Origin of the sequence: Micromonospora sp. NRRL B-16802, from assembly GCF_001279555.1 — a bacterium.
Taxonomy (GTDB): Bacteria; Actinomycetota; Actinomycetes; order Mycobacteriales; family Micromonosporaceae; genus Micromonospora; species Micromonospora profundi.
Window position 1 is genome coordinate 55,624 of the sequence record NZ_LGEB01000132.1, and the last position, 54,122, is coordinate 109,745.

A 54,122-nucleotide genomic window follows, 5' to 3' on the forward strand; every position below is an offset into this window, starting at 1 on the left:
CAGCAGGCCGAGATCGGCGTGGGCAGCGGTCATGGAGGGCTGGCCCGTGACCATCGTCTCGCCCATCGCCGCGGTGAGGGCGACGTGTTCGTGGGGGCAGGTGATGATCTGGGGGGTCGGCTCGCCCTGGTGCCGGGCCTGCGCGCTGGCCTCCTGGAACGAGGTCAGCTCGGAGCCGCTGTTGAACCACAGCCGTCGCACACCGCTGGCCACGGCCGCCGCCAGGACCGCGGAGGCGGCGCTTGCGGCGGCCGGGCCGCCGGTCACAGGTTCCTCGCGCGCTCGAGGTAGCTGCGGTTGATCAGTTTGTCGATCGGCGCCGCGGACTTCACCAGCTTGGCCTTGACGAGGCTCTCCTGACCCTTGAGCCAGGTCTGCTCGTTCATCTCCAGGGCCTTGTCCGGGCCGGCAGCCAGCCAGCTCTCCACCAGCAGTGGCAGCTCGGCACGGGCCTGGGCCGGGTCGGCCTCCGGGTTGTACTTGCGCAGGTCGTTGATGACCTGATCCCAGTTCGCTTCCTTGCTGGCGTAGTCGATGGCCTTGAGCACGCCGGCGAGGAACTTCACCGGCATGTCGCTGCCCGACTCGACCATCTTGGCGCTGGTGTTGTACGAGTCCGACGGCATCGGTGCGAAGTCGTCGGTGCTGAAGAAGACGACCTCGCCGACGTCCTTCTGGATGGTGGCCCGGTCGGTGTTGACGCAGATCCACGCGTCGACGTCGCCCTTGCGGGCCAACTCGTACGCGGCGGTGCCGACACCGGTGACCGGACGCTTCACCGACTTGGGGTTGACCCCCGCGTTGATCAGCATGACGTCGAGGAGGTTCTCGGTGGCGCCGCCGGTGGAGACGATGCCGCAGGTACGTCCGGCCAGCTCGGCGGGGTTGCGGATCGGCTTGTTCGGCAGGGACACCACCTCGAACTGCGACTTCTGCCGCACGCTGGCGATGCTGACGAACGGCGCGTCCTCGTTGGCCACCGCGATGATCGCGTTGATGCCGTTGGCCCGGGTCAGGTCGGCCGAGCCACCGAGCACCGCCTGGATGGCGGTGGCGGTGCCCTGCCCACCCTTGATGTCCAGGGCGAGGCCGAACTCGGAGAAGAAGCCGCGCTCCTTGGCGACCATCGTCTCCACGAAGCTCAGCGTCATGCCGGAGGCGGTCATGTACGAGCCGTTGAGGCTGCCGTCGGCGTTGACCTTGTCGTCGTCGCCGCCACAGCCGGTGAGCAGCAGGGTCATGCCACCGGCGGTGGGCAGCAGAAGCCCGGCGGTGGTGCTGGCCCGAAGGAACGAACGCCGCGAGACCGGCGCGCCAATGGAACGGTCGTTTCTCATGAAGATCTCCCGGTGCGGAGGAGGGGGATGATGGTGTGCGACGGAGAAAGGCAAGGCGTGACCTGCCCGCGCCGCGTCGCGGCGCCGACCAGGGATCGGGTGTGGGAGGAGCGGACCTGTCAGGGGGTACGGCGTGGCTGCACGGACTCGTGCCAGGGGATCAGCAACCGGCGGGCGCCGGTCACGATGCTGTAGAGGGTGAAGCCGAACAACGCCATGATCAGGATCGCGCCGAACAGTTTGTCGACCTGTAGGCCGTTCTGGAGGTTGACGGCGTACCGGCCGAGGCCCTTGTCACCGCCGAGGTACTCACCGACGATCGCGCCGATGGTCGCCTGGACGACCGCAAGCTCCATGCCGGCCAGGATGAACGGCATCGTGTACGGCAGGTCGGCCCGCCAGAACCGCTCCCAGCGGGACGCCTTCAGCGTCGTCATCAGGTCGTGCATCGAGCTCGGAACCGAACGGACGCCGAACGAGGTGTTGATGAGCAGCGGGAAGAACGCCAGCAGCGCCGCCATGACCACCTTGGACGACGGGCCGAAGCCCAGCCAGAGGATGAACAGCGGGACCAGCGCGACCTTCGGCACCACCTGGGTGGCCACGATGAACGGCCGGGCGATGCGGTCGAACAGCGGCGACTTGCCGATCATCAGGCCGAGCCCGACGCCCAGGACGATGGCCAGCGCCAGACCCATGATGACCTCGTAGAAGGTCGTCCAGATGTGGGTCTGCCACACGAACGGGTCGGTGATCTGCTCGATGAAGGACTTGAACACCGCCTCCGGCGCCGGGAGCACGAACCGGGACAGGTCCGTGACCTCGACGTAGACCTTCCAGGCGACCAGGAACAGCGCGATGAGCAGAGGGCTGGTGTAGAAGGACAGCCAGCGGTTGTTGCGCAGTCGCTGCGACAGCGTCAGCGGCGGGGGGCGTAGCTGTTCCGCGGTGGGCGACGTCGGCGCCGGGTGGCGCTGATCTGTAGTGGTCACGTGCGACACCTCAGTTGCTGATCAGGCCGAGACGGCGGGTCGAATGTCGTTGTCCTGCTGCACCTCGCCGATCTGGCGGCGCAGCTCGGTCGCGAGGGAGCGGAACTCGGCGGACTCGGTCATCGCGAGGGTGCGCGGACGCGGCAGCGTCACCTCGGTGATGGAGTGGATGTGACCGGGCTTGGTCCCCAGCATCACGATGCGGTCGGCCAGGAAGACGGCCTCGGAGACGGAGTGCGTCACGAAGACGACAGTCTTGCGGTTCTCCAGCCAGATGCGCTGCAACTCGGCGTTCATCATGTCGCGGGTCTGCGCGTCCAGGGCGCCGAACGGCTCGTCCATGAGCAGCACCTGGGGGTCGTGCGCGAGCGCCCGGGCGATGGAGACCCGCTGCCGCATACCGCCCGAGAGCTGGTGCGGGAGCTTGTTCGCCGCTTCGGGCAGCCCGACGAGGGCCAGCATCTCGCGGACCTTCTCCTCGCGCTCCCGGCGGCCCACGCCGGCCATCTCCAGCGGCAGGGCGACGTTGGCGCCCGTCGACCGCCACGGCATCAGCGTGGCTTCCTGGAAGACGAAGCCCAGCGGGCGGTCGGCGTTCTCCTGCCGGTCGCCGTGGTCGATTCGCACCCGCCCCACGGTCGGGCTCTCCAGCTGACCGATGATCCGCAGCAGTGTGGTCTTGCCGCAGCCGGAGGGGCCCAACAGCACCACGAACTCACCGTCGGCGATGTCGAGTGAGACGTCGCTCAGCGCGAGCATCGACTGGCCACCGGCGCCGGCGAAGACCTTGCTGACGCCCTCCACTTTGATCGCACTCATGGGTACCCCTGTCACCGGCCGGTCCGTGAAATTCAACGCGGGTTTGTTCGCTTGTGCAGTACGGCGTTCTGTTGGAGGGAACGTAAGCTATGTTCGGCGGCGAGGTCAATGGTCCGCAGGGCCCGACTCCATACGACTAGTTCCCTACTAATCGCCCAACTCCGGAGAAACGCCCATGGAACACCTGCCGCAGCGCACAGCGGTGCTGGTCATCGACATGCAGAACGACTTCTGCTCCCCCACCGGGGCCATGGCGAAGCTCGGCGCAGACGTCGGAGTGAACACCGAGCTGGCCCGCCGGCTGCCGGGCTTCCTCGACCGGGCGCGGGCCGCGGGATGCCTGGTCATCTGGGTGCGGCAGGCCGCCCACGAGCAGCTCGTTTCACCGGCCCGGCGGGCCCGCGCCGAGGCGATGGGCCGCAGCCCGCTCAGTGTCTGCGCCGCCGGCTCCTGGGGCGCCGAACTCGCCGAGGGTCTGCGCCCCGAGCCGGGCGACTGCCACCTGGAGAAGACGCGCTACAGCGCGTTCGTGGGCACGCCACTGCACAACCTGCTTCGCGCGCACGGACGTGACCACGTGGTAGCGGTCGGGACGGCCGCCAACGTCTGCGTGGACTCCACCATCCGCGACGCGTACATGGCAGACCTGGCCGCCACGATGCCGACCGACCTGGTCGGCTGGACCCGCGCGGACCTCGCCGAGGCGGCGATCCGCAACCTGGGCTTCTACTTCTGCGAGACGACGACCTCGGCCGAACTGGTCGCGGCGTGGTCCGCGAGCGACCGCGTCGCCTGACGCCGGGGCGCACGCTTGCGCTCCACCGGCTCCGGCTCCGGGGCGTCCTGCGTCGCGGAGGGCTGGTAGCCCAGCTCGGCGCTGACCTGGCGGGCCGCGTCGGCCACCAGGTCGCCGTACTCGACAAGCAGCTGCGCCGAGAAACGGTCCTGAGGGCCGCACAGTGACAACGACCCGTAGACCTCGCCGGAAGCCAGCCGGATCGGCGCGGCCACACTCACCGCGCCGGCCTGCCGCTCGCCCCGGCTCACCGCGTAGCCCAGCTCACGGATCTCCCGCAGATCGGCCCAGAGCTGCTCGACGGACGTGATGGTGGCCGCGGTGACCGATACCAGCTCATGGGTGGCCAGGTATTCGGCGATCTCGGAATCGGGCAGCGCCGCCAGGATCGCCTTGGACGACGACCCGGCGACAAGCGAATGGCGGGAACCGAGCGTGACCGACATCCGGATCTCGTGCGGCGAGAGCACCTGGTCGGTGTAGACCCGCACCCACCCCTGCCGCATCGACAGGGTCGCCGTCTCCCCCGTGGCCTCCACCAACCGCCGCATGTGCCGGTTGGTGATCGCCTGCACGTCGATGGCGCGCAGGGCGGCCAGCCCGACCGCGAGGGCGCCCGGCCCGAGTCGGTAGCGCCGGGTGCCCTCGTCGAACGTGACGAACTGGTTGGCCGTCAGCTCCTTGAGGATGCGGTGGGCCACCGCCTTGGGCAGGTTCAGGACCCGGGCGACAGTCGACACCCCGATCATCTCCGGGCTGCGTTCGGCGAGGAGGTCGATCACGGCCAGGGCGCGACCCAGGCCGCTCGTCGTGTAGCGATGACCGTCCTCCGACTCGGACGTCGGCACGCTGATCCCCATTCAGATCACCTCTCGAGGTGCATAGGAACGACGCCAGCGGTTGACCGATCTGGCTGTGATGAACGCCCGACGTCTAGTGCTGGATCCCGAGCATACTGACACGGCGGAGGTAGTTTCGGGCGTCCTCGGGGTTGTCGGCGAGCGCCCGCAGGCGCAGCAGCCGCTCGCGGCGACCGGCCAGTTCGACACCGTCGGCCGAGGTGCGGTTCTCCGTCGTGGTCGGCTGGACGAAGCGCTCGGCGATCGACCTGCGACGTTGCGCGTACTCACTGGTGGCCGTGTCCGGGTCCGGCTCGGCCAGCGCGATGGCGACCGCCACCGCGTCGTGGATGCCCGAGTTCAGACCCATGCCGCCGGTGGTGCTGCTCAGGTGGGCGGCGTCGCCGGCCAGCAGCACCCGGCCGATCCGGAAGGACTCCGCGAGCCGCTGGTGGCTGCGGTAGGTCTGGTGCTGGCTCAGCGGCAACTCGCGGGCGTCGGGCGTGCCCCCCAGCAGCAGGTCCACGGCGGCCAGGAAGGCCGGGTGCGTGCCGGACGGGGGCTCGTCGTCGACGCCGGTGCCCGTCGACAGCGCCGCACGCCAGATGTCGGGGGTCCTGATCAGCGAGAAGCGGCCCTTCGGGCCGGACCAGTAGCCGACCGCGCCGAGATCGGGCACCGCGTCCTCGAAGCGGAACGGGGTGGCCACCACAAGGCTCAGCGTCGGGTACGTGAAGCCGGGGAACGGAACGTCGAGCAGTTTGCGGGCGGTGCTGTGCGCGCCGTCGGCGGCCACCACCCACTGGGCGCTCACCACGCTCGGGGCGCCGTCGACAGTCACGTCCAACTCGACATGCGTGTCGTCCTGACGCAGGCCGACCACGTCGTGCCCGAACCGGATGTCCACGTTCGGTGTCTCGGCGACCGCGCGGCGCAGCAGCCGGACCAGCTTGTACTGCTCGTACTGCAACCGGAACGGATACCGGGTCTCACCTTCGAGCGCCTCGTAGGAGAAGCAGGCGGACTCGGTCAGCTCCAGGTCGCGGTAGTCCAGCCGGTGTACCCGGACCGCCTCCTTGAGCAGCGGGGCGGCCAGGTCGAGCTCGTCGAGCAGTTCGGTCGTCGGGGGGTGAACGGTGGAGCCGCGCCACTCCGACCGCACCTCGTCCGGGCCACGTTCGAGAACGATCACCGGGATGTCCCGGCGGGCCAGGGCGAGGGCCGTCACCATGCCCACCGGCCCGCCACCGAGAACGACGACTGGGGCTTGCACGGCGTGACTGGTGGACGCCACGTTCACTCCTTCCCGCCGGCGACAACGCCGACGATTCCGGTCGAGGGGGATTGAGTCAGGGTGGCGGCCAGGTGCCGCAACGCCGGGCTGGGTGATTCGCCCGCCAGGTGGGTGATTCCGGCGGTCTCCAGCAACTGCCAGGCGCCGGCGAGGTTGGACGACAGCACCGGGACGGGTGTCTGCGGCAGGACCTCGTCGAGGACGTCCAGGCTGGGTGCGCCCGTCCCGGTCAGCAGCACCGCGTGCCCGGGCGGGAAACCGTCGTCGGCGAGCGAGCGCAGGGTCTGCCGCACGGTGTCGCGGACGGTGGTCGAGCTGAGGTCGTAGATGGCGCCGGTGCCGGGCACCGGCACCGGCGTGCCGACGCTGCGGCCGTTCGCGCGCCAGAATGCCGCCGCCTGCTCGGTGAGCCAGTCCGGGTACGGCGAGATCAGGGTCAGTGACCGGACCGCGAGGCGGTCGAGCACCTGCCGGACCGCGTTCGCCGCCCCGAACACCGGTGCGCCGAGCCGCTCGCTCGCCGCCTTGTCGGTGCGGTGCATGTCGCCGCGACCCGGCCGGTAGTAGCAGCCGGTGCAGGCGACGTAGGTGGCGCGCAGGTTGAGGCCGTCGAGCGTGGCGGCGGTGTCCGGCAGCAGTTCGGCGTAGCGGTCCAGCCGCTGCGCGAGTGAGCCGTTCACGACAGGCAGCCGGGCGACGTGGTAGCGGACCCGCGCCGGCAGCAGGCGACGGAGTTCCGGCTCAACAGTGGGGTTGGCGGGTGGAACAATGATGCCCAGAGCTGCCTCGACCATTACAACCGCCAAATCGTTCGACTGAGCCGTACGCCGTTCTACGTACTGGAACGATAGGGGCTGCGGTGGGGTCGGTCAACCCATTGCGGCCGACGGCTCGCACCCAGTGACCAGGCAGTTGTGGCACCACCCGCCCGCCGGCGGCACCACCGCCGTGGCAGTCTGGTCCCCCGTGACAGCCGACCAGACGATGCTCGCGCTCGCCGAACAGACCGAAGCCGAGTTCATGTTCCAGTACGAGGCGGGGGCGCCCACCGACGTCCGGGCCGCGCTCGGCATGACGGCCACCCGGATGGGCGGCGGGGTGGTGCTGTCCATGCGACACGACCCCACCGGCTACTGGAGCAAGGCGCTCGGGTTCGGCGTCGACGAGCCGGTCACCGCCGACCTCATCGCCGCGGTGTGCGACTTCTACCGCGCCGAGGCGACACCCGCCGCCGTCCTCCAGATCGCCCCCGACCTGCTACCGGCGGACTGGGACGACATCTGCGCGCGGGAGAACATCACCGGCGGCAGCACCTGGGTGAAGCTCGCCGCCGAGATCGACACGCTCCGACCCGGCCGCACCGACCTGCGGGTCGGCCCAGTGCCTCCGGACCTGCACGGTCAGTGGGCGTCGGTGGTGCTGCGCTGCTTCGGCATGCCCGAGCAGCACCTCGGGCCGATGCTCGCCGGCGCCGTGCGCGACCCGCGCTTCCACCCGTACGCCGCCTGGGACGGCGACGAGATGGTCGCCGCCGCCAACCTGTTCGTCCACGGCACGGTGGCCTCGCTCAACACCGGGGCGACAGTGCCGAGCCACAGGGGTCGCGGCGCGCAGTCGGCGCTGCTGACGGCCCGGGCGGCCGCCGCGGCGCGGGCCGGCTGCCTGTGGGTCGTCTCCGAGACCGGCCGACCCGACCCGGGCTCGTCCAACCCGTCGCTTTCCAACATGCTCCGGGTCGGCCTCACACCGCTGTACGAGCGGCGCAACTGGGTGTGGCGGGCCGAGCCGGCCGGGTCGTGAAGCCGGCCGGAAGTCACCGTCACCGACTTGCCTGCGCCGCCCGCCGGCTCAGCGCGTCGACATGATCGACGAGTTGGCGTACGGCTGCGTCGTCGCCCGCGTCGACCGTCTCGATGCGGTCGAGCAACCCGGCGTAGTCCGACGTCAGCGCCAGGTACCGCCTGCCGAAGTCCTCCTCGGCTCCCGTGACACCTCTGCGGCGGCGCGTCGCCGCGTACCGCTTGTCGAGGTCGATGATCTGCTGAGCCAGCACGGCCGCGCCGGCGCCCAGCGCGCTACGGGCGTCGGCGTGCTCGTCGCGGCGGCGCCGGCGGACGGCTGCGAGCCTGCCCGCCCGGCGACCCGCCACATAGAGCGTGGTCGAGCCGATGACGACGGCCACGATCGCCGCCCCCGCGAGCAGGAAACGCGGCAGCGACGGGCTGATCGTGCGCGTGCCGTCGGGCACGGTGCCGGCCTTCACCAACAGGTCGTAATTGACGGTGATGACCTTCAGCGCGTCCAACGGGCGGTCGACAAAATTGTCGATGCCCCGGCCGATGATCGACTCCGCCACGGCGGCCCGGCCGAAGTTCTCGTCGTCGCGCCCGGGCAGCAGCGCGCAGCCCCACGTGTCGTAGTCATCGCCGTCGCGGCTCAGCACCAGCACGACGTTCCCGTCGGCGGCTCGCACGACCTGGCGGCAGCCCTTCCGCAGGTCGGCGCCCGGCTCCAGCAGCAGCACGACAAGGCGGCGGTTGCCGATGATCCGTTCGGCCGCGGCCCGGTCCAGGTCGACACCTGGTGCCGCGTAGACGGAGGACGTGCGGACCTGGCGGGCGGCCGGACCGTCGAGCACCCCGCCGGTCCACAGTGCCCAACCGGCAAGCACCAGGCAGGCAAGCACGGCGAGACCGAAGGACGTGCTTGCCAGAGCACCGAGCGACTTCTTCACGACAACCTGCCCTGTAGGTAGAGCTCCGGCCGGTAACTGATCAGGCCCGACGTTCGGGCGCTGTCGTCCAGTTCGTCGGCCGCCTCCTTCAACAACGACAGCACGTGGTGCTCCGGCAACTCCTCGTCCAACGCGGCACGCGCCGCTTGGAGCTTGACGATGCCCCTTGTCAACGCCGGGTTGCTGCGCGCGTCGGTCAGCAGGGACATCTCGACGGCGAGCGCCGTGAGACCGGCCAGCCGGGCCGGCGCTCCGTTGCCCCGCCGGATCCCCGTGCCGTTCGACCGGCGCAGCGACCGGACCGACAGGGCCAGGAACATCGCCACGCAGCCCGCGAACAGCCACGGCAGCGCGGGCAGCGCCACCCGCAGCGGGTCGACCGGCCGGTACGGCAGCGGACGGTCGAACAGCCCCGCGTAGCGAATGTCGGTGACCCGGTTCAGGTAGACCGCCAGCACGTGGTCCTGCGAATAGTCGTACTGGCTGATCCGGTCGGCGAAGTGGCCGTAGAAGCTCGCCCCGGCCACCTCGGCGAAATCCGCCGCCGGGCCGTGGTATTCGATCCAGTTGCCGTACATCACGATGATCGGGGTATCCGGGAACAGGCCGGTCAGGGCCGGCCCGAAGCGGGGCAGGGGTTCTCCGAACGGCTGCGGCGGAAGCGCCACGTACAGGGCGCCGTCCGGGAACGCGGTCTTCGCGGCCTTGCCCGGCACCGCGGTGAGACTCGCTCCCGCGGCGGCGTGCAGGCCCTTGGTCCGCAGGTCGGCGGCGACGGCCGCCAACTCCGGACCGCTCGGCTCGCGCCAGCGCAGCACGTCGTGGTCGGCCGGGGTAGGCACCTCCCGCATCCCGGCGATCAGTGCCACAAGCGAGCCCGTCACGTCGGCGGTGGCGAAGTGCGCACGCCAACTCGGCAGGTCATCGGGTACGGCCCGGTAGATGTCGCCGGACACCTCGGTGCCGATCACCGTGATGGTGGCGTTCTCCACGTCGCGTACCCGGCGTTGTTCGTCCTCGTCGAGCCAGGGCGGCGCGACCAGGATGCGGACCGGGAAGTCGCCGGCCACCTCACGGACCTGCTGCTCGTCCCACCCTGCGATCGAGCCGGGCAACCGCACCACGGGGCTGGCGTCCACCAGCGCCGTCATCTCCTCCACCGACGGCACGGTCGGATCGGCCGCCTGGGGAGCCGGCCCCTTCGGGGCCGTCACCGATTCGGCCGGCGACCGACCGTAGCTGACGTCGGCGCCGTGCTGCTGCTGGGCACCCAGGAAGATCACCAGGACGACCACGGCGATGCCCAGGAGCACCCAGCGCAGCGCCTCGTAGCGGCGCGACCGGCGGGCCGTCACGGGTGCCCCCGCCACAACCGGTCGGCCTGCTGGGCCTGGTGTTCCGCCGTCCGGGCGGCGGAAACCCCGCCGCGTGCGGCGGCGATCAGCTCGGCGCGGGCCAGCAGGTGCTCGGCCGCCGGCACTGGGTTCGGCGCCGCGTCCCGGCTGATGGCCGCGCTGTCGATGGCCGCGCGGGCGGCCGACCAGGCGGTCCGCCGCTTGCGGTCCCGTGCCCGCCGGGCGGGGGCCAGTGTCGTCGCGAGCCCGGCGCCCACCAGCAGGACGCCGCCGACCAACCAGACGAGGAGGGTGTGGGACATGCGCTCCAACCATCGGACGAAGGGGTACGGGGGTGTCGCGGGGTACGACCGAGTCTGACCGATGCTGTCGAGCCGCCGCGCACGAGTCCCCTGGCAGCGCGCCGCACGAGGGGGCGACGGACCCGTCGGGGTCAGAGACCGCCGGCGACGCGCAACACAGTGCCGGTGGTGTACGAGGCGTCCGGACCGAGCAGCCACGCGATGGCGGCGGCGACCTCGTCGGGTTCGCCGGCCCGGCCCAGCGGGATGCGGCCGGCCGCCCGGTCGGGACGGTCGGGCACCCCGGAGACGGCGTGGATGTCGGTGCGCACGATGCCCGGAGCGACGGCGTTGACCCGGATGCCACGTGGGGCGAGTTCCTTGGCCAGGCCGACGGTGAGGGTGTCGGTGGCGCCCTTGGCCGCGGCGTAGTGCACGTACTCGCCGGGGCCGCCGAGGGTCGCCGCCGCGGAGGACACGTTGACGATGGCCCCACCGTCGGTCATCCGGCGGGCCGCCTGCTGGGCACAGAGGACGTACCCGATGAGGTTGACGTCGACGACGCGGCGCAGGTCCTCGACGCGCAGCTCGGTGAACGGCCCGATGGGGCTCGTGACACCGGCGTTGTTGACCAGGCCGGTGAGCGGGCCGAGCCGCGCGGCGGCGGTGAACAGCTCGTCGACCTGGTCGGGGTCGGTGGTGTCGGCGCACACCGCGACGGCTGAGACGCCGGTGGCCCGCAGGTCGGCCACGACCGTCTCGGCGGCGGCGTGGTCGCGGAGGTAGCACAGCGCGACGTGGTGCCCGGCAGCGGCGAGGCGGCGGGCGGTGGCCGCGCCGATGCCCCGGCCGCCGCCGGTGATGACGGTGACGGGTGCCATGGTGCCTCCGCTGGTCTCCTGGGCCGCGTACCGGTCGCGCCGACGCTACCGTGACCGACGCGGGCCGGTCGTCGAGAGGAGAGTCACATGGAGCGGGCATTGGTGCTCGGTGGTGGCGGGGTGACCGGCGTGGCCTGGGAGCTGGGGCTGCTGGCCGGGCTGGCCGAGCGGGGCGTGGACGTCTCCGAGGCGGATCTGGTGGTGGGCACGTCGGCGGGTTCGGTGGTGGGCGCGCAGGTGTGCTCAGGGCTGCCCCTGGAGCAGTTGTACGCCGAGCAGTTGACGCCGCCGTCGGGCGAGCGGCCGGCACGGCTGGGGTTCATGACGCTGGCACAGCTGGTGTGGGCCGGCGGGCGGACCCGGGACGCGGTGCGGTCACGGGCGCGGATCGGGGCGATGGCGGTGGCGGCGCGTACCCCGTCGGAGGCCTCGCGCCGCGCGGTCATCGAGGCCCGGCTGCCGGTGCGGGAGTGGCCGGCGCGACGGTTGCTGGTGACCGCCGTGGACGCCGCCTCGGGCGAGTTCGTGGTGTTCGACGGCGACAGCGCAGTGTCGCTGGTGGACGCGGTCGGGGCCAGTTGCGCGGTGCCCGGGGTGTGGCCGCCGGTGACGATCGGCGCACGCCGCTACATCGACGGCGGGATGCGCTCGGCAGTGAACGCGGACCTGGCGTCCGGCGCGCGGCGGGTGCTGGTGATCGCGCCGACGTCGGTGGCGTTCGGCCCGATGCCCCGGCTGTCGGCGCACGTGGCGGAGTTGCGGCAGGCCGGGTCGCGGGTACTGGTGGTGACACCGGACGGGGGCGCGCGTAAGGCGATCGGCCGCAACGTGCTGGATCCGGCGCGTCGGGCCGGATCGGCGCGGGCCGGCCGGGCGCAGGCCGCTGCGCTCGCGGATGAGGTGGCGGCGCTGTGGGCGTGATCGCTTACGCTCACCGCCTGTCCCGACTGACGAGCGGAGGTGCGCGGTGGCGGGTGTGACTGTCGGCGACGTGGTGGAGGACTTCGAGCTGCCGGACGAGACGGGGACACCACGGCGGTTGTCGGAGTTCCTGGCGACCGGTCCGGTGGTGCTGTTCTTCTACCCGGCGGCCATGACCCGTGGCTGCACGGCCGAGAGCTGCCACTTCCGGGACCTGGCTGCGGCGTTCGCGGCGGTGGGCGCGACGCGGGTGGGCATCAGCCGCGACACCGTGGAGAAGCAGGCGGAGTTCTCCACGCTGCACGATTTCGACTATCCGCTGTTGTCCGACGTGGACGGGACTGTCGCGGGGCGGTTCGGGGTGCGGCGGCGGCTGCCGCTGGGTCCGCTGAGCACCAAGCGGATGACGTTCGTCATCGGCACGGACCGGCGGATCATCGAGGTGATCCACAGCGAGGTCAGCATGAACGACCACGCCGATCGGGCACTACGGGCGCTGGGCGGCTGAACGGGCGCGAGCCCCGTGCGGCGGCTGTCGCAGCGGGCTGGTATCAAGACACCAATCAAACAGGTGTACGGAAGAGGGTTGCGATGGATGCCGGCCAGGGTTTGTCCACTGACGAGGTGCAGAGCCTGCGGGATGCGTTGGCGGCCGGGCGTAAACCGCGGGTGGTGTTCACCGCCTCGGCGGGCCAGATCGCCGGCCAGGTGGGCCAGGTCGTCGAGCTGACCGACCCGGAGGTGTCCGACGAGTTCGTGGTGGTGCGCTTCGGCCGCGACGAGTTGCCGTTCTCCCCCGCCGACCTGGCGATCGCCCCCAAGGGCGCCGGTCGTCGGGTTGTCGAGCCGAAGCCGGAACCGCCGACGCCGGAGCCCTCTGCGGCACCGGAGCCGGAGTTCGTGTTGGACACGCCGCGGGTGCCGGCGCAGCGGCGGGAGGAGCCGAAGGTGGAACAGGTGGAGAAGCCGCCGGCACGGCGGACGGTCAAGGCGACCAAACCGAAGGGCCCGGCGGGGCTCACTGTGACGCTGGCGTACGCCGACGGCGAGTGGACTGTCGCCGCGCAGCAGGGCAGCAAGGCGCTCGCGAAGCCGTACGTGGTGAAGCCGGCCGAGGCGCTGAAGATGGTGGCGCTCGTCGACGTGCCCGGTGTGCAGGAGGCGGTGGAGCAGATCCTCGGCACCGAGCGGGCCGAGGCCGAGCAGCAGGCCGAGAAACTGCGCGCCGAGTTGGCCGAGATCGAGGCACGGTTGGCGGAGCTGCGCGAGGCCCGCTGAGGCGGGTCAGCGCTGGCTGTGGTGCTCCAGCAGCCGGGTGAGCAGGCGCGTCAACTGCGTTCGCTCGCTTTCGGACAGCGGTGCGAGCAGGTCGTCCTGGACACTGCCGACGGTGTCTGCCAACTGGCGGGCCTGGTCGGCGCCGGCGGCGGTGAGGCTGATGACGTTGCGGCGACGGTCGGCCGGGTCGGGGGCGCGGACGACGAGCCCCCGACCGGCCAGCTCGTTGATGGCTGCCACGACGTCGCTGCGGTCGATGGCGCAGCGCCGGCCGAGGTCGGCCTGGCTGGCGGGGCCACCCTCGGCCAGCGCGGCGAGCAGCCGGAAGTGGTAGCCGCGCAGGTCGTACGCGGCGAAGCCTGCGGCGACGAGGCGGGCGGCGTGGCCGGCGGTCTGACTGAGCAGCCAGCTCGGGGTGGTGCGTAGCCCGACGGGCGCCTGTGGGGAGCTGGACTCCATGGGCGGCAGCCTAACAGCAATCGTTGGTGCGACCCACGATGCGTGTTACGTTGGGGCAGCCAACGTTGGGCCTGCCAACGTTTCGAAGGAGGCGTCATGTCCACTCCCACCCTCACCGGGCAGGTCATCGGCCAGGCCCACTACGCCACCCGGGCCCTGCTGGAGCGAGCCGTCGCCCCGCTCGGGCTCACCTTCGGGCAGGTGCTCGCGCTCAACGTCCTCGCCGACGGCGCCGTCGAGCGCACGCGGATCGCGCACCGGATCACCAGCACCCTCAAGATCGACAAATCGGCGGTGCACGAGGTGATCGCGGGCCTGCTCGACGCTGGCCTCGCGCGCCTCGACGAGAGCGACGCCGAGGACCCGCGCGTGCGGCTCACCGACACCGGCCACGCCACCCAGCGCCGCGTCTCCGCCGCCGTCGCTGACATCACCGCTCGGCTCTACGGGGACATCCCGGCCGACGAGGCGAGCACGGTCGCCCGGGTCCTCACCCTGGTCACCCAGCGGGCGAACGCCGACCTGGCGGCAACCCCGGCCTGACCGGCGGGTCACCCTCCACCATCGGGCGAGTCGCCCGACCTCAGCCCGTCGAACCGGAATGGGCCGGGTCGTACGGCCGGCGGCCGACCACGCAGCGACAACAGTGTTCCGCCACGCCGTCCGCGTTGTGCCAGTCGTGGTCGCCGCAGTCGGTCGCGCCCCTACTCGGCTATCCCCCGGGGGCGCCGAATACTTTGCCCTTGCGCTAAGTTTTGCCGCAGACAACACTTAGCCGCATGGCACAGTATTCGGCACGGCAGGACGGCGTGTTCGTCGCCCTCGCCGACCCGACCCGGCGTGGGGTCATTCGACGCCTCGGCCGCGGTCCGACGAGTGTCGGCGAACTCGCCCGCGAGTTTCCGATGACCCTTCCCTCATTCATGAAGCACGTACGGATGCTCGAGGCCAGTGGGCTGATCCGCACGGTCAAGTCCGGCCGGGTGCGCACCTGTGTGCTCAACCGCGAGGGCCTCGCCGTCGTCGACGACTGGATGGCAGAGCAGCGCCGGATCTGGGAAGGGCGCACCGATCGCCTCGAACGCCTCGTTACCGATCTCAAGGAGAACCAACAGTGAATCCCGAGCTGGACCTGACCCTGGAGCGGGTCATCCGCGCCCCCCGCGCTGCCGTGTGGAGCGCGTGGACCGACCCGTCCCGCTTCGAAAAATGGTGGGTTCCGGCTCCGGCCCGTTGCCGCGTCGACCGCTTGGAGGTCCGGCCCGGTGGCGCGTTCGTGACCCGGATGAGCGACGACGGGGTGGAGTTCGTCCCACACCTCGACGCGACATTCCTTGTGGTCGACGAACTCGACCGGATCGTGTTCACCAACGCGATCGACAGCGCCTGGCGCCCGGCGAACACCATCCCGGTCCGCATGACCGCCGAGATCACATTCAGCGATCATGCCGACGGCACGGACTACCGGATCTGTGTCCGCCACGGTGATTCCGCCGCGCGCGCCCGGCACGAGGAACTCGGCTTCGCGGACGGCTGGGGCTCGGTCGCCACACAACTCGCCGACATCGCCGAAAATCAGGTCACCCGATGAAGATCTCCCTCACCGAGTTCGTCACCCTCGACGGGGTCAGCCAGGGTCCCGGCTCGCCGACCGAGGACACGAGCGACGACTTCACCCGGGGCGGCTGGCTCGTGCCCTACCTCGATACGGTGTTCGTCCAACGCACCTCCGACTGGCTCGATCTCGCCGACGGTCTGCTGCTGGGGCGTCGGACCTACGAGGCGTTCGCCCGCGACTGGCCGCAGATCACCGACCCGAACGACCCCTTCACCGAACGGATGAACTCACTCCCGAAGTACGTTGTGTCCAACACCATCACGCAGGGTAGTTGGCACCCCACGACCGTGCTCCGCGGCGACCCGATCGAGACCGTTGGGAGGCTCAAGGCACAGCCGGGACGAGAGCTCCAGATCCACGGCAGTACACGACTCGGCAGGGCACTGTTGTCCGCCGGCCTCGTCGACACACTCCGACTCGCCGTCGCCCCCACCGTGACCGGCTCCGGGCGGCGGTTGCTCGACCACCCGAGCACACCGGTCGGCCTCCGACTCGTTCACCATGAGGCGACGGCGAACGGCCTGCTCCTGCTTGAGTACCAGCATGTCGGCGCCGCCCCGGTGGGGGAATACGAGGGCGTCACCGCCTTCGTCTAGAAGTAGTCGAGCATCTGCGCCGGGCCGCCGGCGCCCAGCAGGTCCAGGGCGTCGGGCCGTACACCGGTGGCGTGCAGCAGGCCCGTCTCGGCGACCGCGTGGGCACGCGCGGCGCCGGCGTAGAGCAGGGCGAAGCCCCGTACGTCCAGGTGCAGGTCCGGGTCGCCGCCGACCCGGGTCAGCTCGGCTGCGCCGTCGGCGACTGTCAACCGCCAGGTGCCGGTGTTCCACTCGGCGAGCGGGTCGGCGAGGGTGAAGTCGACAGCACCCCGGGTGTGGGCGGGCCAGCCACGTGCGCTCACCGCCCGAGCGACGTCCACCGGCCGGTGCATCCACAGGTTCCGCTTGTGTTCGCGGGCCGACTCCAGCGGCAGGTGGGTGCTGACGGCGTCGCCGTCGAGGAGAGACAGCCGCAGGGTGGGCGCGACGCTTGCCCAACTGCCGAGCACGCCGACGAGTTCCCGGGCGGCCTCGGGGGTCACGGCCAGAGCCTCGTCGACGGTGAGCACGGAGTTGGCGTCGTAGCCATGGCCCCGCTCCCAGCTGGCGTAGCCAACCAGGTCGCCGCCGTCCTCGACGAGGGTGAGCGCGTCGCCGGGCAGACCGCCGTCGGCGGCGGAGACGTCGAACAGCTCGCCCCGGCGCGTGAGCATCCCGTTGCGGTACCGGCTGACCCGCTCGTACAGGGCGGTGACGGCGGGCAGGTCCGCGGGAGTGCCGGCGCGGACGGTGAGCCGGGGATCCGGCCGGTGCCGGGGCAGCGCGGCGGTTGCCACATCGAGGGTACGCAGCACGCCTGCCGCTTCCCAGCCACAGGCGCGGTACGGGGCGGCGACTGTGGGATACAGGGCGCTCAGGGCCGCACCGCGCTCGTTGGCGCCGCGAAGCAGTGCGGTGAGCATCGCGCGGGCCGCTCCCCTGCCCCGGGCCTCGGGGGCGACCGCGACGCCGCCCACGTCGGCGGCCGATACTGCCCGCCCACCCCACCACTGGTCGTGGTGCAGGTCGACGGCCTTGCCGACGAGCCGTCCGTTGTCGTCGAACGCGCCGTAGCGGGTCATGCCGGGCACGTCGACCGTGGTGCGCGGATGGCGCTGCTGCGGATCGGAGCCGAACGCGAGGCAGCCCAGCGCCCAGGCGTCGTCGAGGTCGTCGACGGTGAGTTCGCGGACGTGAACGGTGGCGGGCATCGGCACACCGTAGCGGGACGGCCCGTCGCCGGCCGCTCATTTTCGGCCGGGTAGCGGTCACCCTCCGGCCAGCGTGACGCGCATCCGAGCAGGCCGGCACGCGCCCACGCGAGAACGGCCACGCAGGAGAACGGCCACGCAGGAGAGCGGACGCGCAGGGGCTTGCGGCCCGACACCTCAGGACATAGCGTTCCGACGTATCGACCCGATACATCGTGCCGACACTCAGGAGAGGTGACGACATGGCCAGCGGGCAGTTGTACGACACCATCGGCGCCACGTACACAGTGACGCGGCGCACCGACCCGCGGATCGCCGCGAGGCTCTGGGCGGCGCTCGGCGACGCGCGGACCGTTCTGAACGTCGGCGCCGGCACCGGCTCCTACGAGCCCACCGATCGCGACGTCACCGCTGTGGAACCGTCGGCGCTCATGCGGGCACAGCGCCCCGTGGACGCGCCGCCGTGCGTGGCCGCCGTCGCGGCGAACCTTCCGTTCGAGGATCAGTCCTTCGACGCCGCGATGGCTGTCTCCACAGTGCACCACTGGCCGGACCCGATCGCCGGGCTATGCGAGATGCGGCGGGTGGCCCGGCGGGTGGTGGTGTTCACGCACGACGACAGCGCCGCCGGATGGCACCGTCGGTTCTGGCTCACCCGCGACTACCTGCCCGAAGCCGCGAACCTCGTCGCCGGCCGACCATCGCTGGCCGAGCAGGCCCGCTCGATCGGCGCCCGCATCGAGCCGGTGCTCATCCCGTGGGACTGCGCCGACGGTCTCTTCGAGGCGTACTGGCGCCGGCCCGAGGCGTATCTGGACGATCGCGTACGCCGAGGGCTGTCGCTCTGGGCCAGAGTCGGCCCGGAGGCCGAGGACCGGGCGGTGCGCAGCCTCCGGGCGGACCTCGCCTCCGGGCGGTGGACCGAACGCAACAGCGACCTCGTCGGCCTCGACGCGGCGGAGCTCGGCCTTCGCCTGCTCGTGGCCTGACCGACCGCCGCGGCGGTCGGTCAGGGCCACGTCCCTCAGTGCTGCGGGATGTTGCCCACGCCGATGCGCTTGCGGAACACCCAGTACGTCCAGCCCTGGTAGGCCAGCACGATCGGGGTGAAGATCACCGCCACCCAGGTCATGATCTTCAGGGTGTACGGGGTGGAGGCCGCGTTGGTGGTGGTCAGGGTGCCCGCCACGTCCAACGTGGACGGCATGACGTTCGGGAACAGCGCGGCGAACAGGGTGGCCACCGCCAGGCCGATCGCCACGGCGGTGCCGGTGAACGCCCAGCCCTCCCGGCGTACCTTGGCGGCGGCGAGACCACCGAGCAGGGCGACGGCCGCGCCGACGGCGAGCACGACGGCGGCGGGGCTGGAGCGGATGCTGAGCGTCCAGGTCAGGAAGCCCACCGCGAGCACTGCGGTGCCGACGCCCAGGCGCACGGCGAGGGCGCCAGCGCGCTCTCGGATGTCGCCCGTGGTCTTCAGGGCGATGAACACCGCGCCGTGGGTGAGGAACAACGCGAGGGTGGTCGCGCCACCGAGTAGGGCGTACGGGTTGAGCAGGTTGAACAGGCCGCCGACGTACTCGTGGTCGGCGTCCAGCGGCACGCCGCGCAGGATGTTGGCGAACGCGACGCCCCACAGGATCGCCGGCAGCAGTGAGCCGACGAAGATGGCGGTGTCCCAGCGGCGCTTCCAGGACGCCTCGGGGCGCTTGTGCCGGTATTCGAAGGCCACGCCCCGGGCGATGAGGGCCAGCAGGATCAGCAGCAGCGGCAGGTAGAAGCCGGAGAAGAGGGTGGCGTACCACTCCGGGAAGGCGGCGAACATGGCGCCGCCTGCGGTGATCAGCCACACCTCGTTGCCGTCCCAGACCGGCCCGATCGTGTTGATCATGACGCGGCGTTCGCGGTCGTTGCGGCCGAGCACCGGCAGCAGCATGCCGACGCCGAAGTCGAAGCCCTCCAGGATGAAATAGCCGGTGAACAGCACGGCGACGAGGAGAAACCAGATGGTGGTGAGGTCCACGATGGGGCTCCGGGATCAGTAGGCGAAGGCGAGCGGACGCTCGGCGTCGTCGTGGGTGTCGTCGATGGGGGGCTGTTCGCTGACGTCGGGCACGCCGGCCTTGGCGTAGCGCAGCAGCAGCTTGACCTCGATCACGGCAAGGGTGGCGTAGATCAGCGTGAAGGCGGTGAACGAGGTCAACACCTCGCCCAGCGAGACGCTGCGGGACACACCGTCGCGGGTGAGCATCTCGCCGAAGACGATCCACGGCTGGCGGCCCATCTCGGTGAAGATCCAGCCGAAGGAGTTGGCGAGCAGCGGCAGCACCGGCATGGCAAGCCCGGCGCGCAGCAGCCACTTGCTGCTGGGCGTACGGCCCTTGCGCTGGCTCCAGAGCACGACGAGTGCGATGGCGGCGGCGGCCAACCCGAAGGCGATCATGAAGCGGAAGCTCCAGTAGGTGATCGGGATGATCGGGGTGTAGCTGCCGGCGCCGTACTGGGCCGTGTACTGGGCCTGGAGGTCGTTGATGCCGTGCACGGTGCCGTTCGGGTCGCCGGTGCCCAGGTACGACAGCAGGTACGGGATCTTGAGGGCGAACACCTCACGGCTGCCGTCGAGGCTGCCGATGGTGAGCACGGAGAACGAGGCGGGGCTCTCGGTGGTGTAGAGGCCCTCGGCGGCGGCCATCTTCATCGGCTGCACCTGAGTCATGATCTTGCCCTGGATGTCACCGGTGATCACGACGACGGCGGAGGACACCAGGACCACCCAGGAGCCGAACTTCGTGGCGAAGCGGTATGCGCCGGTGTCGGCGGAGTCCCGGTTGCGGATCACGTGGTACAGGCCGACGGCCACGACAAGCGAGCCGGCGACAAGGAACGAGCCGGCAAGCGTGTGCGGGAAGGTGATCAGTGCGACCTTGTTCGTCAGCACCGCCACGAAGTCGGTCAGTTCGGCGCGGCCGGTCTCCGGGTTGAGTCGGAAGCCGACCGGGTTCTGCATGAACGAGTTCGCCGCGAGAATGAAGTACGCGCTGAGGTTGGTGCCGATCGCGGCGGCCCAGATGCTTGCCAGGTGCAGGCGCTTGGGCAGCCGGTCCCAGCCGAAGATCCACAAGCCGATGAACGTGGATTCGAGGAAGAAGGCGACGAGCGCCTCGATGGCCAGGGGTGCGCCGAAGATGTCGCCGACGAAGCGGGAGTAGTCGCTCCAGTTCATGCCGAACTGGAACTCCTGCACGATGCCGGTGACCACACCCATCGCGAAGTTGATCAGGAACAGCTTGCCGTAGAACTTGGTGAGCTTGAGGTAGCGCTCGTTGCCGGTGCGGTGCCACATCGTCTGGAGGATCGCCACCAGCACTGACAACCCGATGGTCAGCGGCACGAAGAGAAAGTGGTAGACGGTGGTGACACCGAACTGCCACCGGGCGACGTCCAACGCGTCCACCTGAAACCCCCAGCTATTCATACTACGAGACGTAGTAGATACTACTGCTCGTCGTAGGGAAAGAGGCAGGGCCGGGGGGCCCGAACCGGCCCGGGACCAATGACCCTGATCACCCGGCCGCCCGGCCCACCCGGCCGGCGTGCCGCCCAGCCCCTTCGGCCCGGACGCCCGGCGTGATCAACCGGCCGACCCGCCCTCGCGGCCCCACCGCCGCGTGCGACGATGGCGCGCTGATGAACACCGCACACTCCCCCTGGCAGCCGCCGTTGATCTGGCGCGGCGCCCAGCTGCTGGCCCGGGCCGTGGTCGCCCTGGTGGCCCGCCTGGAGGTCACCGGCGACGTCCCGGCGCACCTGCGCCGAGGGCCGCTGGTGCTGGCCGCCAACCACATCAGCCCCTTCGACCCGGTGGCGCTGGTCGCCGCCTGCCAGATCCGCGGCATCTCCCCCCGCGTCATGGCCACCGCCGGCCTGTTCCGCGCCCCGGTGGTCGGCACCCTCATGCGCCACGCCGGCCACATCAGGGTCGACCGGGGCACCAGCGCCGTGCACCGGGCACTCGACGCCGCCACCACAGCCGTCGCCGCCGGATCGGTGATCCTCATCTACCCCGAGGGGCGCATCGGCCTGGACCCGGGCATGTGGCCCGAACGGGGCAAGACCGGCGCCGCCCGCCTCGCCCTGGACTGCGGCGCACCTGTCATCCCTGTCGCCCAGTGGGGCGCCCACGAGGTGCTGCCCTACCGGGCTCCCCGGGGGATGCTGCGCGGCCTGGCCCGCCTGATACGGCGCCGCCCGGTGATCCTCGTGCACTTCGGCGAACCTGTCGACCTGGGCGAGATCAACGCCTCCGACCCCGGAGCCGCCCGCCGGGCCACCGACCGGATCATCGACGCGCTCACCGATGCCCTCGCCCCGCTGCGCCCCGACGAGCCCGACACGCCCCGGTACGTGGACCCGGGTCGCCCGAGCGACACCAGCCGCGTACACCGCCGACGGTCGGGCTGACCCACCTCAGGGCCAGCCCGACCGGTGCGCGCGTCAGGCGGCGGCGTTCAGCAGCGGCACGAGCTGCTCCTCCTCGTACGCCAGGTGCGCCCGTACCTGGTCGGTGAGCCGGGCCACCTCGCGGCGCAGCACCTCCCGGTCCGGCTGTGGCGTACCCAGGACAATGCGCAATTCGTCAAGCGCCGCCGCCACCGCCCGGTGCTCGTCGGCGAGCCGGGCCAGCACGGCGGCCAGGTCGGGCCGCTGGTCGGCGAGCCAGGCGAACAGGCCGGCATCCTCGCGCTCATGGTGGCCGTGCAGTCCCTCGCACAGGCTCAGGCAGTTCACCCGCAGTTGCGCGCCGACGTGCGGCCCGGCCCTGTCGACCTCCTGCTGGATCAGCGCGAGTTCCCGCCGGAACGCCTCGTGCACGGCGATCAGCGCCGTACCCGGCGGGCCTGGTGGCGGGGTCGGCGGACCCGGCAGCGGCTCCAGCGCCACCACCGGCAGCGCGCGCCCCGCCCGGTCCTGGTACTCGCCCCAACCGGGGTCGGCCGCCACCGCCCGGGCGAAGACGGCGTCCCGTTCGGCCCCGGTCAGCACGTCGGCTCTGGCGCGATAGGTGAAGACCCCGTCCTCCACAGTGACCTGCGGATCGGCCAGCAGGTTGCGGAACCACTGCGGGTCACGTGGCGCCCCACCGGCGGACGCGATGACCAGGACCCGCTCCCCGCCGTCGGGCAGATAGCCCAGCGGGGTGGTGTGCGGGGCGCCGGTACGCGCCCCGGTGGTGGTGAGCAGCAGCAGGCGGGCGTTCTCGAACCAACCGCCGACGCGGCCGCCGTTGGCGCGGAACTCCGCGATGATGTCGTCATTGAAGCTGTGTGGCACGTGACTCCCAGGAAACAGGGGCTCGCCGCGACACGGCGCGGCGAGCACGGGCAGACAGGAATGGCCGGCCACGCGGCGGCGACGACACGACGCGTGAGCGCGAACCCGAGCACGGAGGAAGGGCGGAGACGGGCGGGCCTCGGGCCCGCCCGGGGGTCACTCGCCCGCCGGGTGCCCTGTCCGCTTGTGGCCAATGGCCGACCCGGCAGTCACGACGCCGAATCTAGTGTCCGCCCTCGCGCTGCGGCAACCCGATTTCGCCTGTGCATCGTTGCGGCGATCGTCGCCGGCAGGCCACGCGTGGTCCACCGCAGGCAGGCATACTGCGTCGCGTGCTGACCCGACCCGGCTACCTCGACGCGCCAGGACCGCTGGCGTTCGCCCACCGTGGCGGCGCCGCCGAGGGCGACGAGAACACCACCGAGGCGTTCGCCCGCGCCATCGGCCTGGGCTACCGGTACGTGGAGACCGACGTGCACGCCACCGCCGACGGAGTTGCGGTGATCTTCCACGACCCGACGTTGCGACGGGTCACCGGTGAGTCGGGGCGCATCGCCGACCTGAGCTGGGCCGACCTCGCCTCGGTACGCGTCGGCGGCGCCGCCGTCGTACCCCGGCTCGACGAGGTGCTGGGCGCCTGGCCGCAGGTCCGCTTCAACATCGACGTGAAGGCCGACGGCGGTGTCGAGCCGACGGTGGCCACCGTGGCCCGGGCCGGCGCCAACGACCGGGTGCTGCTCGCCTCGTTCAGCGACGCCCGGCTGGCCCGGCTGCGCGCGCTCACCGAGGGGCGGGTGGCCACCGGCCTGGGCATGCGCGCAGTGGCCCGACTGCGGCTCGCCTCACTGCACGGCCGCCCGTTACGACTGCCCGAGTCGGTGGTCGCCGCGCAGGTGCCACCACGCTACGGACGGGTGCCAGTGGTGGACCGCCGATTCCTTGACTACTGCCACCGTCTCGGCCTTCAGGTGCACGTCTGGACGATCGACGAACCTGCCCAGATGCACGACTTACTTGATCGTGGTGTGGATGGCATCATGACCGATCACGTCGGCCTGCTGCGCGACGTCTACCGCAGCCGCGGCCACTGGGCCGCCTGATCGTCGAAGGACCCCCGATGGCCGAAACCGTGACCCCCACGGTGGACGACACCCCGCCCCCGGCGAGCACCCGCCGCGAGCGCAGCGGCTGGTACATCTACGACTGGGCGAACTCCGCGTTCCAGACCACTGTCATCACCGTGTTCCTCGGCCCGTTCCTGACCACCGTCGCCGAGCTGGCCGCCGGCTGCGAGTTGGGCGCCGACACCTGCAACGGGTACGTCTACCCGTTGGGCATCAAGGTCGCCGCCGGCTCCTACTACCCGTACCTGATCTCGCTGTCGGTGTTTCTCACGGTGTTCGTGCTGCCGGTCATCGGGGCGATCGCCGACCGGTCGGCGCACAAGAAGCGGCTGCTCGGTGGGGCCGCGTTCACCGGCGCCGGCGCGACCATCCTGATGGCCTTCGTGACCGGCGACCGCTACCTGCTCGGCGGTGCGCTGTTCCTGATCGCCAACATCTCCTTCGGCGCGGCCATCGTTGTCTACAACTCGTTCCTGCCGCAGCTCGGCGGCCCCGACGAACGCGACGGCATCTCCAGCCGCGGCTGGGCCCTGGGCTACCTCGGCGGCGGTCTGCTGCTGGCCCTCAACCTCGTCGCGATCACCCTGCTGGACAAGGGCGACGACCCGCAACGCACCCTGGACCTGGCCCGCTGGTCGATCGTGTCCGCCGGGGTGTGGTGGGCGCTGTTCACGCTGGTGCCGCTGCGCTGGTTGCGCGAGCGCCCCAGCGTCGCGGCACTGGCCGGCGGCGGCGGCAACGTGCTCATCGACGGGTTCCGGCAGCTCGGGCGCACCATGCGGGAGATCAAGGCGTACCCGCTGACGCTGTACTTCCTGCTCGCCTTCCTCGTCTTCAACGACGGCATCCAGACCGTCATCACCCTGGCCAGCCAGTACGGCACCGAGGAGCTGCGGCTGGAGCAGAGCACGCTGATCATCACGATCCTGCTCGTGCAGTTCCTCGCCTTCGGCGGCGCGTTGACCCTGGGCGCGCTTGCCAAGCGCATCGGCGCCTGGAAGACAGTGCTGCTCAGCCTGGTGCTCTGGACCGTGGTGATCCTCGCCGCGTTCCGGCTGCCCGCCGAGGCGCCGGTGCCGTTCATGATCCTCGGTGCCGCAATCGGCCTTGTCCTCGGCGGCAGCCAGGCGCTGAGCCGGTCGCTGTTCAGCCAGCTCATCCCCGCCGGCAAGGAGGGTGAGTACTACGGGTTCTACGAGATCAGCGACAAGGGCACCAGCTGGCTCGGCCCGCTCGCGTTCGGCCTGGTGTTCCAGCTCACCGCCTCCTACCGGGTGGGTCTGGTCTCCCTGCTGATCTTCTTCGTGGTCGGGTTCCTGCTGCTCCTCGCCGTACCGATGCGCCGGGCCATCATCGCCGCCGGAAACACGCCGCCCCGGGTGCTCTGAGCACGCCGCCCATCGGCCGACCTATCCAGGTCGGCCGATGGGCTAGGCTGCCCGACCGTGACCGACGACGCCGCCACCGCCCCCACCTGCCTGGCCCACCCGCACGCCGGCCCGCACCACGCGGCCGGATGCGCGGCGGCGAGCGGGTCCGACGGGCGTCCCCTGCACGCCGCGGCGCTGAAGTTCTTCTGGGGGCCGATGGACTGCGGCAAGTCCACGATGGCGTTGCAGATGAACTACAACCACGCCCGGCAGGGACGCCGAGGGCTGGTCACCACCCGCATCGACCGCTCGCTGGGCCCGCAGGTCACCACCCGCATCGGCCTGGCCCACGAGGCCATCGAGGTCACCGACGACCTGGACCTGCGGGCACTCGTGCGGGGCCGCTGGGCCGACGGGGTACGCGTCGACTACCTGATCTGCGACGAGGCCGGCCTCTACTCCGTCGAGCACGTCGAGCAGATGGCCGAACTGGTCGACAGCTACGACGTGGACGTGTTCGCGTTCGGCCTGGCCACCGACTTCCGGTCCTGCCTGTTCCCCGCCGCACAGCGGCTGTTCGAACTGGCCGACGAGGTGGCCCGCATCCAGGTCGAGGTGCTCTGCTGGTGCGGCCGGGAAGGGCTGCTCAACGCCCGGGTCGTCGACGGGCAGGTGGTCCGCGAGGGCGCGCAGGTCGTCATCGGCGACACAGCGGCCACCGCCGACGTGCGCTACCAGGTGCTCTGCCGGCGGCACCACCGCACCGGCGACCTCGGTCCGCGCGTGTAGACCGCCCTCGTCGGGTGCACCCAAGAGAACGATGGTCATTGATTGATAGGTCCGCGATACTGCTGTGATCCACACGTCACCACACGGGGTGAACGATGAGCGATTCCGCAGACGGATCGGCGTACCTGGACTTTCTCTTCGTCGAGGGGGAACGCCTCGGCTGGGTCTTCCGCGACAGGCACCTCTACTGCCACCGCTTCCCCGAGCCGTACCCGGTGCCCGGACAGGTAGGCGACGGTGTCTACTTCAACGCCGCGACGGCGAGCGTGGACAAGTGGCGCCGCATGCGGAAATGGGTGAGCATCGGCTTCGGCGTGATGGTGGTTCTTCTCTGTCTCGGGATCATCGGTCAGGGGCCGACCTCCGATCTTGGTGTGATCATCCTGCTGGGGCTCGCGGTGATGATCGGTGGCGCCTTGCTGAGCTGGTTCAACAGCCGCGCCGCCGAAGACGGGCCGGTGCGGGAGCGCGAGCGACAGTCGCGACTCTACGAGGCCGAGTGCGCGGATTGGGAGGAGCGCCGCGCGCAGTTCGACGCCGCGGAGCGGAGGCGGGTCGACAGTTATCTCGAATGGGGCGCTGCCCTCATGCCGCCGACGACCCGCCGGGTCGACATCGTCGGTGGCAGCGCCTGGGGCTGGGAGGCCCTGCTGACCGTCATGGGCACCTCGATGCTCCGGACCACGGGCGCGATGACCCTCGTGGACTTCTCCGGCGAGCCCACCTGCCACGAACTCGTCTGGCTGGCCAGAGCGGCCTCGATCGACGTCACCGCCATCCGCCTGCCCGATCAGGTGGGCGAGACCACGCTGCTGTCCGAGGCAGACGGACAGGGCCTGGTCGACAGCCTCGTCGAGGCGATGCACGGTGACGCCCCCGCCGGGCGGCGGGCCGACCGCGCCCAGGACGACCGCATCCTGTCGAGCGTCTGCCGGGCACTTGGCGAGGACGTCACGATCCCCAGGATCGCCGCGGCGGTAAGCGTCCTGCTCGACGAGCCGGGCGACTTCCCCGAGCTGAGCGAGGCCGAGCGGGAGCACATCGGCGACGCGCTCTTCTCCGACGAGTTCCGGCGCCAGACCCACCTGAACCTGCGGCGGATCGAATCCCACCTGCGCCCGCTGCGCGACCTGTTCACCGCGACCGGCCGGAGAGAGGACCAACACGATCTGGGCAAACCCGGGCTGACCTGCCTCGTCTACGAGAACACCGCGCACAACGTCCGGGAGGAGTTGCTCAAGGAACTGGTGTTGCAGGGGTTGATCCAGCGGCTCGTCTCGCCGGAGCCGTTCGTCGGCCCGTTGGTCATCGCCGGCGCGGACGACCTCAACCACCGGCACATCGACCGGCTGAGCGACATGTGCATACGCCGCGGAGTCCGACTCGTGGTGATGTTCCGTCATCTGCGGGACTCGGCGGTCCGCGCCGTGGGCGGGGACGTGGTGGCGTTCATGCGCCTGAGCAACCACGAGGAGGCCGCGCGTGCCGCCGACTTCATCGGCAGGCAACACACGTTCCGCCTCAGCCAACTCACCCGTACGCTCGGCGGCAGCCAGACCCACTCCCAGGGCAACACCCTCGGATTCTCCGACCAGATCAGCAGTGGCCCCGGGCCGAGGAGCGTCAGCGTCGGCCGGAACTGGACCCACACCAGGACGGTCGCCGACTCCGGGAACTGGAACGAGTCCCAGAGTGAACAACGGTCCTACGAGTACGTGGTCGAGCCACGGACTCTTCAGGACCTGCCGGACTACGCGTTGATCGAGGTCACGCAGGGCACGGGGAGACTGTCGGTACGCAGCGTGGAGTGCAACCCGGACATCGTCTCCCTCCCCCGGGTCACCACCAATCCCCTGCCGGATCTGCCTCTCCCGCATCCGTCGCAGGCCGCGGTCCAGCCGTCCGGTGAGCCGCCGCGCACCCTGCCCGGACAATCGCACCCCGCCTACGACGAGTCGAACTGGGCCGATCAGCGCTACCCGGAGGAATGGCGGTGACGTCTCCGGGCGACCCCCGGCGGACCCTACGCGGCTGGCTCGACACCATGCCGGCACACCGGATCGTGGAGCTGCCACGAGTGCCCCCGCAGATGGACCAGGTACGCGGTGATCCGGGGCGCCGACAGCGGTTGGCCGCCGTCGTGGCCGCGTACCACGCGGGTGCCGTGAGTGGCGGCAGCGGCCCGGTCGTCGTCGGCTGGTGCCGGCCGAACGCGCAGAACGGCGTCCACGTCTTCACCGGCGGCGGTGTCGAAGCCTCAGGTGCCGGTCGGCGCCGGTCCAGCCTCTTCGCGGGCTCGGTCGGCGTGGCCTACCCCGCCGGAGGCGTGACCGCGATGCTCGATGCACTGCCCTGCTGGACACGGATCGTCGGGATGACAGACGGCTTGATCGAGGAGCGGGACGACCGGGATCCGCGCATCGACCTACGCCCCCGCCTCGACGACTGCCTGCTCGGCGCCTGGCAGGACGCCTTCGCCTGGCTGCTGCTCGCCGACCCGGTCCCCGCCGACGAGGTGGCGGAGCAGGCCCGGCATCTCGCCGTTCAGGAACGCGACGCCACGGCCCGAGGTTCGTCGCCCACCCAGGCCGTACGCGCCCTGCGGCTCCGGCGCCGGCACCGGGAGTTGGCCGCCGCTGAGACGCTCGGATGGTGGCGGATCCACCTGTTGGCCGCGGGTACCACGCCGGGAGCCGCCGCCGCCGTTGCGGGCCTGCTCTGCGCGTCGGCAGACCTGCACGGCCTGCCCTACGCGCTGGCACCCACCCGCGAGCGCGGCGACCTGACCGACCTGCTCGGCCGGACCGGACTGGCCACCCGGGCCGACGAACCGGCAGCGCCCGCCGGCCCGGGTGGCTCGTTTCTCGGCAGCTCCCCGCTCGTCGCCGCCCTGGCCGTCGCCCCGACGGAGGAGGTGCCCGGAGTGCGCCTGACCGTACGGTCGGAGTTCGACGTCACCCCGGAGACGACCGCCGGCGAGGTCCGGCAGCAGCCACCGGCAGTGGTCGCCGCCGGTACGGACCGGCAGCCACCTCCGGTCCGTGCCGAGTCGCTGGCGATCGGCGCTGTGCTCGACCGGCACGGCACAGTGGGTGACCCGTTGCGGCTGCCGATGACCAGCCTCAACCGGCACACCTTCGTCTGCGGCGCGACCGGGGCCGGCAAGTCGCAGACCATCCGGCACCTGCTCGAACAGGCCACCGCCGCAGGGCTGCCCTGGCTGGTGATCGAGCCCGCGAAGGCCGAGTACCGGCGGATGGCCAACCGGCTGCCGGGGGCGGGCGTCGTCGTGGTCCGCCCCGGCGAGGGTACGGCGCCGCCGGCGGGGTTCAACCCGCTGCGACCGGTGCCGGGCTTCCCGTTGCAGACCCACGCGGACCTCGTCCGTGCCCTGTTCCTCGCCGCCTTCGACGCGGACGAGCCCTTCCCCCAGGTGCTCGGGGCCGCCCTGGCGCTGTCGTACGAACAACTCGGGTGGGACCTGGCCCTTGGTGAACCGCGGCTACCCGGGCACCGCCCGCGCTATCCGACCCTCGGTGACCTGCAACAGGCGGCGGAGGAGGTGGTGGGCCAGATCGGGTACGGCCGCGAGGTCACCGACAACGTCCGCGGGTTCATCCGGGTCAGGCTGGGCAGCCTGCGGCTGGGTACGACCGGCGGTTTCTTCGAGGGCGGCCACCCCATCGACGTCGCGCGCCTGCTCGACTCGAACGTCGTCTTCGAGATCGAGGACGTCGGCGACGACCGGGACAAGGCGTTCCTCATCGGTGCCCTGCTCATCCAGTTGACCGAGTACCTGCGGGTGCGCGACCGCCGGGAGGACCGCGACGCCGGGGTGGTCCTGCGACACCTGAGCGTCATCGAGGAGGCGCACCGGCTGTTGCGGCGCGCCGACCGCCCTGGCCCGGCCGCGCACGCGGTGGAGCTGTTCGCCGGGCTGCTGGCGGAGATCCGCGCGTACGGTGAGGGCTTGGTGATCGCCGAGCAGATCCCGGAGAAGATCGCCCCGGACGTCGTCAAGAACACCGCCGTGAAGGTCATCCACCGGTTGCCCGCGCGCGACGACCGGGACGCCGTCGGCGCGACTGTCAACCTCACCCAGCGCCAGTCGGAATTCGTCGTGACGCTGCCGCCCGGTGTCGGCGCGGTCTTCACCGACGGCATGGACCACCCGGTGCTCGTCCGCGTGCCGGACGGCACCGACCGTGAGACGACCGCGCGGGCTGCCACCGCCGATCTGTCGGAGATCATCGGGCGTCGCAGCGCCAGTTGCGGCACTGCCTGCCTGGCCGAGCCCTGCACCCTGCGGGACATGCGCCGGGCGCAACTGCTGCTGGCGGACCTGCCCTGGCTGAGGCTCTGGGGCGAACTGGCGGTGCTGGGGCACCTCACCGGCTGGCCCACCCCTGCCATCCGCGCGGAACTGATCCAGGTTCTGCGGATGGTGCCGGTACGGCTGCGCGAGTGCGCTCTCTCGCACGCTGTCGACGGCGCCGTCGCCGTCCGGTCCGCGCACCTGTCGACAGGCTGCGACCCGGACGAGCTGGTGCGGCATGTGGTCGACTCGCTGCACTGGACGGCGTTCGGCGGCGGGCGCTGCGCGGAGCAGGAACCGGATTTCCTGGCGCACCGGTACCGCTGGGTGGTGCTGCGCGACGACCTGCGGGCCGAGGCAGCCCGCCCCGAAGGCTCTGCGCGAGCCTCCGAGCAGGTGCGACGGTACGGCGTGGAGATCCCGGGCCGTACCGTGACCGAGCAGCTCGCAGTGGTCTCGGAACTGTTCGACACCGACCAGCGGGACCGGGAAGCCTGCCGGGCAGTGGCCTTCGGGTCCCGTACGCCGTCGCTGATCGAGACGGCCGTCGGCACGGAGTACGACACCCCGTCCTGGCCCGACCGCCTCGCCGAGGCCGTCGACACCCACTTCGCGGCCTGCCGGTGGCCGATGCGGGTCCTCGCCAACGGCGCGTACGACAGAAAGGTGTGATCGGTGAGTCCACGCTGGGACGGTCCGCAGCACGCGGCCGAACGGCCAGACGATGACGACCGCCGCGATACGCGACGGTCGGAGAGCACCGAGCAGGGCGAGGATCGTGACCGGGCGGACCCGCCGCCCGAGCAGGGCGAGGATCGTGACCGGGCGGACCCGTCACCCGAGCAGGGCGAGGGGTCCCACGCTGAGCGTCCCGACACCTGGGCGGAGACGGTGGAGCAGCCGGACCGGGCCGAGGAACGGGCGGCGACCGCCGAGGCGGCGCAGGCCGAGCGGACGCGAGGCGCACACTCTGTGGTCGACACCGTGAAAGCATCCGTCGGGGCGTTGGTCGTAGCGGCGGCCAGCGTCGTCAACGTGCAGGCGACGGAGAACAGGCTGTTGGACGCGGTGGCGGAGCCCATCAGGGGGATGGTGCAGCGTACGCAGCAGCGAAAGAAAGAGCAGGAAGCGCTTGAGAACGCCGAACCCGATGGCGACCCGGAGCATCAACGGCCGCTGGGCGGGGGGAGTGAGCAGACGGTAGAGCAGGTGGATGACCCCGCTGATGGCCTCGATTCCACCGACGCCGGTGAGATGACCATCGAGGTGGATCTCCCCGGCGACGGTTCTCCCGATGGGCGTGGCACGGACGCCGACGACGACACACCGTGCTAGAAGGGGTCGCCGCACACCCGCCAGCCCCCGCTCTCGCGGACCACCGGCAGGCGACGTTCCTCGTTGAGCCCGCCGTCGCGGGTCAGCTTCACCGTCACAGTGCCCTGTGGGCGTCCGCTGCGGGTGGCCACCGACACGTCGGTGATCTCGTAGTCGGTGACCATCGGGGGCGTACGCACCCAGCTGGTGAAGCCGATCGGGCTCCACTTGCTGCGCGCGTCGGAGCACAGCCGCTCGTACGCCTTGTCGCTGTCGCCGAGGGTCACCTCGTTGAGGAACCCGTCGGCGGTCTCCCGGATCGGGCCGGCGGCCTGACGCACGGTTTGCAGGTTCCACACGCCCAGCCCGGCCACCCCGACGCAGCACAGCGCCACGCCGAACCCGACGACCGCCAGCCCGGTGCGCATCGGGCGGTGCCGCCGGGCCGGTCGGCTCCACGGCTGGCCGGCACCCATGATTAACGACCGTAGAGAACACCGTCCCTCAATTCGGGACAAGTCGGAAACTGGGTCCGTCCGGTGCGCGGCTGTGCCCTGTTCGCGGCGGCCACGGATCGTCTACCGTCGGCGCACATCCCCCCGAGCAGTGCCAGGGAGCCGACCGATGAGCCGTTTCGTGCAGCCGGTACCACCGCCCGCCGACCCGTACGCCGGTGATGCCCTGCTGCGGTCCTGGCTGGAGCGTCACCTCGGCCCGGCCGGGCACGCCGCCGCCAAGGGTCGCCTCGCCGACCTGGCCGCCGACGTCGTCGGGCCGCTGCGGGCGGCGCACGCCGACGCCGAGGCGCATCCACCCACGCTTGTCCGCTACGACCCGTGGGGCGCCCGCGTCGACCGGATCGACACGTCGGCGGGCTGGCAGGCCCAGCGGGAGGCCGCCGCCCGGCACGCCGTGGTGGCGCTGCCCTACCTGCCGGACGCGCGCGGCACCTGGGGCGCCGCCGCGCGGGTGGTGCAGCACGCCCTCCTGCACCTGTACGGGCCGGAGTCGGCGACGTTCTCCTGCCCGGTGGCGATGGCCGACGGTGCGGCGGCGCTGCTCAGCATGCCCGACGTCGATGCCGGGATCCGGGACGCGTGGCTGCCCCGGCTGATCTCCACCGACCCGGCCACCGCCATCACCAGCGGGCAGTGGATGACCGAGGCGCAGGGCGGCTCCGACCTGGGCCGATCGAGCACTGTGGGCCGGCCCGCGGCGGACGGCTCCTGGCGGCTGACCGGCGAGAAATGGTTCTGCTCCGCCGCCGACGCGGCGGTGGCGGTGGCGCTGGCCCGACCCGAGGGCGCCGGACGCGGCAGCCGGGTGCTCGCACCGTTCCTGGTCCCCCGCTACGCGGCCGACTCACCGCTGGCCACCAGCGCGGCACCGGACGCGCCCGCCCCCGGTGTGACTGTGCACCGGCTCAAGGACAAACTCGGCACCCGCGCGCTGCCCACCGCCGAGATCGGCCTGCACGACGCGTACGCCGTACCGCTGGGTGACCCCGCGGTGCCCGGCCTGGTGCGGGCGATGACCCTGGTCGTGGTGACCCGGGTGCACAACGCGGCCGCGGCGGCCGGTGGGATGCGGCGCGGCCTCGCCTACGCCCGCGCGTACGCCGACGTGCGGCACGTCGCCGGTGGCGCGTTGGTGTCCTCGCCGCTGCACCGGGCCACCCTGGGCACCCTCGGCGTCGACGCGGCGGGTGCGTTCGCGCTGGCCGGGCACGCGTTCGCGCTGCTCGGGCGGGTGGAGGTCGGCGCCGACCCGGAGGCCGCCGCGGAGCTGCGCATCGTGGCGCCGCTGGCGAAGCTGGCCACCGGGCGGCTCGCCGTCAGCTCGGCGAGCGAGTACGTGGAGAGCTTCGGCGGCGCCGGCTATGTGGAGGACACCGGCGTGCCCCGGCTGCTGCGCGACGCGCAGGTGCTGCCGATCTGGGAGGGCACCACGAACGTGCTGGCCCTGGACGTGCTGCGCGCGTTGACCCGGGAGGACGCCGGCGCGCCGCTGCTGAGCCGGTTGGCCGCCGCCGTCGACCTTGCCCGGCCGCTGTCGCCGGCGCTCGCCGACACCCTGGCCACGGCCACCGCGCAGTTGGGCGAAACGATCGCGGCGGTGACCGCCGACCCGGGCGCGGAGGCGGTGCTGGCCGGTGCTCGCGGCCTGGCGCTGCGCCTGGCGTACGCGCTCACCACGGCGCTGCTCGTCGAGCACGCCGCGTGGGGCGACGAGCAGGCGGAACTGGTGGCCCGGCTGTGGGCGCGACGCTGGCTGCGGCACGAGGAGATCGCCGAGGACGCCCACCACCACCTGGACCTGCTCTGCTGACCGGTCGACGGGAGCGGAGGTGACGGCCGGTGGATGTCCTGATCGACCTGGGCGAGTCAAGGGGAGCGCCCGCCCAGGATGAACGACCCCCGGCTGCGCCGTCGCGACCCGGGCGGGTGGCGCTGGTGCTGGCGGTGTGCGCGCTGCTCGGCGGATCCACCGCGCCGGCGCGCCTGCCGTCTCAGGCGGGGCCGCCGGTGCCCGGCCGCTCCACCCTGCTCGTCGCCGGTGAGCTGCTGCTGGTCGTCGATCCGGATGCCGGCCCGCCGACGGTGAGCGCGTACGACGCGACGGCACCGCACCGCCCGCCACGATGGCGGGTTGCCGTGCCGGACGCCGCGGGCTGGTCCGCGCAGGCCGCCGGTGACGTGCTGCTGCTCACCGAGCGCGACCAGGCGCGTCAGGTGCTGGCGACCGCCGCCCGGTCGATGCGCGACGGGAAGCCGCTGTGGCGGCGAGCCGAGCGCATGTACGCGGCCGGCGACGCGGCGGTGGCGGTGAGCGAGGTCCGCAGCGCGTCGGAACCGGGGCGTCGGGTCGAGGGGGCGGTGCGGGGTGTCGACCTGACCTCCGGGGCCACCCGCTGGTCAATGTCGGTGCCGTCCACAGCCGTGGTGCAGGTGCTGCCCGGCCCACCCGCGCGAGTACTCGTGGTGCAGGACGACGGCCTGGTGCGGCTGCTCGACGCCCGCGACGGCGTCGTACACGGGCAGGGATCGCTGCCGCCGGCCGACTTCGGCCCGGACAATCCGCAGGCCATCGGCGGTCACCTGGTGTTGCGCCACCCGACCGGCACGGCGGCGGCCGTGACCGCTTACGACCTGCCGGGCCTGACGCGGCGTTGGGAGGTTCCGGTGCCGCGCGGCGAGCTGACACTGCGCAACTGCCAGGAGCTGGTCTGCGCGCAGGACCGGCACGGCCGGTGGGCGCTCGACCCGGCCACGGGGACACGGAGTTGGGTGTGGCCGGCCGGGACGCGATGGCACACCGTGGCGGGCTCGCGAGGTGGCACCGACGCCTTGGTGCTGCTCCAGCCGGCGGCGGACGGCCACCGCGTCCTGGTGGCCACAGTCGGTCGGGACGGCCCTCGGGTACGCGGCGTCCTCCCGTCGGGGGTGACGGACTGTCGGCGTGCCGGACCCCGGTTGATCTGCCGCGAGACGGACGCCCGGGTGACGGTGTGGCCGCTCGACACGTGACCGTCAGGCGCGGCGGCGGGAGCGCGCCGCCCACACCGCGTACGCCGGGTCGCGGTCGAGGTTGTGCCGGTCCCGGTCGTAGCGGCGGGTGGTACGCGGGTCGGCGTGACCCATCGCGTCCTGCACGTCCTCCAGGGGGACGCCCTCGGATCGGGCGGTGGTGGCGAAGGCGTGCCGCAGCGAGTGTGGGGACAGCCGAGCCCAGGCCGGAATGCCGGCGGCGCGGGCGAGCCGGCGGACGATCCGGAACACCGAGTGCCGGTCCAGTCGGGCGCCGCTGGCGGTGACCAGCAGAGGCCCGGTCAGCTGCGTCACCGGCACCCCGGCGGCGGCGGCCCGCTGGGCCAGGTACGCGTCCACCGCGTACCCGGTGCCGGGGGTGAGGGCGCGGCGGCGCTGCTTGCCGCCCTTGCCGACGAAGCGCACGCTGCGGTGCCCGCGTTCGGTGCCCAGGTCGGTGAGGTCCAGCGAGACCAGCTCCCCGACCCGCAGGCCCAGGTCGGCCAGGAGTGCGATCGCCGCGCGGTTGCGCACGGCGGTCGGGCCGGTGTCCGCGTCGGCGGCACTGAGCAGGGCGTCGACCTCGTCGGCGCTCAGGCCGATGGTGGCGGAGTGGTCCCGGTCGACGCGGGGCCGGTCCACGCCGGAGACCGGATTGGCCGGCACCCCGCCGAGTTTGACGAGGAAGTCGTACCAGCTGGACAGCGCGGAGAGCCGCCGTGCCACCGTCGCCGGGGTCAGCGGTCGGCCGCTGCGGGCCACGACTGTGGACTCCAGCTCGCGCGCGTACTCGTTGATGTGCAGGAACGAGACCCGCAGCGGGTCGAGGTCACGGCCGGCGCACCAGCGCAGCCAGCCGGTGACGTCGCGTCGGTAGGCGTCGCGGGTGTGTTCGGACAGTCGGCGGTTACGCAGCCACGCCTCGGTGACGTCGACGGGCGCGCTGGGCAGCGCCGGTCGGGCGGTAGGGCGGGTGAGCGCCGGAGCGTCGGAAGACACCATGTGAAAAAGCTTCTCAGCGGTGGATGGGATTGCCATGAAGGCGCGCCGACAACGCCCACCTCTCCCATGCCCGCCCGCGCACGACAGCCGGCGGCCGGCACCTGAACCAGGTGCCGGCCGCCGCGGCTGGCGCGATGTCTGTCAGGCGTTGATCTGGCGTCGCGCGTCGCCGTTGGCCTTGATGGTCACGCGGCGGGGCTTGGCGCGCTCGGCGACCGGGATGCGCAGCGTCAGCACCCCGTTCTCGTAGCCGGCCTCCAGCTTGTCGGTGTCCAGGGTGTCGCCCAGGAACAACTGCCGGGTGAACGTGCCCATCGGGCGTTCGGCGGCGACCAGTTCGACGCCGTCACCGGCGGGCCGGCGCCGCTCGGCGCGGACGGTGAGGACGTTGCGCTCGACCGTGCAGTCGATGCTGTCCGGGTCGACGCCGGGCAGGTCGAACGCCGCGTAGAAGTAGTCGCCGTCGCGGTAGGCGTCCAGGTGCATCGCCGCGGGACGGGCTGCCGTACCGAAGAACTGCTCGGCGAGCCGGTCGATCTCGCGGAACGGGTCGGTACGCATCAACATTGTCATGCCTCCTCGGTTCTCCTGGCCGAAGGTGTTGAGTTGAGTCGAGGCGACTCAACTTCCTCTTCTTATTTACCGCGTCCTGTGGCAGTCGTCAACTGCTCACTCCAGCGGTTTTTCAAACCAGTGCTCGGCGTACGGGCCCCGCGAGTACGCGGGGATCTCGACGTAGCCGTGCCGGGCGTACAGGGCGCGGGCCTCGACCAGGTCAGAGCGGGTGTCAAGCCGAATCCGGTCGGCCCCGGCCGAGCGCGCCCGCTGCTCCGCGGCCGCCAGCAGCACCGCTCCCCCACCAGCGCCACGATGCGCCGGACGGACGTACACCCGGGTCAACTCGGCCCAGCCCGACTGCCAGCGCAGCCCGGCGCAGCCGGCCAGGTCCGCGCCGTGGTGAGCGACAAGCAGCAGCCCGCCCGGGGAGGCCAGGTCGTCGCTGGGCAACTCGGCCAACGCCGCGTCGACCTCGCCGGGTCGATCCGGACGGCCGTAGTAGCGCACCACCATCTCCGTCATGTATTCCCGCAGCAGCAGGACAGCGTCGGGATGATCGGGTCGGCAGATGCTGGTCAGCCAGGTTGATTCGGCGGTGGTGGTCATCTGCCGATCATCACCGCCCGGTCAACGGCATTTCGACGGCTGCCGGGGCGCAAGGACGATCAGAGCCGCTGGTAGACGCCGTGCTCGCGGGTGAGCAACTGCTCATCGATCAGATATCGGCGCAGCGTCGCGTGATCGGACCCTCCGGCGGCGCACCACGGCTTGAGTGCCTCGTCCACGGCCCGCTCGGGATAGCGGGTGCCCGGCTCGAACGAGCGTTCCGCGATGTGTGCCAGCAGCACCCGGCGCCGGCCCCGCTGCGCCGGTAGGCCCACCAGGACGTCTCCACGCAGGAAGGTCCGCAGCACCGGGTCGCCGCCCGGTTCGGCCTCGTCGGCCGGGCGGCTGTCGCGCGCCGCAGCCCGCAACGACGCCTCGTCGACAGTGAGCGCGCCGTCCGCGCCGGTCACGAGGCCCGCGTCGGTGAGACGGCGGACCCCGGTGAGCACCACCCGTGCCGCCAGGCCGGTCCGCTGCGCGACGGCGGTCGCGCTTGTCGCACCCAGCACGATCGCCGCGAAGATCCGTCGCCGTCCGTCGTCGGCCAGGGCCCCGGCCAGAGCATGCGCAGTCACGCCGGTCACCCTTCCATCGGCGGTACGTCGACAGCCACGCAATTTCCGGCGCCCCGGGCACCGGTCATGTCCCCGATGCTGCCGGGTTCGGCTGCGAAGCCAGCCGTGCATGCAGGTGCATGTCGTGCCACCCGTCAGCGTGGCGAACCGACTCACGCAGTACGCCCTCCACGGTGAAGCCGGCCTGGGTGGCCACCCGGCACGACGCCGCGTTGGCGGTCGAGTGCTCGAGCGACAGCCGGTGCAGACCAGCCCGCGCGAAGCTCCACCAGGCCAGTGCGAGCAGCGCCCCGGTGGCGATGCCCCGACCACGCGCGGCGGGCACCACCCAGTACGACACCTGCGCCGACGCCTCGGTCAGCAGCACACCCCGCAACCCCACCTGACCGACCGGCTGATCGTCGGCGTCGACGATTGCCCAGCTCGCGTCCGTCTCGTCGCGCCAACGTCGCGCCCACTGCGCAGTCCACGCCCGCGCCTCGTCGTCACCGTCCAGGCGGCGGACGTGCCACCGCTGGATCGCCGGAGAGTCGAAGACGGCCCGCACGGCCGTGGCGTCATCGTCGCGCCACGGCCGCAGCATCAGCCCGGGGCGTACCGGAAGGTGGGGTTGCTCTTGAGCGCTGAGGCTCCCGACGGGCAGGGCGGGTGCGACGAGCAGCGGCATTCGCCCATTATGGAGTTGACGGGCTCACTCGCCGGTCGGGCCGCCGGCGAGTTCCGCGACCACGTCGAGGTGGCCGAGGTGGCGGGCGTACTCCTGGACCAGGTGGAACAGCACCCGCTCCAGCGACGCCGGGCCCGCGCCGTTCCAGCGCGGCCCCGGCGCGCCGATCTCCGCCAGGTCGTGCGCCGTCACCACAGCAGTGGTGTGCGCGCCCTGCGCCCGCAGCGCCGCCACCAGATCCGCGCGGGTCTCCTCCGGGGCGACGTACCAGCGGTCCCCACGGCGGTCGCCCCACGGCTCGGCGACGTCCCGGCCCTGGAAACCCCACTCGATCCAGCGCAGCTCGACGTGACGCAGGTGCGTGAGCAGCTCCAACGGCGTCCACCCCGACGGCAGGCGGCTCCGCCACAGCTCCGGCTCCGCCAGCGCGGACACCTTCGCCACGACGGACTCCCGGAAGTAGTCCAGGTAGGTCAGGAACACCTCGGCACGGCCGCCGGCCGGGTCGGTGGGCTCGGGAAACGACGTCATGACATGGTCGGCAGGTCCCGACCGCGCTGGCGCACACCGGCGGCGCCGTACGGGTAGTCGCCCACAAGCGGGGCGCTCGCCTCGTCCAGCAGTCGCGTCTGCTCGGCGTCGAGGGTCAGGTCGGCGGCGGTCAGGTTGTCGTCGAGCTGTTCGATGGTCCGCGCGCCGAGGATCACCGAGGTGACCGCCGGACGCGCCGCCAACCAGGCCAACGCCACCGCCGACATCGACACACCGCGCTCCCCGGCGACCTGACCCACCGCGTCGAGCACCCGCCAGGTGCGCTCGTCGGCGTTGCGACCGGCGTACGCCTCGACGCCACGCTCCGGGTTCTCGCCCAGGCGGGTCGCTCCGGTGGGCGTGCTGTCGCGCTGGTACTTCCCGGTCAACCAGCCACCGCCCAGCGGCGACCACGGCAGGATGCCGATGCCTTCGTTCTCGCAGACCGGCACCAGCTCGAACTCGATCTCCCGGGCCAGCAGGTTGTACTGCGGTTGCAGGGTCACGATCGGGGTGAGGTTGAGGTGCTGGGTGAGCAGCGCGGCCTTCTGCAACTGCCACCCCGTGAAGTTGCTGACCCCCGCATAGCGGATCTTGCCGGCGCTGACGGCGTCGTCGAAGAAGCGCAGCGTCTCCGGCAGCGGAGTAAGCGGATCCCAGGCGTGCGCCTGGTAGAGGTCGACGGCCTCGACGCCGAGCCGCCGCAGGCTGGCCTCCAGCGCCCTGGTGAGGTGGACGCGGGACAGACCGGCGTCGTTCGCGCCGGGGCCCATCGGGAACCGGCCCTTCGTGGCGATGACCAAGCGATCCCGCACATCGGGCCGTGCGCGCAGCCAACGGCCGACGATCTCCTCGGAGGTGCCGGCGGAGTAGACGTCGGCGGTGTCGATGAACGTGCCGCCGGCCTCGACGAACCGGTCCAGCTGGGCGAAGCTGCCCGCCTCGTCGGTTTCGGCACCGAAGGTCATGGTGCCCAGGCACAGGGTCGAGACAACGGTGCCGGTGGCACCCAGAGTGCGATAACGCATGTCGTCCTTCCAGTTCGTGGAACAAGCCGATCTTCGCACCTGTCGCGCGCACGCGCCGACCGGCCGAAGCGCGCGGGCACCCGCGCGGGCACGTCGCGGGGGATGATGTGCAGGTGAGGGAGCCCGCCGTCGACACGGCCCGACCGCACCCGCCGGAGCGGTCGGCGCGGCCGGAGGTGTCACCGGAGCCCGGCCCGCGTGCCGTCGGCCCGGTCGTGGTGGCCGTGATCACCAGCGTGACGCTGCTGCTGCTCGCCGGCCGCTACGGCTATCACCGCGACGAGCTCTACTTCCTGCTCGCCGGCCGCCACCTGGACTGGGGCTACGTCGATCAGGGTCCACTGGTCCCAGCGCTGGCCCGCCTGCTCGACATGATCGCCCCGGACAACCTGGTGGTGCTGCGGACGCCCTCGGCGATGGTGGCCGGCGGCGCGGTGCTGCTGGTCGCCGCCATCGCCCGCGAGTTGGGCGCCGGCCGAGCCGCGCAGACCTTCGCCGCGGTGCTGGCCGCACTGTCCGGCATCGTGCTCGCCAACGGGCACCTGCTCAGCACCACTACCGTCGACCTACTGGTCTGGCTGGCGGCAGCGTGGTGCGTGGTGCGGTTACTGCGCACCGGAGACACTCGTTGGGCGCTCGGCATCGGGCTGGCGCTCGGCGTGGGCATGCTCAACAAGGTGCTGCCCGCGCTGCTGGCCGTGGGTCTGATCGCCGGGGTGGCCATCGCCGGGCCACGTCGGCTGCTGCGTGACCGGTGGGTGCTCGCCGCCGCCGGGATCGCCGCACTGCTGGCCGCACCGAACCTGATCTGGCAGGCCGTACACGGGTTCCCGCAACTCGGTGTGGCAGCCTCCATCGCCGACGGCGACAGCTCCTACAGCGGCCGCCTCGACGCGTTCATCCTCCATTTCGTCATCATCAGCCCGTACGCCGTACCGATCTGGATCGCCGGTCTCGTCGCGCTGCTGCGCCGGCCGCAGTGGCGGGCGTACCGGGCGGTGGGTTGGTCCTGGTTGGTAGTGGTCGTCGTCGTGCTGGTCGCCGGCGGCAAGGGTTACTACGACGCGCCGTTGCTGCTGGTCCTCACCGCCGTCGGCGCGGTGGTGACCACCGCCTGGGCGTCGCGTGGGTCCGTCTGGCTGCGTCGAGGGCTGCTCGCGACAGGTGTGCCGCTGTTCCTCCTGCCCAGCATCGTGCTGCTGCTGCCGGTGCTGCCCACCGAGCGGCTGCCCGCGTTCGTGGTGGACGTCAACTACGACGCTGGTGAGACCATCGGCTGGCCAGCGTTCGCCGACTCGCTTGCCGCCGTCCACCGTGGGCTGCCGCCGGAGGAGCGTGCGCGGGCCGTCATCCTCACCGGCAACTACGGCGAGGCCGGCGCGGTGGCCCGGTACGGCCCGGCCCGTGGCCTGCCCGTCGCCTACTCCGGGCACAACAGCATGGCCGATTTCGGCAGGCCACCCGCCGGGGCCGACGTGGTGATCGCCGTGGGCTGGGAGCGTCCCGACCCGCTGACCGCCTGGTTCGACGCGTGCGCGCTCGCCGGGCGGGTGGACCAGCGGGTCGAGGTCGACAACGACGAGAACGGTGGCCCGATCTACGTGTGCCGAGGGCTGCGGCGTCCGTGGGCGCAGATCTGGGACACCGAGGTACGCCGCACCGGCTGACCTGTTCCGCGGTCCCGTCGACCCCCTCTACACGGAGATCTTCGCGTCTGCGCGCTTGCTCGTGGGGCGTACGCGGTCACTCGTCGCCCGACCCGCGACCAGGGCGACCGCGAGGAGCAGCGGCACCAGCGCGGCCAAGGTCCAACGCAGGCCGACATGGTCGGCGAACCAGCCGATCACCGCAGGCGCGAGCAGGATGCCGGTGTAGGTAAGGGTGGTGAACCGGGCGACCACAATGGCCGCGCCAGGGCCGGCGCTGTCAGCACCCAGGCTGCCCACGACACCGAACAACACGGGCAAGGGGGTGGCCAGTCCAGCGCCCACAAGCGCGAACCCGGCAATGGACAGGGCCGGCCACGGACTTGCCAGGGCCACGGCCACACCCACCGCAGCGACGGATGTGCCGACCTGGAGCAGCCGCGTCGCCGACGTCCGCTCCTGGAGGCGGTCACCGACCAGCCGGCCCGCTGTCTGGAAGATCGCGAACAGCACGTAACCCATGCCGGCCGCACCCAGCGACGCGCGTAGGTTTTCGTGCAGGTAGACACCGCTCCAGTCGGCCACCCCCGCCTCGACGGTCAGCACGATCGCGCCCATCACGCCGAACAGCACCACGCGCAGGCTCCACCCGGCCCGCCAGCCGGCGCGGACACCGACCGGCGTCGCGTCGGTCCCGCGATCCGCGGCGGCCGGCAGCAACATCCGGCCGCAGACGGCCGACAGCGGGATCAGCACCCCGGCCAGCAACAGGTAGTGCACGGTGCGGGACATCCCGATGTGCGCCGCGCCCGCTCCGAGCAGCGCGCCGGCAACCGCGCCGATGCTCCACGCCGCATGGCAACCGTTCATGATCGGCCGGCTCAACCGCTGCTGTACGGCCACCGCGTGCGCGTTCATCGTCACGTCGAGCATGCCGTGCACCGCGCCGAACGCGAGGTGCACCAGGATCTGCCACCACAGGTCGGGCGCCACGCCGACCCCCACCAACAGCAACGGCAGGACCACTGTGGTGCCCTGCACGATCACCCTGCTGCCGGTACGGGCCACGACGTTGCCGACGGTCTGCATCATGATCACGGCCGCGATGCCGAACATCGCGGACAGCAGACCCAGTTGCCCAGGTGTCAGCCCGAGGTCGATCTTCAACGAGGGCGTCCGCACCGCCAGGCTGGCGATCAGCAGCCCGTTGATCCCGAACACCGCCGTGACAGCCCAGCGTGCTCGGATCGTGGCTCGACTTGGCGGCGTCTGCATACCCTGCTCTCCTCTAACGCTTCGTCATCGTCCCTGACACCGGGATGACGAACGACGGAAACGTCTTTCGGACAGGCAGCCCTCAGACGTGATCTCGGATCTCCCTGAGACGACCGGCGAGGAAGGCACGCTCCACCTCGTTGCCCGTCAGTGCGAGCGCCTCCGCGTACGCCGCCTCGGCCTCGGCCCAGCGCTGGAGGCGACGCAGGAAGTCCGCGCGGGCGGCGCTGAGATAGCCGTAGGTGGCCATGGCCGGCACGTCGAGCAACAGTTCGAGGGCGGCGAGGCCGGCCTCCGGCCCGTCACGCATACCGAGCGCCACCGCCCGGTTGAGGTCCACGACCGGCGACGGCCACAGCGAGCGCAGCACGTCGTACAACGCGACGATCTCAGCCCAGTCCGTGTCCGCCCAGCTCGGCGACTCGGCGTGCACAGCGGCGATCGCCGCTTGTACGGCGTACCGGCCGGGCGGCTGCCGACGCAGCGACTCCACCAGCAGAGCGACGCCTTCGTTGATCTGGTCGGTGTCCCACCGGCTGCGGTCCTGCTCGGCGAGCAGCAGCAGGCGCCCATCCACGCCCACCCGGGTCTCCCGCCGGGAATCGATGAGCAGCATCAGCGCCAGCAGGCCGGCCACCTCACCGTTCTGCGGCAACAGCACATGCATCACCCGGGCCAACCCGATGGCGCCGTCGACCAGGTCACGGCGGATCAGTGACTCGCCGACCGGCGCGGCGTGCCCGGTGGTGAAGACCAGGTGCAACACCTCGAGCACCGCGTCGACCCGCTCAGGAAGCTCCTCGCGTGCCGGCACCCGGTACGGGATCCGGGCGGCGCTGATCTTCTTCTTGGCCCGGGTGATCCGAGCCGCCATTGTCGTCTCCTGGACGAGGAACGCCCGGGCGACCTCGACGGTGGACAGACCACACAGCAGCCGCAACGTGAGGGCCACCTGGGCGTCGCGCGACAACGCCGGGTGACAACAGGTGAAGATCAGACGCAGTCGGTCGTCGTCGACCGGTGCCTCGACACCTTCCTCCGGACCAGGCACCGCCTCGTCCACCACGAGCAACGGCAGGGCACGCCGCAACACCGAGGCGCGGCGCATCCGGTCCAGGGCACGGTTGCGCGCCACGCTTGTCAGCCACGCGCCGGGCCGGGCCGGCACGGGGGTCCTGCGGCCCCATGTCTGCAGCGCCTTGGCGTACGCGTCCTGCACGCACTCCTCGGCCAGGTCCAGGTCACGTGTGTAGTGCACAGTCGCTGCCAGCACCGCGGCCCATTCTGCCCGGTGTGCCCGTGCGATCACCTCGGCGACGCCCCGTGACGCCGCCGAGGTGTCCCCAGCGCTCAGCCCACGTCCACGAGGGGCCGGACCTCGACCGCGCAGTGCGCCATCTTCAGCTCGGGAAGCAGCTGCGCGAGCGCGAGCGCGCGGTCCAGGTCGGAGGCCTCCACCACGTAGTAACCGCCGAGCCCCTCCTTGGTCTCCAGGAACGGTCCGTCGGTCGGGGTGGCCCGGCCGGCCAGATCGCCGTGCAGGGTCGTCGCCGTCGCGCCCGGCTCCAGCTGGTGACTGCTCAGCACCGCTGAGCCGGCTGCCGCGACAAAAGCGGCGTGGCCGTCATCCAGACGCTGGGTCTCCTCGGCAGTCATGGCGGCCCACTCCTGCTCATTGCCGTAGATGAGAAGCATGTACTTGGCCATGTGTCAGGTCCGTTGGTCTCGGGGCCCGGTCGGCCCGTCCACTGATACGACGAACGAGCTCCCCGCTCATCGACACCGTGAATCACGGTAATGGCGAGCACACGGTCAGTGGCAGGCACGCCAGGCGACGGTGCAGGACGCATCGGAGCGTTGGAGTCGCGCAACTCGCCGATCGGGAAAGCCGGCGGGGTCCGCGCCGCCGTACAGCCACTGCCGTCGGCGCCCCAGCGCCGGTGCGCACATAACTGTCATTATGATGCTTCGACGTTTTGCCCGGTTATGCCGGAGTTAATTAATGGATTACTGTTAATGACAATCTAGTAATGAGCCGATGACTGTTCCAGAGCGGCCGCGCAAGGCTGGCAGGTGATGGCCGGGGCAAGCCTCAGCGAGATGGCCGTTGGCTGACTGGCGGCAGTGTCCAGGCCCGGTGCCGGCAGACTGCTACCGCTTCGCGCTGTCGCTGGGGAGGGAGTCCGCCGACGTACGCCCTTCGGCGGCGGCCTGCGTGAAGGTGACCCGTCGGTGGACAAGCACCGCAACCGCCATGACGATCGCCGCCGAAACCGCCACGATGATCGCGGCTGTGGCCAGGGTCGTCCCGTCAGCGTTCGGCCCGCCGCCGTAGAAGCTGACGGCGAATTCCTCGGCAAGCGGATGCAGCCACAGCATGCCGATCGGACAGAGCAGCACCAGCAGCGCCCAGGCACCACGAAGGTCGTTGCGCGCCGCAAGCCGTACACCCACGAGCAACGTCACAAACAGAAGTGCCATCCCGGCGCCGGGCAGAACCTGCCCGGCGGGCCAGCCGTAGTACACGGGAAGCACGTCGCCACCGTTGCGGGCAACGGTCGCCGCTACGGGCAGAGCCGCGGCGGCGCCGGTGACGGGCAGCAGCCGTATCCACGAGGGCGGCCGGCCGGGAACGCCGAGCGCCACGAATCCGAGGCAGACCTGGGCGAGGAGCACGAACAGCGGAGGCCGGGGCCGGTCGACGACGGCGGCAAGCGGTACGACGGCGACGGTGAGAACAAGGGCGAGAACGATCGCCAGGCGGGTCCACCGGCCGGGTGCCACCACGTACACCACCGCGGCGAGCAGCCAGGCCGCCCACGCGCCGAGACCGAGCGAGACGGACATGCCGTGCTGCTCGAAGCCGAACCACGCCGTCGTCCACGGATTGACCTCCAGCATGGCCCAACCACCGGCGAGAGCCGTGGCGGTCACCAACGCCAGCGTCGCGGCCAGCCGCACGCCGGGGCCGATTCCGGTGGCGCCGACCGCACGTAGGCGCTGCTGTAGTCCGCCACCGGCCACGTCGGCGACGTCGGCTACCGAAGGCCACCGCCGGTCCGGTGGGCACAGTGCGAGGTACGTGTCCGCGATCTCGGTGCCGCGCGTATCGCGGTAGCCGGCCGGATAGAAGATCCGGATCAGTCGCAGATAGCGGCGTTCCAGGTCGCTCATGCGATCCCTCCGCTGAGTCGGGGCGTACCTCGACGGGTACGTGCGTTCAACCGCGCGGTTGCCGCCTCGACGTTGCGGCGCATCCGCTCGGTCTCGCTGGCGAGCAGGTCACCGCCCTGCTCAGTGAGCCGGTAGTAGCGCCGCAGCCGGCTGTCCACCACTTCCTCCCGCTCCACGGTGACCAGCCCCGCGTCGAGCAGTCGGTCGAGGGCGCCGTAGAGCGTGCCGGGGCGCAGCGACACGCGGCCGTCGGAAAGCTGGGCCACCTCGGTGATCAGCGCGTAGCCGTGCAGCGGCTGCGCGGCCAACGCCGTGAGGATCAGGAACGTGGGTTCGCGTACCGGTGTCTCCACGCCCTCAATGTATCGGCTGCGAAGGTATAACAGCAGACCTCCCAACGCTCGCCTGGGATTCCGGGGCCCTGGGGTCGGCGACGTGCCGAGGTCACCTCGGCGCGCCGGACGGCAGCAGCACGCCACCCTGCTCGAAGATCGACGTGTGACGACGACTTCGGTTACGCGCCAGACGGCCGACTCGCCCACACTGCACTACTACGTGGTGCACGACGGTGCTGGCGTGCCGGAAGGGCTGTTGGTGGAGGAGTTCCTGCTCGCGGCGGACTACTCCACCGTCGGCTTGGTGAGCGGTGGCTGGAGCCGACCGGAGGGCCGCTGGTACGAAGCATCGGCCACCAGCTGGCGCATACGCGTTGACGCCGTGCTGCGCAAGCGGGTGACGCCGGTCGGCCGCCCTGCGGCGGCTGCCCTCTATCAGAACCTGTGTGGCGCGGACCTGCCGGACGAGGACGCTGTGCGGGCATTCTTCGGTGCTTCTCCCGCTCAGCCGCCGCCATCTTCCTTGCGGCTGAGCGATTCCGGGCCCCGGCCAGGGTTCCGCGAGACGCGCGTCTACCGAATCCTGTTCACCGACGAGCTGAGCGCGGACGGCCTCGCGGCACTCAGCGAAGCGTGGCAGATGCCGATCACCGGAGACCCGGCGGATCCCGAGGTGCGCGTCTTGGGCGAGGTGCGCCGTCAGGTCTCCGGCGACGCCTTTCGGTGGGAGCTACGCCGGGTCGCTGCGGGTGCCGCCTACGGACTGGACGTGGCCTGCGATCTTCTCGGGGAGCGCGATGAAGCGGTCGGTGTACTGCTGCGCGGCCTGACAACGCAGATGCGCCAGCAGGGGATGATCCCTGTCACCGTCGACCGGTTCCGTTAAGGCCGGCGTCGGTGGCCGTACGCAGCAGCGACCGCTCGGATTCCAGAAAGACGGCGCAACTGCGGCCTGCTTGACGGGCCGGTGTTGGTTCTCCGGAGGCCACGCGGTGTGGCTCTCCGGAGAACCTCTCGGGACCTGGGGTCAGGCCGTCCGCTCGGCGGGGCCGCCGTCGACTGCCTCGGTGGCGGTCTCCTCGCCCGCAGGCTTCTCGGCGGGAGTCTCCTCGCCCGTGGGCTTCTCAGCGTCGCCGGCGGGAGATGCCTCGTCCTCCCCGGCGGTGTCGCCAGGCTCTTCCGCGCTGGCGGTGTCGGTCGTTTCTTCCCCGCCTGCGGTGTCGGCAGGCTCGGCGGCGGCCGGCGTGGCATCCTCAGCCGGGGTGGCGGGCTGCTCGGCGGCAGCGGTCCCGGCCTCCGCCGGCGCGGCACCGAGGGATTCCGCGCTGACCGGGGCGGTGACCTCCACAGCGGACGCGGCCGGCTCGTCCTCCTCGCCGTCTTCGTCCGCCGACTCCTCCGCGCCTTCGTCCTCCCCGCCTTCGTCCTCCGACTCTTCCGCGTCCTCGTCTTCGTCCTCTGAGGCGTTGGCGGAAGCCGGCCGCGGGCTGGGCCAGGTGAACTCGATTTCGACGGAGAGCTCGCCGTCCTCGTCCTCGATCTCGAACTCACACTCGACCTCGTCGGGGACCCGCACGGTGCCTGCGGCGCCGAAGAAGATCCGCCCATCGGATTCCAGTTGACTGGCGAGTTGGCGAAGCCAGGCGGCCAGATCGTCGCGCGACACGTTGCGGGAGTCCTCGAAAATCTCCATGCGATCATGCTCCCACCCGCCATCAACCCCGCTGCGGGCCGCCTGCCGCCCATCCCGCCAGCACCCGCTGACAGCAACGGCCGGGGGCGCCCGTCCAGCACCCGCTCCGCACGTCGTTATGCCGCAGGTGCATGACGCGTAGGCTTCGAAAACTGCTTCCCGATCTCGACCTGCGGCTGGTCCGGTACTTCACTCTCGTCGCCGAGCACCTGAACTTCGCCCGCGCGCCGAAGAACTCCGGGTGGCCCAACCCTCGTTGAGTCGCCAGATCCAACGGCTGGAGAACACCTTCGGCGTACGCCTGCTGGAGCGCACCAGCCAGGGCAGCCGGCTCACCGCCGCCGGCGCCGCGTTCCTCCCTCAGGCGCCTGGTTGCGCTCGGCGGCGGGGAGCGCGCGGAAGTCGGTGATCAGGCGACCGGCGAGTGGGTTGTTGACCGTGGAGCCTGGTGTCTTCCGCACCGACTTCCTCGACGCCAGCTCGCTGTCGACAGCCGCACAGCGCATCGGTGCCTACGACGGCACCTCCGCCCACGCGACCCTGGAGTGGAGCGACACCGCCAACCACACCCAGCTCGGGGACCCCGTTGAGGGGCGCGGCCCTGATCTACGAGGTCACCGGTGGGGACAAGCTTCCCGGCCATCTGGCCCTGGGCCGTGACGCGATCGAACGCCAACTGGTCAAGATCGGCAGCATTCAGGACGACCTGGCGGCCTGGCGGGACAGGTCCGCAGCCACGCCTGCGACGACGCCGCCTGACCCCCAGACCTGGGAAGACGGGCAGGTGACGCGCGGAGCCCGTAGCCGGGCGGGCCAAACGGCCCGCCCGGCTGGGTTCTCGCTAGTCCCCCGCCAGCACGGTGAAGGTGAACCCGGCGCTGGTGGACCGGTGCAGCGCAACGTCGCACTTGACCCTGCGCCGTACGTCGTTCCTGCTGAGGCCGAGCCCCTGGGCGATGAGCCGTTCCGGGCGTACCGGCACGGGATCTTCGAAGGCGACCGCTACCCGGATCGGCCACGCTTCGTCGGACACTGCGGTCGGGACGTCCAGACGCCAGGCGCCCGTCCAGTCCAGGGTGAAGTGGCAGCGCCGGGCGAGCAGCGGATCCAGCAACCGGGACGCAACAAGGTCTGCGTCATTGACGCGGTATCCCTCGAGTTCGTCCGGATCGAAGGAGCTGACCGGCGTTCGCTCGTGCACTGTGAGTTTGCTGGTGCGATCGCAGGTCACGCAGCGGACCAGCAGCCACACGTCCAGCAGTTTGCCGTTGGCGTTGACGCGGAATCTGCCCTGGCCGGTGGTGGCCGACTCTGATCGGCAGTCCACGCAGCGCAACGACAGCAGGGGCAACCTGGTCCGACGAACGACCCAGGGCAGCACGATATGCGGTGGTGAAGACATGACTCTCCAGACCTGACAAAGAGGCCGGTCACAGGCGGCCTCGAACGCTGGATGGCCGGGCGCACAGGGGCAGCCCGGAAGAGCCGACGGCACGGTCGGCTACCGGTGAGCGTGAAAGTGTCAGGTCTACAGAGCGGGCGGGGTCACGCGATATGTCCTCACTGGTGGGTTGGCGGCAACCTATGCGAGGGCGAGGGGCAAGCTCAAACGGTTTTCGGATTCCCCGACCGACTCCGGAGCGCGCGCCGATCCTCTGAGCGCGCGTTGACCCTCGACCCGGTCGAGGGCTCAGCATCGGCGGTATGGACGACAACGACCAGCCGACGCCCGATCCCGTCATGGCGCGCATCATCGAAGCGGTGCAGCTCGGCCAATCCGGTACGCCGACGCAGGCCCGCCACCTGCTCACCGAGCTGTGGGACGAGATCGGCCCGACCGGCGACGCCCTGCACCGCTGCACCCTCGCCCACTACCTCGCCGACCTTCAGGACACTGCCGAGGCCGAGCTGGTGTGGGACGAACGCGCGCTGGCCGCAGCCGCCGACCTCACCGACGAACGTGCCCGGCGACACGACGACGACCTGCGGGTACGGGGGTTCCTGCCCTCGCTGCACCTGAACCTCGCCGACGTACACCGGCGGCTGGGTCACGGCGGTCCGGCCGGCGAGCATCTGGTCACTGCCCGTCAGCTCGCCGACGCTCTGCCCGACGACGCCTACGGCGACATGATCCGGGCCGGGATCCGCGGTGTCGCCGAAGCGCTGGAGGCGGGTTCGACGCGACGCCTCGGCAGCGTGCCGTCGGCCGGCTGACGATTCCGGTTGCGCCATGGTGGTGCCGCTGCGAGGGTCGACGCATGCCAGCGGTGACCGGCGCCGACCTGCTCCAGGCGGCCGACGAGATGACAGCGGTGCTGCACCCGCAGCGCGAGGGCGACTGGTCGGTGCCGGCCGGCACGCTGACGTGGAGCTGCTGGAACACCGCCGCGCACGTCGCGCACGACCTGCTCGCGTACGCCGGGCAGGTCACCGGTCGCCCGCAGGACGGCTACCTTCCGTACGACCTGTGGGTCTCCCCCACCGCGAGCCCGGCGGAGTTGCTCGTCGTGGTGCGGGCCTGCGCCGGGCTGCTCGCCGCCGCGGTCGACGCCGCCGGGCCGGACGTGCGGGCCTGGCATTTCGGGCCATGCGACCCGGCCGGCTTCGCCGCGATGGGCGTGGCGGAAACCCTGCTGCACACGTACGACATCACCGCTGGGCTGGGCGTGCCATGGCTGCCCCCGCACGGGCTGAGCGCGTTGGTGCTGCGGCGGCTCTTCCCGGACGCGCCGGACGGCGACGCACCGGACGTGCTGCTGTGGATGACCGGACGCGGCGAGCTGCCGGGACGGCAACGGCGCACCTCCTGGATTTGGCGGGCAGCCGTCGACTGACTCAGGGAGCGGTCAGCGTGTGCCGGTGACCGTGGGTGTTGCTATGTCATTTCGCCGGCGTCCGTGACCATGCGGACGAGGGTGTCGACGAGTTCGTCGGCGGTGGTGTGCCACGTGCCTGTGTCGAGGTGGCCGCTGATCTCCATTCCCGCGATGCCGTGGGCGCTGGTCAGCAGCAGGGCACCGTAGCGCCGCGCGTTCCGCTTTCCCACGAGGTCGGTGACGATGTCCAGGAACTCGCCCTGAAAGCGTTCGGCCGCGCGTTCGGCCACGGCCGGGTCGCCTTCCGGCCCGCATAGCTGACGCCGGAGGCGATCCATCCCGTCACCGAGTTGCCCAGGAAGGTTTGCGCGCCGCCTGAACAACACCTGGTACAGGTGCGGCTGCTCCCGGCCGACGTCGATGAGGGTGCGGAGAGCGCCGCTCAGCTTCTCGGAGGCTGACAAGGCCGGGTCGGTCCGCAGGGCGTGCACCTGGTCGCCCATCCGTTCCCAGCTTTCGGCCGCGACGGAGGTCAGCAGGCTGTCCTTGCCCGTGAAATGCCGGTACGGCGCTCCCCGGGTCACGCCTGCCCGGGCGCCCACCTCGCGCAAGGTGACCGCTTCGGGGCCGCCGAGGTCGAGGAGTTCGGCGGCTGCGTCGAGCAGAGCGCGACGGGTGGCGGCGGCGGACTCCGCACGGGTGGTCATGACGCCATCATAATGTTGACAACGTCATCTGAAACGGTACGGTAGCTTAGATGACAACGTCATCTGAGAGTCGCAAGTTGATCGTCGTAACCGGAGCCTCCACGGGCGTGGGCGCGTCAGCCGCCCGCGAACTGGCTCGCCTGGGATTTCACGTCCTGGCCGGCGTACGACGCGACCGTGACGCTGACGCCATCCAATCGACAGGCATCGAGCCGATCATCCTCGACATCACCAAGTCCGAGCACGTGGAGGCACTCGCCGCGCGGGTGGTCGATGACCCCCGCGCACTGCACGCGCTCGTCAACAACGCCGGCGTCCAGGTGAACGCCCCAGTCGAAGTCCTGCCGATGGCGGAGTGGCGGCGGGCGTTCGACGTCAACCTGTTCGGCCACATCGCTGTCACTCAAGCGCTCCTACCCGCGCTGCTACGCAGCAAGGGCCGCGTCATCAACATCAGCTCGGTGGGCGGCAAGTTCGCCATGGCCACATACGGCGCGTACGCCGGCGCCAAGTTCGCCCTGGAGGCGGTCAGCGACTCGCTCCGCCGGGAGGTCGCTTCTCTTGGCGTACAGGTGGTGGTGGTCGAGCCCGGCGGCGTCCGCACGGAGATGGCTGCCCGCGGGGTCGAGACGGCGAACCACCTGGCTGCCCAAATGACGCCGGAGCAGGACGAGCGCTACGGCAGCCTCGTCCAGGCGAACAACAAGTTGATGACCTCGGGCACTGCTTCAGGGCTGACCGCCGACGCCGCCGCCCGGGTCATCGCGAGGGCTGTGACGGCGCGTAGACCGCGCACCCGCTACACCGCCGGCCGGGACGCCGCGCTGATCATGCGCCTGGGCCCGATGCTCTCCGACCGCATGCTCGACCGCGTCCTCGCCGCCAACCTGCGCCGCCACTACCCGAAGGAGGCCGTGGGCCGATGAGGACTCCGTGAGCCGCTCCGTCGCCTGCGGTGCGGCCTCCGGTGAGGCGATGGCGGGCGGCGGTGGTTGACCGCTAGCCGGCGGTCAGCGAGTGCCGGTGACCGTCGAGTGGAAACGGTGGCCGGGCCGGCAGCACCTCCTGGAAGATGTAACCGCTCTTCTGCGCCACGCGGCAGGACGCCACGTTGTCCACCTGGTGCATGAGGTCGAGGCGGGTCAGGCCGGGAGACCGGTCGAACGCCCACCCGCTCAGCGCGACGACCGCCCGCGGGGCTATTCCGCGACCGCGGGCCCAGACCGCTGTCCAGTACCCCACCTCGGCCGTCGGGCCGTCGGGCGTGGCGTTCTTGAGCACCACGTTCGCCACCAGCCGTGGGCCGTCCGGGTCGTCCTGGAGGACGGCGAAGCTGTACCGGCTGCCGTCGTCCCAGTCCCGCCGCACCCGGTCCAGCCACTGCCGCGCCTCGGCGGCGTTGGTCACGGGCAGGCGGGTCCACCGCCGCAACACCGGATCCCGGTACGCGTCAACGAGGGCGTCCAGGTCGTCGGCGCACCAGGGTCGCAGAGCGAGGTCTCGCGCCGGGGAGACGGCTGGCGCCCGCAGCTCGATCAGCATCCGCACAGTCTGCCGCCGCGAGTCCTGATCGGGATGCCCCCACCCGTCGCGGGTCAGCCCCGGCGGCGCCAGCGCAGCCACCAGCTGCGGCGCGGCGACGCGACGGCGGTCACCGGCTCGACGGCGGGCGTGGTGATCTCGGGCCGGGTGCGCTCGGCGCGCCAGCGGTGCACCACCGCCTCGGCGTTTACCGGCCGCACCACCACCCGGGGGCCTTCGGGGTTGCGCAGCCAGGCCACGATCTGCGCGTTGAGCTGCCCCACGAAATCCCGCACGGACTGCTCGGTGGGCAGGTCGCGGACCTCGTCGGGGACCTGGTCGATGCGGCGGCGCAGTTGCAGCGGGGTGGGCAGGAGCAGGTCGCTCGGCAGCGCCTCACGCTCCAGGAAACTCTTGATCCACCACGACTCGTCGTACGGCGCGCCTTTGCCGGGGATCGGCTTGCCCATGCCGGGCAGGTCGTCGAACTCGCCGCGTTGCACGGCTCCCCGGATCTGCGCCTCCACGGCCGCGTCCCACGCCTCGGTCACCTTGCGGCACCTCCCCCGGTCACCGTAACGCGCCGCGTCCGCCCGCCGACACGCCTCGCAACAGGTCAGCGCGGCCGGGCCGTCGACCATTCCCGCCGTACGCCCACCAGGTGGTTTCTGCCCCCGTGGCCGGTTCAACACGGCAGGCCACCACCGGTCAGGTGGCTCTGGGCCACCGACGCCGGCCGCGTCTACGGTCGGTGCGGAGTGGATCAGCGAACGGGGGGGGACGGTCATGGTGAGCTCGGGTGCGGTGCTGGGCATCGCGTTGGTGGGG

General features: G+C 71.4%; 60 protein-coding genes and 1 pseudogene (2 of these 61 only partly in view). 27 read left to right on the forward strand and 34 right to left on the reverse strand.

Annotated elements, in window-relative coordinates:
• The 4 genes from ADK66_RS29465 to ADK66_RS29480 form a co-directional block, all read right to left on the reverse strand.
• Positions 1–267, reverse strand: partial view of a thiamine pyrophosphate-dependent enzyme gene (locus ADK66_RS29465; protein ID WP_053661116.1) — the 5' end (the start) only. Its footprint begins 1,467 nt before the window's first position; only the first 267 of its 1,734 coding nucleotides appear in the window; the start codon lies at positions 265–267; its stop codon lies beyond the left edge, outside the window.
• On the reverse strand, positions 264–1,337 hold the full coding sequence (locus ADK66_RS29470; protein WP_053661119.1) for an ABC transporter substrate-binding protein: 1,074 nt from the start codon (positions 1,335–1,337) through the stop codon (positions 264–266). Before ADK66_RS29470 ends, ADK66_RS29465 begins: the two co-directional genes overlap by 4 nt.
• A gap of 119 nt (positions 1,338–1,456) precedes the next feature.
• Positions 1,457–2,329 carry an ABC transporter permease gene (locus tag ADK66_RS29475; protein WP_053661411.1) on the reverse strand — a complete coding sequence of 291 codons (873 nt, stop codon included), beginning with the start codon at positions 2,327–2,329 and terminating at the stop codon, positions 1,457–1,459.
• A gap of 21 nt (positions 2,330–2,350) precedes the next feature.
• A complete protein-coding gene (locus tag ADK66_RS29480; protein ID WP_053661120.1) occupies positions 2,351–3,148 on the reverse strand; it encodes an ABC transporter ATP-binding protein in 798 nt (265 codons plus the stop codon).
• A 175-nt stretch (positions 3,149–3,323) separates the two neighbouring features.
• Between ADK66_RS29480 and ADK66_RS29485 the strand changes: the two genes are divergently transcribed.
• The gene (locus ADK66_RS29485) at positions 3,324–3,944 is read left to right on the forward strand and encodes a cysteine hydrolase family protein (RefSeq protein WP_053661122.1); all 621 of its coding nucleotides are present in this window, start codon (positions 3,324–3,326) and stop codon (positions 3,942–3,944) included.
• Here ADK66_RS29485 and ADK66_RS29490 read toward each other — a convergent pair.
• From ADK66_RS29490 to ADK66_RS29500, 3 genes are all read right to left on the reverse strand, one after another.
• Positions 3,875–4,804, reverse strand: coding sequence for an IclR family transcriptional regulator (locus ADK66_RS29490; protein WP_082377744.1), 930 nt, complete (start codon positions 4,802–4,804; stop codon positions 3,875–3,877). The genes ADK66_RS29485 and ADK66_RS29490 overlap by 70 nt on opposite strands.
• A 73-nt stretch (positions 4,805–4,877) precedes the next feature.
• Positions 4,878–6,077, reverse strand: coding sequence for an NAD(P)/FAD-dependent oxidoreductase (locus ADK66_RS29495; protein ID WP_157553080.1), 1,200 nt, complete (start codon positions 6,075–6,077; stop codon positions 4,878–4,880).
• A gap of 2 nt (positions 6,078–6,079) precedes the next feature.
• Positions 6,080–6,871, reverse strand: a complete 792-nt coding sequence (locus ADK66_RS29500; RefSeq protein ID WP_053661126.1) for a hypothetical protein — start codon at positions 6,869–6,871, stop codon at positions 6,080–6,082.
• Between the two features lie 172 nt (positions 6,872–7,043).
• Between ADK66_RS29500 and ADK66_RS29505 the strand changes: the two genes are divergently transcribed.
• A complete protein-coding gene (locus tag ADK66_RS29505) occupies positions 7,044–7,877 on the forward strand; it encodes a GNAT family N-acetyltransferase (RefSeq protein WP_197281680.1) in 834 nt (277 codons plus the stop codon).
• A gap of 19 nt (positions 7,878–7,896) precedes the next feature.
• Here the strand turns inward: ADK66_RS29505 and ADK66_RS29510 are convergent, their stop codons facing one another.
• The 4 genes from ADK66_RS29510 to ADK66_RS29525 form a co-directional block, all read right to left on the reverse strand.
• Positions 7,897–8,811 (reverse strand): hypothetical protein, encoded by a 915-nt coding sequence (locus ADK66_RS29510; protein ID WP_053661128.1) that lies wholly within the window; start codon positions 8,809–8,811, stop codon positions 7,897–7,899.
• On the reverse strand, positions 8,808–10,166 hold the full coding sequence (locus ADK66_RS29515; protein WP_053661417.1) for a hypothetical protein: 1,359 nt from the start codon (positions 10,164–10,166) through the stop codon (positions 8,808–8,810). The genes ADK66_RS29510 and ADK66_RS29515 overlap by 4 nt, the downstream gene beginning before the upstream one ends.
• On the reverse strand, positions 10,163–10,468 hold the full coding sequence (locus ADK66_RS29520) for a DUF6403 family protein (protein WP_053661129.1): 306 nt from the start codon (positions 10,466–10,468) through the stop codon (positions 10,163–10,165). The genes ADK66_RS29515 and ADK66_RS29520 overlap by 4 nt, the downstream gene beginning before the upstream one ends.
• A 131-nt stretch (positions 10,469–10,599) precedes the next feature.
• Positions 10,600–11,328 (reverse strand): SDR family oxidoreductase, encoded by a 729-nt coding sequence (locus ADK66_RS29525; RefSeq protein WP_053661131.1) that lies wholly within the window; start codon positions 11,326–11,328, stop codon positions 10,600–10,602.
• An 87-nt stretch (positions 11,329–11,415) separates the two neighbouring features.
• Here ADK66_RS29525 and ADK66_RS29530 point away from each other — a divergent pair, with 87 nt between their 5' ends.
• From ADK66_RS29530 to ADK66_RS29540, 3 genes are all read left to right on the forward strand, one after another.
• Positions 11,416–12,249 carry a patatin-like phospholipase family protein gene (locus ADK66_RS29530; protein WP_053661134.1) on the forward strand — a complete coding sequence of 278 codons (834 nt, stop codon included), beginning with the start codon at positions 11,416–11,418 and terminating at the stop codon, positions 12,247–12,249.
• A 46-nt stretch (positions 12,250–12,295) separates the two neighbouring features.
• Positions 12,296–12,757 (forward strand): peroxiredoxin, encoded by a 462-nt coding sequence (locus tag ADK66_RS29535; RefSeq protein ID WP_053661135.1) that lies wholly within the window; start codon positions 12,296–12,298, stop codon positions 12,755–12,757.
• A gap of 83 nt (positions 12,758–12,840) precedes the next feature.
• A complete protein-coding gene (locus ADK66_RS29540) occupies positions 12,841–13,527 on the forward strand; it encodes a hypothetical protein (protein WP_053661137.1) in 687 nt (228 codons plus the stop codon).
• A 6-nt stretch (positions 13,528–13,533) separates the two neighbouring features.
• Here ADK66_RS29540 and ADK66_RS29545 read toward each other — a convergent pair whose 3' ends face one another.
• On the reverse strand, positions 13,534–13,986 hold the full coding sequence (locus ADK66_RS29545) for a MarR family winged helix-turn-helix transcriptional regulator (RefSeq protein WP_053661140.1): 453 nt from the start codon (positions 13,984–13,986) through the stop codon (positions 13,534–13,536).
• 96 nt (positions 13,987–14,082) lie between these two features.
• Between ADK66_RS29545 and ADK66_RS29550 the strand changes: the two genes are divergently transcribed.
• The 4 genes from ADK66_RS29550 (at position 14,083) to ADK66_RS29565 (ending at position 16,200) form a co-directional block, all read left to right on the forward strand.
• Complete coding sequence (locus ADK66_RS29550; protein ID WP_053661142.1) at positions 14,083–14,529, forward strand: MarR family winged helix-turn-helix transcriptional regulator; 447 nt, start codon at positions 14,083–14,085, stop codon at positions 14,527–14,529.
• 236 nt (positions 14,530–14,765) lie between these two features.
• Positions 14,766–15,104 carry a helix-turn-helix transcriptional regulator gene (locus tag ADK66_RS29555; protein ID WP_053661144.1) on the forward strand — a complete coding sequence of 113 codons (339 nt, stop codon included), beginning with the start codon at positions 14,766–14,768 and terminating at the stop codon, positions 15,102–15,104.
• The gene (locus ADK66_RS29560; RefSeq protein ID WP_053661146.1) at positions 15,101–15,577 is read left to right on the forward strand and encodes an SRPBCC domain-containing protein; all 477 of its coding nucleotides are present in this window, start codon (positions 15,101–15,103) and stop codon (positions 15,575–15,577) included. Before ADK66_RS29555 ends, ADK66_RS29560 begins: the two co-directional genes overlap by 4 nt.
• On the forward strand, positions 15,574–16,200 hold the full coding sequence (locus tag ADK66_RS29565) for a dihydrofolate reductase family protein (protein WP_053661147.1): 627 nt from the start codon (positions 15,574–15,576) through the stop codon (positions 16,198–16,200). The genes ADK66_RS29560 and ADK66_RS29565 overlap by 4 nt, the downstream gene beginning before the upstream one ends.
• On the opposite strand, the gene eis is transcribed toward ADK66_RS29565, so the two are convergent.
• Positions 16,197–17,390: an enhanced intracellular survival protein Eis gene (gene eis, locus ADK66_RS29570; protein ID WP_053661419.1), complete on the reverse strand. Its 1,194-nt coding sequence runs from the start codon at positions 17,388–17,390 to the stop codon at positions 16,197–16,199. The two genes, ADK66_RS29565 and eis, sit on opposite strands and share 4 nt — an antisense overlap.
• Before the next feature lie 254 nt (positions 17,391–17,644).
• On the opposite strand from eis, the pseudogene ADK66_RS29575 reads away from it, so the two are divergent.
• Positions 17,645–18,379: pseudogene (locus tag ADK66_RS29575) on the forward strand (class I SAM-dependent methyltransferase); the annotation flags it as partial.
• 35 nt (positions 18,380–18,414) lie between these two features.
• Here the strand turns inward: ADK66_RS29575 and cydB are convergent.
• Positions 18,415–19,413 (reverse strand): cytochrome d ubiquinol oxidase subunit II, encoded by a 999-nt coding sequence (gene cydB, locus ADK66_RS29580; RefSeq protein ID WP_053661149.1) that lies wholly within the window; start codon positions 19,411–19,413, stop codon positions 18,415–18,417.
• A gap of 15 nt (positions 19,414–19,428) precedes the next feature.
• A complete protein-coding gene (locus tag ADK66_RS29585) occupies positions 19,429–20,844 on the reverse strand; it encodes a cytochrome ubiquinol oxidase subunit I (RefSeq protein ID WP_197281682.1) in 1,416 nt (471 codons plus the stop codon).
• Between the two features lie 233 nt (positions 20,845–21,077).
• Here ADK66_RS29585 and ADK66_RS29590 point away from each other — a divergent pair, with 233 nt between their 5' ends.
• The gene (locus ADK66_RS29590) at positions 21,078–21,851 is read left to right on the forward strand and encodes a 1-acyl-sn-glycerol-3-phosphate acyltransferase (protein WP_053661153.1); all 774 of its coding nucleotides are present in this window, start codon (positions 21,078–21,080) and stop codon (positions 21,849–21,851) included.
• A gap of 33 nt (positions 21,852–21,884) precedes the next feature.
• Here the strand turns inward: ADK66_RS29590 and ADK66_RS29595 are convergent, their stop codons facing one another.
• Entirely contained in the window at positions 21,885–22,721 is an 837-nt protein-coding gene (locus ADK66_RS29595; RefSeq protein WP_053661154.1) for a nitroreductase/quinone reductase family protein, read from the reverse strand.
• Between the two features lie 332 nt (positions 22,722–23,053).
• Here ADK66_RS29595 and ADK66_RS29600 point away from each other — a divergent pair, with 332 nt between their 5' ends.
• From ADK66_RS29600 to ADK66_RS29625, 6 genes are all read left to right on the forward strand, one after another.
• A complete protein-coding gene (locus tag ADK66_RS29600) occupies positions 23,054–23,821 on the forward strand; it encodes a glycerophosphodiester phosphodiesterase (RefSeq protein ID WP_053661156.1) in 768 nt (255 codons plus the stop codon).
• 17 nt (positions 23,822–23,838) lie between these two features.
• Entirely contained in the window at positions 23,839–25,233 is a 1,395-nt protein-coding gene (locus tag ADK66_RS29605) for an MFS transporter (RefSeq protein WP_053661158.1), read from the forward strand.
• A 57-nt stretch (positions 25,234–25,290) separates the two neighbouring features.
• A complete protein-coding gene (locus ADK66_RS29610; protein WP_053661160.1) occupies positions 25,291–26,004 on the forward strand; it encodes a thymidine kinase in 714 nt (237 codons plus the stop codon).
• A 95-nt stretch (positions 26,005–26,099) separates the two neighbouring features.
• Complete coding sequence (locus ADK66_RS29615; RefSeq protein ID WP_053661162.1) at positions 26,100–28,001, forward strand: hypothetical protein; 1,902 nt, start codon at positions 26,100–26,102, stop codon at positions 27,999–28,001.
• Complete coding sequence (locus tag ADK66_RS29620) at positions 27,998–30,991, forward strand: ATP-binding protein (protein WP_197281683.1); 2,994 nt, start codon at positions 27,998–28,000, stop codon at positions 30,989–30,991. The genes ADK66_RS29615 and ADK66_RS29620 overlap by 4 nt, the downstream gene beginning before the upstream one ends.
• Positions 30,992–31,210: 219 nt before the next feature.
• Positions 31,211–31,654, forward strand: coding sequence for a hypothetical protein (locus ADK66_RS29625; protein WP_157553083.1), 444 nt, complete (start codon positions 31,211–31,213; stop codon positions 31,652–31,654).
• Here the strand turns inward: ADK66_RS29625 and ADK66_RS29630 are convergent.
• Positions 31,651–32,109, reverse strand: coding sequence for a hypothetical protein (locus ADK66_RS29630; protein ID WP_053661169.1), 459 nt, complete (start codon positions 32,107–32,109; stop codon positions 31,651–31,653). The genes ADK66_RS29625 and ADK66_RS29630 overlap by 4 nt on opposite strands.
• 148 nt (positions 32,110–32,257) lie before the next feature.
• Here ADK66_RS29630 and ADK66_RS29635 point away from each other — a divergent pair, with 148 nt between their 5' ends.
• Both ADK66_RS29635 and ADK66_RS29640 read left to right on the forward strand, forming a co-directional pair.
• Positions 32,258–33,961 carry an acyl-CoA dehydrogenase family protein gene (locus ADK66_RS29635; protein WP_053661171.1) on the forward strand — a complete coding sequence of 568 codons (1,704 nt, stop codon included), beginning with the start codon at positions 32,258–32,260 and terminating at the stop codon, positions 33,959–33,961.
• A gap of 29 nt (positions 33,962–33,990) precedes the next feature.
• A complete protein-coding gene (locus ADK66_RS29640) occupies positions 33,991–35,160 on the forward strand; it encodes a PQQ-binding-like beta-propeller repeat protein (protein ID WP_157553086.1) in 1,170 nt (389 codons plus the stop codon).
• Positions 35,161–35,163: 3 nt separating this feature from the next.
• Here ADK66_RS29640 and ADK66_RS29645 read toward each other — a convergent pair whose 3' ends face one another.
• From ADK66_RS29645 to ADK66_RS29675, 7 genes are all read right to left on the reverse strand, one after another.
• A complete protein-coding gene (locus tag ADK66_RS29645; RefSeq protein ID WP_053661175.1) occupies positions 35,164–36,162 on the reverse strand; it encodes a tyrosine-type recombinase/integrase in 999 nt (332 codons plus the stop codon).
• Positions 36,163–36,303: 141 nt separating this feature from the next.
• Positions 36,304–36,729, reverse strand: a complete 426-nt coding sequence (locus ADK66_RS29650; RefSeq protein WP_053661177.1) for an Hsp20/alpha crystallin family protein — start codon at positions 36,727–36,729, stop codon at positions 36,304–36,306.
• Positions 36,730–36,831: 102 nt separating this feature from the next.
• Complete coding sequence (locus tag ADK66_RS29655) at positions 36,832–37,326, reverse strand: GNAT family N-acetyltransferase (RefSeq protein WP_053661179.1); 495 nt, start codon at positions 37,324–37,326, stop codon at positions 36,832–36,834.
• A gap of 59 nt (positions 37,327–37,385) precedes the next feature.
• Complete coding sequence (locus ADK66_RS29660) at positions 37,386–37,901, reverse strand: DUF2087 domain-containing protein (RefSeq protein WP_053661421.1); 516 nt, start codon at positions 37,899–37,901, stop codon at positions 37,386–37,388.
• Between the two features lie 64 nt (positions 37,902–37,965).
• On the reverse strand, positions 37,966–38,568 hold the full coding sequence (locus ADK66_RS29665) for a GNAT family N-acetyltransferase (protein WP_053661181.1): 603 nt from the start codon (positions 38,566–38,568) through the stop codon (positions 37,966–37,968).
• Positions 38,569–38,592: 24 nt separating this feature from the next.
• On the reverse strand, positions 38,593–39,099 hold the full coding sequence (locus ADK66_RS29670; protein WP_053661182.1) for a DUF664 domain-containing protein: 507 nt from the start codon (positions 39,097–39,099) through the stop codon (positions 38,593–38,595).
• Positions 39,096–40,127, reverse strand: coding sequence for an aldo/keto reductase (locus tag ADK66_RS29675; RefSeq protein WP_053661184.1), 1,032 nt, complete (start codon positions 40,125–40,127; stop codon positions 39,096–39,098). Before ADK66_RS29675 ends, ADK66_RS29670 begins: the two co-directional genes overlap by 4 nt.
• A gap of 113 nt (positions 40,128–40,240) precedes the next feature.
• Here ADK66_RS29675 and ADK66_RS29680 point away from each other — a divergent pair, with 113 nt between their 5' ends.
• Positions 40,241–41,794: a glycosyltransferase family 39 protein gene (locus tag ADK66_RS29680; RefSeq protein WP_053661423.1), complete on the forward strand. Its 1,554-nt coding sequence runs from the start codon at positions 40,241–40,243 to the stop codon at positions 41,792–41,794.
• 27 nt (positions 41,795–41,821) lie between these two features.
• Here the strand turns inward: ADK66_RS29680 and ADK66_RS29685 are convergent, their stop codons facing one another.
• The 5 genes from ADK66_RS29685 to ADK66_RS29705 all read right to left on the reverse strand — a co-directional run bounded on the left by ADK66_RS29685 (position 41,822) and on the right by ADK66_RS29705 (position 46,575).
• Complete coding sequence (locus ADK66_RS29685) at positions 41,822–43,048, reverse strand: MFS transporter (protein WP_157553089.1); 1,227 nt, start codon at positions 43,046–43,048, stop codon at positions 41,822–41,824.
• A gap of 82 nt (positions 43,049–43,130) precedes the next feature.
• The gene (locus ADK66_RS29690; RefSeq protein ID WP_197281684.1) at positions 43,131–44,321 is read right to left on the reverse strand and encodes an RNA polymerase sigma factor; all 1,191 of its coding nucleotides are present in this window, start codon (positions 44,319–44,321) and stop codon (positions 43,131–43,133) included.
• 77 nt (positions 44,322–44,398) lie between these two features.
• Positions 44,399–44,755 carry a YciI family protein gene (locus ADK66_RS29695; RefSeq protein ID WP_053661190.1) on the reverse strand — a complete coding sequence of 119 codons (357 nt, stop codon included), beginning with the start codon at positions 44,753–44,755 and terminating at the stop codon, positions 44,399–44,401.
• Positions 44,756–45,199: 444 nt separating this feature from the next.
• Positions 45,200–46,222, reverse strand: coding sequence for a hypothetical protein (locus ADK66_RS29700; protein ID WP_053661192.1), 1,023 nt, complete (start codon positions 46,220–46,222; stop codon positions 45,200–45,202).
• Positions 46,219–46,575 carry a PadR family transcriptional regulator gene (locus ADK66_RS29705; RefSeq protein WP_053661199.1) on the reverse strand — a complete coding sequence of 119 codons (357 nt, stop codon included), beginning with the start codon at positions 46,573–46,575 and terminating at the stop codon, positions 46,219–46,221. The genes ADK66_RS29700 and ADK66_RS29705 overlap by 4 nt, the downstream gene beginning before the upstream one ends.
• Positions 46,576–46,720: 145 nt before the next feature.
• Here ADK66_RS29705 and ADK66_RS29710 point away from each other — a divergent pair, with 145 nt between their 5' ends.
• Positions 46,721–47,443, forward strand: a complete 723-nt coding sequence (locus ADK66_RS29710) for a hypothetical protein (RefSeq protein WP_053661201.1) — start codon at positions 46,721–46,723, stop codon at positions 47,441–47,443.
• 141 nt (positions 47,444–47,584) lie between these two features.
• On the opposite strand, the gene ADK66_RS29715 is transcribed toward ADK66_RS29710, so the two are convergent.
• Positions 47,585–48,250, reverse strand: a complete 666-nt coding sequence (locus tag ADK66_RS29715) for an amphi-Trp domain-containing protein (RefSeq protein WP_053661203.1) — start codon at positions 48,248–48,250, stop codon at positions 47,585–47,587.
• Between the two features lie 131 nt (positions 48,251–48,381).
• On the opposite strand from ADK66_RS29715, the gene ADK66_RS32605 reads away from it, so the two are divergent.
• Complete coding sequence (locus tag ADK66_RS32605) at positions 48,382–48,510, forward strand: hypothetical protein (RefSeq protein ID WP_255353067.1); 129 nt, start codon at positions 48,382–48,384, stop codon at positions 48,508–48,510.
• Positions 48,492–48,659, forward strand: coding sequence for a LysR family transcriptional regulator (locus tag ADK66_RS32530; RefSeq protein ID WP_231640251.1), 168 nt, complete (start codon positions 48,492–48,494; stop codon positions 48,657–48,659). The genes ADK66_RS32605 and ADK66_RS32530 overlap by 19 nt, the downstream gene beginning before the upstream one ends.
• A 432-nt stretch (positions 48,660–49,091) precedes the next feature.
• On the opposite strand, the gene ADK66_RS29720 is transcribed toward ADK66_RS32530, so the two are convergent.
• Entirely contained in the window at positions 49,092–49,652 is a 561-nt protein-coding gene (locus ADK66_RS29720; protein WP_053661204.1) for a DUF1062 domain-containing protein, read from the reverse strand.
• A 302-nt stretch (positions 49,653–49,954) separates the two neighbouring features.
• On the opposite strand from ADK66_RS29720, the gene ADK66_RS29725 reads away from it, so the two are divergent.
• Both ADK66_RS29725 and ADK66_RS29730 read left to right on the forward strand, forming a co-directional pair.
• The gene (locus tag ADK66_RS29725; protein ID WP_053661206.1) at positions 49,955–50,464 is read left to right on the forward strand and encodes a hypothetical protein; all 510 of its coding nucleotides are present in this window, start codon (positions 49,955–49,957) and stop codon (positions 50,462–50,464) included.
• A 44-nt stretch (positions 50,465–50,508) separates the two neighbouring features.
• Positions 50,509–51,084: a maleylpyruvate isomerase N-terminal domain-containing protein gene (locus ADK66_RS29730; protein WP_197281685.1), complete on the forward strand. Its 576-nt coding sequence runs from the start codon at positions 50,509–50,511 to the stop codon at positions 51,082–51,084.
• A gap of 41 nt (positions 51,085–51,125) precedes the next feature.
• Here the strand turns inward: ADK66_RS29730 and ADK66_RS29735 are convergent, their stop codons facing one another.
• Positions 51,126–51,773: a TetR/AcrR family transcriptional regulator gene (locus tag ADK66_RS29735; protein ID WP_053661208.1), complete on the reverse strand. Its 648-nt coding sequence runs from the start codon at positions 51,771–51,773 to the stop codon at positions 51,126–51,128.
• Positions 51,774–51,823: 50 nt separating this feature from the next.
• Between ADK66_RS29735 and ADK66_RS29740 the strand changes: the two genes are divergently transcribed.
• Positions 51,824–52,699: an SDR family NAD(P)-dependent oxidoreductase gene (locus ADK66_RS29740; RefSeq protein ID WP_053661210.1), complete on the forward strand. Its 876-nt coding sequence runs from the start codon at positions 51,824–51,826 to the stop codon at positions 52,697–52,699.
• 73 nt (positions 52,700–52,772) lie between these two features.
• Here ADK66_RS29740 and ADK66_RS29745 read toward each other — a convergent pair whose 3' ends face one another.
• Together ADK66_RS29745 and ADK66_RS29750 are read right to left on the reverse strand one after the other, a co-directional pair.
• Positions 52,773–53,315 (reverse strand): GNAT family N-acetyltransferase, encoded by a 543-nt coding sequence (locus ADK66_RS29745; RefSeq protein ID WP_053661427.1) that lies wholly within the window; start codon positions 53,313–53,315, stop codon positions 52,773–52,775.
• Positions 53,316–53,368: 53 nt separating this feature from the next.
• On the reverse strand, positions 53,369–53,845 hold the full coding sequence (locus tag ADK66_RS29750; RefSeq protein WP_053661212.1) for a DUF1992 domain-containing protein: 477 nt from the start codon (positions 53,843–53,845) through the stop codon (positions 53,369–53,371).
• 235 nt (positions 53,846–54,080) lie between these two features.
• Here ADK66_RS29750 and ADK66_RS29755 point away from each other — a divergent pair, with 235 nt between their 5' ends.
• Positions 54,081–54,122 carry the beginning of a LysE family translocator gene (locus ADK66_RS29755; protein ID WP_053661214.1) on the forward strand. The gene runs 609 nt beyond the window's last position, so the window shows 42 of its 651 coding nt (coding positions 1–42); the start codon lies at positions 54,081–54,083; its stop codon lies beyond the right edge, outside the window.

Excerpts from the sequence above, each read along its gene's own strand:
- ADK66_RS29540 (WP_053661137.1), top strand. The coding sequence starts at position 12,841 with ATGGATGCCGGCCAGGGTTTGTCCACTGACGAGGTGCAGAGCCTGCGG.
- ADK66_RS29550 (WP_053661142.1), top strand. The coding sequence starts at position 14,083 with ATGTCCACTCCCACCCTCACCGGGCAGGTCATCGGCCAGGCCCACTAC.
- ADK66_RS29490 (WP_082377744.1), bottom strand. The coding sequence starts at position 4,804 with ATGGGGATCAGCGTGCCGACGTCCGAGTCGGAGGACGGTCATCGCTAC.
- ADK66_RS29630 (WP_053661169.1), bottom strand. The coding sequence starts at position 32,109 with ATGGGTGCCGGCCAGCCGTGGAGCCGACCGGCCCGGCGGCACCGCCCG.
- ADK66_RS29740 (WP_053661210.1), top strand. The coding sequence starts at position 51,824 with ATGACAACGTCATCTGAGAGTCGCAAGTTGATCGTCGTAACCGGAGCC.
- ADK66_RS29735 (WP_053661208.1), bottom strand. The coding sequence starts at position 51,773 with ATGACCACCCGTGCGGAGTCCGCCGCCGCCACCCGTCGCGCTCTGCTC.
- eis (WP_053661419.1), bottom strand. The coding sequence starts at position 17,390 with ATGCCCGCCACCGTTCACGTCCGCGAACTCACCGTCGACGACCTCGAC.
- ADK66_RS29590 (WP_053661153.1), top strand. The coding sequence starts at position 21,078 with ATGAACACCGCACACTCCCCCTGGCAGCCGCCGTTGATCTGGCGCGGC.
- ADK66_RS29715 (WP_053661203.1), bottom strand. The coding sequence starts at position 48,250 with ATGGAGATTTTCGAGGACTCCCGCAACGTGTCGCGCGACGATCTGGCC.
- ADK66_RS29530 (WP_053661134.1), top strand. The coding sequence starts at position 11,416 with ATGGAGCGGGCATTGGTGCTCGGTGGTGGCGGGGTGACCGGCGTGGCC.
- ADK66_RS29730 (WP_197281685.1), top strand. The coding sequence starts at position 50,509 with ATGCCAGCGGTGACCGGCGCCGACCTGCTCCAGGCGGCCGACGAGATG.
- ADK66_RS29485 (WP_053661122.1), top strand. The coding sequence starts at position 3,324 with ATGGAACACCTGCCGCAGCGCACAGCGGTGCTGGTCATCGACATGCAG.
- ADK66_RS29670 (WP_053661182.1), bottom strand. The coding sequence starts at position 39,099 with ATGACGTCGTTTCCCGAGCCCACCGACCCGGCCGGCGGCCGTGCCGAG.
- ADK66_RS29545 (WP_053661140.1), bottom strand. The coding sequence starts at position 13,986 with ATGGAGTCCAGCTCCCCACAGGCGCCCGTCGGGCTACGCACCACCCCG.
- ADK66_RS29565 (WP_053661147.1), top strand. The coding sequence starts at position 15,574 with ATGAAGATCTCCCTCACCGAGTTCGTCACCCTCGACGGGGTCAGCCAG.
- ADK66_RS29480 (WP_053661120.1), bottom strand. The coding sequence starts at position 3,148 with ATGAGTGCGATCAAAGTGGAGGGCGTCAGCAAGGTCTTCGCCGGCGCC.
- ADK66_RS29745 (WP_053661427.1), bottom strand. The coding sequence starts at position 53,315 with ATGCTGATCGAGCTGCGGGCGCCAGCCGTCTCCCCGGCGCGAGACCTC.
- ADK66_RS29655 (WP_053661179.1), bottom strand. The coding sequence starts at position 37,326 with ATGACCACCACCGCCGAATCAACCTGGCTGACCAGCATCTGCCGACCC.
- ADK66_RS29725 (WP_053661206.1), top strand. The coding sequence starts at position 49,955 with ATGGACGACAACGACCAGCCGACGCCCGATCCCGTCATGGCGCGCATC.
- ADK66_RS29720 (WP_053661204.1), bottom strand. The coding sequence starts at position 49,652 with ATGTCTTCACCACCGCATATCGTGCTGCCCTGGGTCGTTCGTCGGACC.
- ADK66_RS29635 (WP_053661171.1), top strand. The coding sequence starts at position 32,258 with ATGAGCCGTTTCGTGCAGCCGGTACCACCGCCCGCCGACCCGTACGCC.
- ADK66_RS29605 (WP_053661158.1), top strand. The coding sequence starts at position 23,839 with ATGGCCGAAACCGTGACCCCCACGGTGGACGACACCCCGCCCCCGGCG.
- ADK66_RS29650 (WP_053661177.1), bottom strand. The coding sequence starts at position 36,729 with ATGTTGATGCGTACCGACCCGTTCCGCGAGATCGACCGGCTCGCCGAG.
- ADK66_RS29520 (WP_053661129.1), bottom strand. The coding sequence starts at position 10,468 with ATGTCCCACACCCTCCTCGTCTGGTTGGTCGGCGGCGTCCTGCTGGTG.
- ADK66_RS29525 (WP_053661131.1), bottom strand. The coding sequence starts at position 11,328 with ATGGCACCCGTCACCGTCATCACCGGCGGCGGCCGGGGCATCGGCGCG.
- ADK66_RS29685 (WP_157553089.1), bottom strand. The coding sequence starts at position 43,048 with ATGCAGACGCCGCCAAGTCGAGCCACGATCCGAGCACGCTGGGCTGTC.
- ADK66_RS29645 (WP_053661175.1), bottom strand. The coding sequence starts at position 36,162 with ATGGTGTCTTCCGACGCTCCGGCGCTCACCCGCCCTACCGCCCGACCG.
- ADK66_RS29675 (WP_053661184.1), bottom strand. The coding sequence starts at position 40,127 with ATGCGTTATCGCACTCTGGGTGCCACCGGCACCGTTGTCTCGACCCTG.
- ADK66_RS29695 (WP_053661190.1), bottom strand. The coding sequence starts at position 44,755 with ATGGCCAAGTACATGCTTCTCATCTACGGCAATGAGCAGGAGTGGGCC.
- ADK66_RS29700 (WP_053661192.1), bottom strand. The coding sequence starts at position 46,222 with ATGAGCGACCTGGAACGCCGCTATCTGCGACTGATCCGGATCTTCTAT.
- ADK66_RS29500 (WP_053661126.1), bottom strand. The coding sequence starts at position 6,871 with ATGGTCGAGGCAGCTCTGGGCATCATTGTTCCACCCGCCAACCCCACT.
- ADK66_RS29665 (WP_053661181.1), bottom strand. The coding sequence starts at position 38,568 with ATGCCGCTGCTCGTCGCACCCGCCCTGCCCGTCGGGAGCCTCAGCGCT.
- ADK66_RS32605 (WP_255353067.1), top strand. The coding sequence starts at position 48,382 with ATGACGCGTAGGCTTCGAAAACTGCTTCCCGATCTCGACCTGCGGCTG.
- ADK66_RS29555 (WP_053661144.1), top strand. The coding sequence starts at position 14,766 with ATGGCACAGTATTCGGCACGGCAGGACGGCGTGTTCGTCGCCCTCGCC.
- ADK66_RS29615 (WP_053661162.1), top strand. The coding sequence starts at position 26,100 with ATGAGCGATTCCGCAGACGGATCGGCGTACCTGGACTTTCTCTTCGTC.
- ADK66_RS29470 (WP_053661119.1), bottom strand. The coding sequence starts at position 1,337 with ATGAGAAACGACCGTTCCATTGGCGCGCCGGTCTCGCGGCGTTCGTTC.